The 56,600-nt window shown below is 61.3% G+C and carries 54 protein-coding genes, 3 tRNA genes and 2 pseudogenes (2 of these 59 running past the window's edge); 22 read left to right on the top strand and 37 right to left on the bottom strand.

Features of this window, described 5'->3' with window-relative positions; translation table 11 throughout:
• Positions 1–113: the final stretch of a hypothetical protein gene (locus WH91_RS09490; RefSeq protein ID WP_046170750.1), read on the top strand. The gene continues 2,326 nt to the left of window position 1, outside the view; 113 of the gene's 2,439 nt are visible here — the last part of the coding sequence; the start codon falls outside the window, past its left edge; the stop codon is at positions 111–113.
• 58 nt (positions 114–171) lie between these two features.
• Here WH91_RS09490 and WH91_RS09495 read toward each other — a convergent pair whose 3' ends face one another.
• The 11 genes and pseudogenes from WH91_RS09495 to WH91_RS24905 all read right to left on the bottom strand — a co-directional run bounded on the left by WH91_RS09495 (position 172) and on the right by WH91_RS24905 (position 8,024).
• Entirely contained in the window at positions 172–1,605 is a 1,434-nt protein-coding gene (locus WH91_RS09495; protein WP_158409546.1) for a tyrosine-type recombinase/integrase, read from the bottom strand.
• Positions 1,606–1,703: 98 nt separating this feature from the next.
• Positions 1,704–1,779 (bottom strand) — tRNA-Phe (locus WH91_RS09500).
• A gap of 299 nt (positions 1,780–2,078) precedes the next feature.
• Positions 2,079–2,276: a DNA gyrase inhibitor YacG gene (gene yacG / locus WH91_RS09505; protein WP_046170752.1), complete on the bottom strand. Its 198-nt coding sequence runs from the start codon at positions 2,274–2,276 to the stop codon at positions 2,079–2,081.
• Entirely contained in the window at positions 2,276–2,914 is a 639-nt protein-coding gene (locus WH91_RS09510; RefSeq protein ID WP_046170753.1) for a Maf-like protein, read from the bottom strand. Before WH91_RS09510 ends, yacG begins: the two co-directional genes overlap by 1 nt.
• 10 nt (positions 2,915–2,924) lie before the next feature.
• Positions 2,925–3,143: a translation initiation factor IF-1 gene (infA, locus tag WH91_RS09515; RefSeq protein ID WP_046138947.1), complete on the bottom strand. Its 219-nt coding sequence runs from the start codon at positions 3,141–3,143 to the stop codon at positions 2,925–2,927.
• Positions 3,144–3,268: 125 nt separating this feature from the next.
• Positions 3,269–3,787 carry an arsenate reductase/protein-tyrosine-phosphatase family protein gene (locus WH91_RS25355; protein ID WP_282567550.1) on the bottom strand — a complete coding sequence of 173 codons (519 nt, stop codon included), beginning with the start codon at positions 3,785–3,787 and terminating at the stop codon, positions 3,269–3,271.
• A 6-nt stretch (positions 3,788–3,793) separates the two neighbouring features.
• Positions 3,794–4,267, bottom strand: a pseudogene (locus WH91_RS25360) (UPF0262 family protein); the annotation flags it as partial.
• Positions 4,268–4,275: 8 nt separating this feature from the next.
• Positions 4,276–5,571: a histidinol dehydrogenase gene (gene hisD / locus WH91_RS09525; RefSeq protein ID WP_046170754.1), complete on the bottom strand. Its 1,296-nt coding sequence runs from the start codon at positions 5,569–5,571 to the stop codon at positions 4,276–4,278.
• 9 nt (positions 5,572–5,580) lie between these two features.
• The gene (locus WH91_RS09530; RefSeq protein WP_046170755.1) at positions 5,581–6,015 is read right to left on the bottom strand and encodes a DUF2948 family protein; all 435 of its coding nucleotides are present in this window, start codon (positions 6,013–6,015) and stop codon (positions 5,581–5,583) included.
• Between the two features lie 280 nt (positions 6,016–6,295).
• Entirely contained in the window at positions 6,296–7,588 is a 1,293-nt protein-coding gene (gene murA / locus WH91_RS09535; RefSeq protein ID WP_046170756.1) for a UDP-N-acetylglucosamine 1-carboxyvinyltransferase, read from the bottom strand.
• Positions 7,589–7,859: 271 nt separating this feature from the next.
• Positions 7,860–8,024, bottom strand: a complete 165-nt coding sequence (locus tag WH91_RS24905; RefSeq protein ID WP_199533510.1) for a hypothetical protein — start codon at positions 8,022–8,024, stop codon at positions 7,860–7,862.
• 165 nt (positions 8,025–8,189) lie between these two features.
• Here WH91_RS24905 and WH91_RS09540 point away from each other — a divergent pair.
• The 6 genes from WH91_RS09540 to WH91_RS09565 all read left to right on the top strand — a co-directional run bounded on the left by WH91_RS09540 (position 8,190) and on the right by WH91_RS09565 (position 10,967).
• Positions 8,190–8,264: transfer RNA gene (locus tag WH91_RS09540), tRNA-Thr, on the top strand.
• 92 nt (positions 8,265–8,356) lie between these two features.
• On the top strand, positions 8,357–8,881 hold the full coding sequence (locus WH91_RS09545) for a DUF6538 domain-containing protein (RefSeq protein WP_143078036.1): 525 nt from the start codon (positions 8,357–8,359) through the stop codon (positions 8,879–8,881).
• Positions 8,882–8,958: 77 nt separating this feature from the next.
• Positions 8,959–9,336: a substrate-binding domain-containing protein gene (locus tag WH91_RS09550; RefSeq protein WP_052952712.1), complete on the top strand. Its 378-nt coding sequence runs from the start codon at positions 8,959–8,961 to the stop codon at positions 9,334–9,336.
• Positions 9,337–9,698: 362 nt separating this feature from the next.
• On the top strand, positions 9,699–10,316 hold the full coding sequence (locus WH91_RS09555; protein WP_046170758.1) for a TetR/AcrR family transcriptional regulator: 618 nt from the start codon (positions 9,699–9,701) through the stop codon (positions 10,314–10,316).
• A gap of 70 nt (positions 10,317–10,386) precedes the next feature.
• Complete coding sequence (locus tag WH91_RS09560; protein WP_046170759.1) at positions 10,387–10,692, top strand: MFS transporter; 306 nt, start codon at positions 10,387–10,389, stop codon at positions 10,690–10,692.
• Between the two features lie 17 nt (positions 10,693–10,709).
• On the top strand, positions 10,710–10,967 hold the full coding sequence (locus WH91_RS09565; RefSeq protein ID WP_046170760.1) for an MFS transporter: 258 nt from the start codon (positions 10,710–10,712) through the stop codon (positions 10,965–10,967).
• An 82-nt stretch (positions 10,968–11,049) separates the two neighbouring features.
• Here the strand turns inward: WH91_RS09565 and WH91_RS09570 are convergent, their stop codons facing one another.
• Complete coding sequence (locus WH91_RS09570; protein WP_046170761.1) at positions 11,050–11,436, bottom strand: PRC-barrel domain-containing protein; 387 nt, start codon at positions 11,434–11,436, stop codon at positions 11,050–11,052.
• Between the two features lie 168 nt (positions 11,437–11,604).
• On the opposite strand from WH91_RS09570, the gene WH91_RS09575 reads away from it, so the two are divergent.
• Positions 11,605–11,859, top strand: coding sequence for a hypothetical protein (locus WH91_RS09575; RefSeq protein WP_046170762.1), 255 nt, complete (start codon positions 11,605–11,607; stop codon positions 11,857–11,859).
• A complete protein-coding gene (locus WH91_RS09580) occupies positions 11,859–12,191 on the top strand; it encodes a hypothetical protein (protein WP_046170763.1) in 333 nt (110 codons plus the stop codon). The genes WH91_RS09575 and WH91_RS09580 overlap by 1 nt, the downstream gene beginning before the upstream one ends.
• A gap of 67 nt (positions 12,192–12,258) precedes the next feature.
• On the opposite strand, the gene WH91_RS09585 is transcribed toward WH91_RS09580, so the two are convergent.
• Positions 12,259–12,921: a YiaD family glycine zipper/OmpA-like lipoprotein gene (locus WH91_RS09585; RefSeq protein ID WP_046170764.1), complete on the bottom strand. Its 663-nt coding sequence runs from the start codon at positions 12,919–12,921 to the stop codon at positions 12,259–12,261.
• A 413-nt stretch (positions 12,922–13,334) separates the two neighbouring features.
• On the opposite strand from WH91_RS09585, the gene hemA reads away from it, so the two are divergent.
• Entirely contained in the window at positions 13,335–14,615 is a 1,281-nt protein-coding gene (gene hemA / locus WH91_RS09590) for a 5-aminolevulinate synthase (protein ID WP_046170880.1), read from the top strand.
• 223 nt (positions 14,616–14,838) lie between these two features.
• On the opposite strand, the gene WH91_RS09595 is transcribed toward hemA, so the two are convergent.
• The 3 genes from WH91_RS09595 to mscL all read right to left on the bottom strand — a co-directional run bounded on the left by WH91_RS09595 (position 14,839) and on the right by mscL (position 18,557).
• On the bottom strand, positions 14,839–17,034 hold the full coding sequence (locus WH91_RS09595; RefSeq protein WP_046170765.1) for a putative bifunctional diguanylate cyclase/phosphodiesterase: 2,196 nt from the start codon (positions 17,032–17,034) through the stop codon (positions 14,839–14,841).
• Positions 17,035–17,253: 219 nt separating this feature from the next.
• The gene (locus WH91_RS09600) at positions 17,254–17,889 is read right to left on the bottom strand and encodes a response regulator transcription factor (protein WP_046170881.1); all 636 of its coding nucleotides are present in this window, start codon (positions 17,887–17,889) and stop codon (positions 17,254–17,256) included.
• Positions 17,890–18,119: 230 nt separating this feature from the next.
• Positions 18,120–18,557 (bottom strand): large conductance mechanosensitive channel protein MscL, encoded by a 438-nt coding sequence (gene mscL / locus WH91_RS09605; protein WP_046170766.1) that lies wholly within the window; start codon positions 18,555–18,557, stop codon positions 18,120–18,122.
• Positions 18,558–18,729: 172 nt separating this feature from the next.
• On the opposite strand from mscL, the gene WH91_RS09610 reads away from it, so the two are divergent.
• The gene (locus WH91_RS09610) at positions 18,730–20,352 is read left to right on the top strand and encodes an ATP-binding response regulator (RefSeq protein ID WP_158409547.1); all 1,623 of its coding nucleotides are present in this window, start codon (positions 18,730–18,732) and stop codon (positions 20,350–20,352) included.
• 194 nt (positions 20,353–20,546) lie between these two features.
• Here WH91_RS09610 and WH91_RS09615 read toward each other — a convergent pair whose 3' ends face one another.
• Together WH91_RS09615 and WH91_RS09620 are read right to left on the bottom strand one after the other, a co-directional pair.
• Complete coding sequence (locus WH91_RS09615) at positions 20,547–21,221, bottom strand: nucleoside/nucleotide kinase family protein (protein ID WP_046170767.1); 675 nt, start codon at positions 21,219–21,221, stop codon at positions 20,547–20,549.
• The gene (locus WH91_RS09620) at positions 21,221–21,520 is read right to left on the bottom strand and encodes a DUF6460 domain-containing protein (protein WP_046170768.1); all 300 of its coding nucleotides are present in this window, start codon (positions 21,518–21,520) and stop codon (positions 21,221–21,223) included. The genes WH91_RS09615 and WH91_RS09620 overlap by 1 nt, the downstream gene beginning before the upstream one ends.
• A 291-nt stretch (positions 21,521–21,811) precedes the next feature.
• On the opposite strand from WH91_RS09620, the gene WH91_RS09625 reads away from it, so the two are divergent.
• Both WH91_RS09625 and pdeM read left to right on the top strand, forming a co-directional pair.
• The gene (locus WH91_RS09625) at positions 21,812–24,298 is read left to right on the top strand and encodes a ligase-associated DNA damage response DEXH box helicase (RefSeq protein WP_082102086.1); all 2,487 of its coding nucleotides are present in this window, start codon (positions 21,812–21,814) and stop codon (positions 24,296–24,298) included.
• Positions 24,279–24,986 (top strand): ligase-associated DNA damage response endonuclease PdeM, encoded by a 708-nt coding sequence (gene pdeM, locus WH91_RS09630; protein WP_052952715.1) that lies wholly within the window; start codon positions 24,279–24,281, stop codon positions 24,984–24,986. Before WH91_RS09625 ends, pdeM begins: the two co-directional genes overlap by 20 nt.
• Here pdeM and WH91_RS09635 read toward each other — a convergent pair.
• From WH91_RS09635 to WH91_RS09645, 3 genes are all read right to left on the bottom strand, one after another.
• Positions 24,983–25,741 carry a TIGR02186 family protein gene (locus tag WH91_RS09635; RefSeq protein ID WP_046170769.1) on the bottom strand — a complete coding sequence of 253 codons (759 nt, stop codon included), beginning with the start codon at positions 25,739–25,741 and terminating at the stop codon, positions 24,983–24,985. The genes pdeM and WH91_RS09635 overlap by 4 nt on opposite strands.
• Positions 25,738–26,664, bottom strand: coding sequence for a sulfite exporter TauE/SafE family protein (locus tag WH91_RS09640; protein WP_046170770.1), 927 nt, complete (start codon positions 26,662–26,664; stop codon positions 25,738–25,740). The genes WH91_RS09635 and WH91_RS09640 overlap by 4 nt, the downstream gene beginning before the upstream one ends.
• Before the next feature lie 142 nt (positions 26,665–26,806).
• Positions 26,807–30,394, bottom strand: coding sequence for an SEL1-like repeat protein (locus tag WH91_RS09645; RefSeq protein WP_046170771.1), 3,588 nt, complete (start codon positions 30,392–30,394; stop codon positions 26,807–26,809).
• A gap of 210 nt (positions 30,395–30,604) precedes the next feature.
• On the opposite strand from WH91_RS09645, the gene WH91_RS09650 reads away from it, so the two are divergent.
• A complete protein-coding gene (locus WH91_RS09650; protein WP_046170772.1) occupies positions 30,605–31,276 on the top strand; it encodes a response regulator in 672 nt (223 codons plus the stop codon).
• On the opposite strand, the gene WH91_RS09655 is transcribed toward WH91_RS09650, so the two are convergent.
• Positions 31,273–32,385: a quinone-dependent dihydroorotate dehydrogenase gene (locus WH91_RS09655; RefSeq protein ID WP_074797289.1), complete on the bottom strand. Its 1,113-nt coding sequence runs from the start codon at positions 32,383–32,385 to the stop codon at positions 31,273–31,275. The two genes, WH91_RS09650 and WH91_RS09655, sit on opposite strands and share 4 nt — an antisense overlap.
• Positions 32,382–32,738 carry a DUF952 domain-containing protein gene (locus tag WH91_RS09660; protein WP_046170773.1) on the bottom strand — a complete coding sequence of 119 codons (357 nt, stop codon included), beginning with the start codon at positions 32,736–32,738 and terminating at the stop codon, positions 32,382–32,384. Before WH91_RS09660 ends, WH91_RS09655 begins: the two co-directional genes overlap by 4 nt.
• A gap of 128 nt (positions 32,739–32,866) precedes the next feature.
• Between WH91_RS09660 and WH91_RS09665 the strand changes: the two genes are divergently transcribed.
• Together WH91_RS09665 and aac(6') are read left to right on the top strand one after the other, a co-directional pair.
• Positions 32,867–33,508 (top strand): S24 family peptidase, encoded by a 642-nt coding sequence (locus WH91_RS09665; RefSeq protein WP_046170774.1) that lies wholly within the window; start codon positions 32,867–32,869, stop codon positions 33,506–33,508.
• A gap of 14 nt (positions 33,509–33,522) precedes the next feature.
• Complete coding sequence (gene aac(6'), locus WH91_RS09670) at positions 33,523–33,954, top strand: aminoglycoside 6'-N-acetyltransferase (RefSeq protein ID WP_046170886.1); 432 nt, start codon at positions 33,523–33,525, stop codon at positions 33,952–33,954.
• Here the strand turns inward: aac(6') and WH91_RS09675 are convergent.
• Entirely contained in the window at positions 33,951–35,561 is a 1,611-nt protein-coding gene (locus WH91_RS09675; RefSeq protein ID WP_046170775.1) for a lysine--tRNA ligase, read from the bottom strand. The genes aac(6') and WH91_RS09675 overlap by 4 nt on opposite strands.
• 135 nt (positions 35,562–35,696) lie before the next feature.
• Here WH91_RS09675 and WH91_RS09680 point away from each other — a divergent pair, with 135 nt between their 5' ends.
• Positions 35,697–36,116, top strand: coding sequence for a tellurite resistance TerB family protein (locus tag WH91_RS09680; RefSeq protein ID WP_046170776.1), 420 nt, complete (start codon positions 35,697–35,699; stop codon positions 36,114–36,116).
• A gap of 47 nt (positions 36,117–36,163) precedes the next feature.
• Here the strand turns inward: WH91_RS09680 and WH91_RS09685 are convergent, their stop codons facing one another.
• Together WH91_RS09685 and metZ are read right to left on the bottom strand one after the other, a co-directional pair.
• Complete coding sequence (locus WH91_RS09685; RefSeq protein ID WP_158409548.1) at positions 36,164–36,967, bottom strand: transporter substrate-binding domain-containing protein; 804 nt, start codon at positions 36,965–36,967, stop codon at positions 36,164–36,166.
• 191 nt (positions 36,968–37,158) lie between these two features.
• Positions 37,159–38,367: an O-succinylhomoserine sulfhydrylase gene (metZ, locus tag WH91_RS09690; protein ID WP_046170888.1), complete on the bottom strand. Its 1,209-nt coding sequence runs from the start codon at positions 38,365–38,367 to the stop codon at positions 37,159–37,161.
• A 216-nt stretch (positions 38,368–38,583) separates the two neighbouring features.
• Here metZ and WH91_RS09695 point away from each other — a divergent pair, with 216 nt between their 5' ends.
• Positions 38,584–39,696, top strand: coding sequence for a 2'-deoxycytidine 5'-triphosphate deaminase (locus WH91_RS09695; RefSeq protein ID WP_046170777.1), 1,113 nt, complete (start codon positions 38,584–38,586; stop codon positions 39,694–39,696).
• Here the strand turns inward: WH91_RS09695 and WH91_RS09700 are convergent.
• From WH91_RS09700 to WH91_RS09755, 11 genes are all read right to left on the bottom strand, one after another.
• Positions 39,693–41,426, bottom strand: a complete 1,734-nt coding sequence (locus WH91_RS09700; protein ID WP_046170778.1) for a hypothetical protein — start codon at positions 41,424–41,426, stop codon at positions 39,693–39,695. The genes WH91_RS09695 and WH91_RS09700 overlap by 4 nt on opposite strands.
• Positions 41,423–42,553, bottom strand: coding sequence for a protein-glutamate methylesterase/protein-glutamine glutaminase (locus WH91_RS09705; protein WP_046170779.1), 1,131 nt, complete (start codon positions 42,551–42,553; stop codon positions 41,423–41,425). The genes WH91_RS09700 and WH91_RS09705 overlap by 4 nt, the downstream gene beginning before the upstream one ends.
• A 10-nt stretch (positions 42,554–42,563) precedes the next feature.
• Positions 42,564–43,439: a CheR family methyltransferase gene (locus tag WH91_RS09710; RefSeq protein ID WP_046170780.1), complete on the bottom strand. Its 876-nt coding sequence runs from the start codon at positions 43,437–43,439 to the stop codon at positions 42,564–42,566.
• Positions 43,440–43,506: 67 nt separating this feature from the next.
• A complete protein-coding gene (locus WH91_RS09715; protein WP_046170781.1) occupies positions 43,507–43,968 on the bottom strand; it encodes a chemotaxis protein CheW in 462 nt (153 codons plus the stop codon).
• Positions 43,969–43,978: 10 nt separating this feature from the next.
• Positions 43,979–45,823 carry a methyl-accepting chemotaxis protein gene (locus tag WH91_RS09720; protein WP_082102090.1) on the bottom strand — a complete coding sequence of 615 codons (1,845 nt, stop codon included), beginning with the start codon at positions 45,821–45,823 and terminating at the stop codon, positions 43,979–43,981.
• Between the two features lie 82 nt (positions 45,824–45,905).
• Positions 45,906–48,020 (bottom strand): HAMP domain-containing methyl-accepting chemotaxis protein, encoded by a 2,115-nt coding sequence (locus WH91_RS09725; protein ID WP_046170782.1) that lies wholly within the window; start codon positions 48,018–48,020, stop codon positions 45,906–45,908.
• Positions 48,017–48,517, bottom strand: a complete 501-nt coding sequence (locus WH91_RS09730) for a chemotaxis protein CheW (protein ID WP_046170783.1) — start codon at positions 48,515–48,517, stop codon at positions 48,017–48,019. Before WH91_RS09730 ends, WH91_RS09725 begins: the two co-directional genes overlap by 4 nt.
• A complete protein-coding gene (locus tag WH91_RS09735) occupies positions 48,514–50,553 on the bottom strand; it encodes a chemotaxis protein CheA (RefSeq protein ID WP_046170784.1) in 2,040 nt (679 codons plus the stop codon). Before WH91_RS09735 ends, WH91_RS09730 begins: the two co-directional genes overlap by 4 nt.
• Complete coding sequence (locus WH91_RS09740) at positions 50,550–50,918, bottom strand: response regulator (RefSeq protein ID WP_046170785.1); 369 nt, start codon at positions 50,916–50,918, stop codon at positions 50,550–50,552. The genes WH91_RS09735 and WH91_RS09740 overlap by 4 nt, the downstream gene beginning before the upstream one ends.
• Positions 50,915–51,256: an STAS domain-containing protein gene (locus WH91_RS09745; RefSeq protein ID WP_046170786.1), complete on the bottom strand. Its 342-nt coding sequence runs from the start codon at positions 51,254–51,256 to the stop codon at positions 50,915–50,917. The genes WH91_RS09740 and WH91_RS09745 overlap by 4 nt, the downstream gene beginning before the upstream one ends.
• A gap of 561 nt (positions 51,257–51,817) precedes the next feature.
• Positions 51,818–52,864, bottom strand: a complete 1,047-nt coding sequence (locus WH91_RS09755) for an HD domain-containing phosphohydrolase (RefSeq protein WP_046170788.1) — start codon at positions 52,862–52,864, stop codon at positions 51,818–51,820.
• A gap of 270 nt (positions 52,865–53,134) precedes the next feature.
• Between WH91_RS09755 and WH91_RS09760 the strand changes: the two genes are divergently transcribed.
• The 4 genes and pseudogenes from WH91_RS09760 to WH91_RS09780 all read left to right on the top strand — a co-directional run.
• Positions 53,135–53,208 (top strand) — tRNA-Gly (locus WH91_RS09760).
• A 1,086-nt stretch (positions 53,209–54,294) separates the two neighbouring features.
• A pseudogene (locus WH91_RS09770) lies at positions 54,295–54,885 on the top strand ((2Fe-2S)-binding protein); the annotation flags it as partial.
• Positions 54,886–55,063: 178 nt separating this feature from the next.
• The gene (locus WH91_RS09775; protein WP_046170791.1) at positions 55,064–55,654 is read left to right on the top strand and encodes an ANTAR domain-containing response regulator; all 591 of its coding nucleotides are present in this window, start codon (positions 55,064–55,066) and stop codon (positions 55,652–55,654) included.
• A gap of 8 nt (positions 55,655–55,662) precedes the next feature.
• Positions 55,663–56,600, top strand: partial view of a CmpA/NrtA family ABC transporter substrate-binding protein gene (locus WH91_RS09780; RefSeq protein WP_046170792.1) — the 5' portion only. The gene runs 289 nt beyond the window's last position; 938 of the gene's 1,227 nt are visible here — the first part of the coding sequence; it begins with the start codon at positions 55,663–55,665; the stop codon falls past the right edge of the window.

Here is a 56,600-nt window from a genome sequence, read left to right on the forward strand (position 1 = left end):
ACATGACCCCTGAAAAGGTCCAAGAGGAGCTTGCGCGGGTTCGGGCAGCGGCAGAGGAGCGAGACCTCAACGGCAACGTGGGCTGGAGCCCGATAGCTGCTCCCCCGATGTAATTGAGCAGGCCCCGCTGGTGTCCCTATGTGGAGGCTAGTGGGGCCCTTTTTGTCTAGTCTAGTGGCGATCACCGTGGGTATCTGCGCCGCCCCTATCGGCGTCGGTCAGTGGTATTCCCATTGCCCGCTTCATCGCCCGCGTCGTCACTCGAAGTGCCCGCGTGTCACCGCCATACACCCGGTCCCCAACGCCGCCCAGCGACCAACCCATAATCAGATTTCGGTCGAGCGCCCCGACTTCGGCAAGGTCGAGGTTATCTTTCATATTGTGGCGGAGAGAATGCACCACGTGTTTCCGGTTCTGCGTCACGCGCCGCACATGTTTCATCAAAGCCGCAGAAGCAGTGTCAGAGCCCCTTTGTCGGCCATAGGCCTGAAACACCATGTGGGCCTCACGGGGGAGCTTCAAGGCTGATCGGGCGGCATCCAGAGCAGCGCCCACAAGGGGAACGTGCCGAAGGGACGCACGGGTCTTGACCCGACGATCCTCGTGCCACATGACTTTGACATGGGGGAATGCGGCCCCCAACTGGCCGTCTAGAACAATGTCTTGCACCCGCAAGCCTGCAATCTCAGCAAGGCGGCACCCCGTGCCTTCGAGTATTTGCCAGATCAGGGCGAGTTCAGGATTTGAGTGCGCGACTACGCGGGAGCGTACGTCTTTGAGAATGTCAGGTGGAAGCGGAAGGCGTTTCTCCGCATCCGACATAAACTGATCGCCATTGCCCACCGAAAGATCGTTAAATGGGTTCTGAAACGTCCCTAGCAATCCCATCTCTTTTTTGGCGAAAGAGACTACGGCCTTAATGTCGTTTAGCTCTCTCGCAACGGATGCTGCTGCTATTTTTTCGCCGTTGACCTTGAGACGCGCCAGCATGTGGTCTCGAACCTTGCGGGCATCATCCCGCGTCAACCCCGCCACAACAGGATTGCGCCCGAGAGCCTCCGCAACCATGCCAATTACCCGGTCAACACGCCCACTCGCGCGAGTATCGTCGGCCCACCCGGCCTCCTTCGACTTCTCAGCAATGTAAAGTCGCTTGGCGTCTTCGAGGGTGACTTCTGGTGCCGGGTACGTTCCCGCCCTATTCCGCAGCAGGTTTATGGTGTGCGTATCAATTGGATTAGCGCCAACGGGGTCGCCGGTCTCTGGATCACGCCGATACCGATCCATCATGCTATCGGCAGCAACGTCAAGCGCATCGGCGGACGTGGCAGCGGCCTCTAGTGCGGCCACGCGCTCCATGGCTGCTAGATAAGCTTCGCGGTCCGTCGTAATGCCGGAACCGGCGGCACGGGTAAGGCTACGTTGGGCGTCGGCAATCTCGCGCTCGACCTGCGCATTGTATCGCGGCCAAGCTGCCAAAGCTGACCGCTCTGTCTCCCCCAGCAGTTGCTTAAACTCGAGCTTGAGGATGACATTGGCGACCTCTTTGGGCACCCTTCGGCGGTACTGAAATGCGCCCGCTGGCGTTCTTACAACGTACTTCAAGACGAGCCCCATGTGTTCTCCGTGTGTACCGCATTGTGTACCGGAAGGAACAGCATCTCTATGAAATCATTGATTTTATTGCGCTTCTTGGAAGCGAATGGTGCCCGGGACCGGAATCGAACCAGTGACACGCGGATTTTCAATCCGCTGCTCTACCAACTGAGCTACCCGGGCAACGGGGCGGATCAACCGCCCGGCTTCAAGCCATGGGCCTTATAGGGGATGGGTTTTTGCCGCGCAAGCGGGAAAAGGACTTGTGGAAAAGGAGTTTGCTGCGGGGCGGCTTATCATGACGAAACCCGGGATTTGCAGGCTCATCGTCAGGTGTTTTCGCCGCAATCTCAGGATGGGTCCCGGCCTTCGCCGGGATGACATCGCGGGTGTGAATTCCATGTTGGCCCTACGACCTTGCAGGCTGTCTTGGCCTTGCGGTCCTCTCGCTTCATCGCTCTGGCCCAAGGCCAGCCCATGCCTCAAATATTATCATCCTCGTCGTAGTCGGGGATGGAGTTGTCGCCCTCGCTTTGGGGTTCGTCGTCTCTCGCTGGGATAACGTAGGCGCCGGTTAGCCAGCGGTTTAGGTCGACGTCGGCGCAGCGCTTGGAGCAGAAGGGTTTGAAGGCTTCAGAGGCGGCTTTTTTACAGATCGGGCATTTTCGTTCGGTGGCCATCAGACGCCGGACAGGGTGGACTGGTTGAGCCAGTTGAAATGCACCGGGTAGCCTTCGCCAGCGAGGAGCTGGGCGGTTTCCATCAGGGGCAGGCCGACGACGCCGGTGTATGAACCGGAGAGCTTGACTACGAAGGCGCCGGCGATGCCCTGGATGGCGTAGCCGCCGGCCTTGTCACGCCATTCGGCACTGGCGAGGTAGGATTCCATTTCGCGGGTGGACAGGCGCTTGAAACGCACGCGGGTTTCGACCAGGCGCTGGCGCTTGGCGCCGGAGGGCGTCAGCACGGTCAGTGCGGTATAGACGCGATGCGCCCGGCCCGAGAGCAGGCGAAGGCACTCGGTTGCCTCCTCCATGGTCTCGGCCTTGGGCAGGATGCGACGGCCTACCGCGACCACCGTATCGGCGGCAAGCACCAGCGCGCCCTGGCCAAAGCCGGCAGAGCGGGCTTTGTGCTGAGCGGTCAGTGCCTTCAGATCAGCGAGACGCGCCGCAAGCTTGCGCGGCAACTCACCCTTTTCGGGGGTTTCATCGACATGGGCCGGAACCAGATGCTCGGGCTCGATGCCGATCTGGTTGAGCAGCGCCAGCCGACGCGGCGAGGCGGAGGCCAGGATCAAATCCGGACGACTGGCCATGACTCAAGCCTTACTTGAAGCGATATGTGATGCGACCCTTGGTCAGGTCATATGGCGTCATTTCGCACAGGACCTTGTCGCCAGCCAGCACGCGGATGCGGTTTTTGCGCATGCGGCCAGCGGTGTGTGCAATGATCTCATGTTCGTTTTCCAACTTGACGCGGAACGTCGCATTGGGGAGCAATTCAACCACTACGCCCGGAAATTCGAGCACTTCTTCCTTCGCCATACTGTCTCCTGATAGACCCATAGGGGCATAGCTCGCCGGCCACGGGTCGGAAAGTGGCCTCTACCTACTTCAATTCAATGGGTTTGTGAACCTCTTGCGCCACGTCCGCTGCGCGGCGGCGCAAGTCACTGTTGGTCGCCGTTCCGAACCATAAAACTGGTGTCCACTTTTGCTGGAAGCGTTCGGGAAACCAGTGGCTCAAGCCGATCGCGAACGCGCTTGCGCAGACTGTCGCGCAGATCGCGATAAGCCCCCAGGACCAGCTCGCGATTGCCCTCGACGAGGGACGGATCAGGCACCTGCCAGGACTCGATGACGCCGGCCTCGAGACCCTTACGGGAAACGGCATCCAAAGCGTCGTCGGAGAGGGTGATGACGAGATCGAAGCGGTTGGCAACAAGCTCATCGAGGATATGGGGCGTGTGGACGCTCATATCAATGCCGATCTCTTCCATGACCTCGTGCACGAACTGATCGGCCTTGCCGCCATTGACGCCGACCGAGCGGGCGATGATGCGACCGGGGAACGACTGGCGCGCCAGAGCCGCGGCAATCGGCGAGCGCACCGAATTCATCGAGCAGACGAACAACACAGTGGGCAGTTCGCTTTTGCTCTCGTCGATGCGGCTGGCATAGGGCTGCACGGCGCAGATCAGCGTGAACAGGCGCCGGGCGGTATTGAGATCGATGATGATCTTGTTGGTCAGCCGGGTGTGCAGCAGTTCGGCGGCGTCGTTATGCAGGCCGCGCCGCGCCATGTCGACGGTTTCGATCTGGAACGGCTGCGCCGAACGGATGGCTTCGTAATAGGCATCGCGGATGCGGAAATAGTCGCGGATCAGCCGGCGGAACGGGGTCAGCGATAGATAATGTGCGGCGATGGGCTGGAAGGTTTCAGGGTGGCGCACGTCGAGCACGATGGAATTGCCGACGATCGACATATGCAGCGCGAACGGCCCCTTGGCCGTAACGCGGGCCGGGCGAAAGCGGTTGTCTTCGAGCAGGTCATAAATGGCAATGCGCCACTCATGCACCACATCAGGATCGATCGAGGTGATGGTATTGGGGTCAAGCGTGACGGTGACCAGGCGGTCCGTATCGGTGGGTTTGGCCTGGCTTTCCATCGTGATGCTCAACGGTTGAGCCTTATCGATACCGAGCGGCCATGGCCGTCGAGACCTTCGACTTCCGCCAGCGTGATCGCCGCAGCGCTGAGCGCGGCCAGCGAGGACGGATCGCAACCAAGGATCGAGGTGCGCTTCATGAAATCCAGCACGCCAAGGCCGGAGGTGAAGCGGGCGGTGCCGGCGGTGGGCAGAACGTGATTGGAGCCGCCGACATAATCGCCGATGGCCTCGGGGGTGTGGTGACCGAGGAAAATCGCGCCGGCATGGCGAATGGAGCCGAGGATCGACTGTGGATCGTCCAGCGCCAGCTCGATGTGTTCCGAGGCGATGCGATTGGCCAGCAGCACGGCTTCGGCCAGCGAAGCGACGGTGATGATGGCGCTGTGTTCTTCCCAGCCTTCGCGCGCGTGGGTCGGATTGGGCAGCGTATCGATCTGGCGAGTGACTTCGGCGGCGACGGCGTCGGCCAGACCCTTTTCGGTCGTTACCAGAATGGAGCGAGCCCCTGCCCCGTGTTCGGCCTGGGCAATCAGGTCTGCGGCGACCCAGGCCGGATTGGCCGAGCCATCGGCGATGACCAGCACTTCGGATGGGCCGGCGATCATGTCGATGCCGACCTTGCCGAACACCTGCCGCTTGGCAGCCGCAACGAAGGCATTGCCGGGACCGACAACTTTGTCGACAGGGGCAATGGTGGCCGTGCCATAGGCCAGTGCGGCCACAGCCTGCGCGCCGCCGATGCGGTAGATTTCGGTGACGCCAGCGATCTTGGCCGCCAGCAGGATCGGCGCGGCGATTTGGCCATCGGGCGTTGGCACCACCATGGCAATGCGCGAGACACCGGCCACCTTGGCGGGCACGGCGTTCATCAGCACGGAGGACGGGTAATTGGCGAGGCCGCCCGGCACATAGATGCCAACGGCATCGACCGGCGTCCAGACCGTGCCCAGCGTCACGCCGAGGTGGTCGGTATAGATCTGGTTTTCCGGCTTCTGCTTTTCGTGATGGCTCTTGATGCGATCATGCGCCGTCTGCAGCGCCGCGCGCACTTCGGGGGTGACGCTGGCCGCAGCCGCATCGATCTCGGCTTCAGAAATGCGCAAGTCTGCCGCCGATGCAAAATGCGTGCGGTCGAACCTGTTGGTCAGCTCCAGCACCGCCACGTCACCACGCTTGCGTACATCGGCGACAATCCCGGCGACGATGTCGCTGACATCCTGGCTGGATTCGCGTTTGCCATCGAGCAGCTGCTGGAAAAGCGGCTCGAAATCCGTGTCGGCGCTGTCGATGCGGAGCGTCATGGCAAATCCTTAGTCGAGAGAGTGGGCGGGCGTGGCGCTGGCAGCCCAGGCGGCACCAAGATCGGACAGGCGGGCTTCGAGGCATTCGACGCCAAGGCGCACCGTGCCACCGCCGGCAAAGCTAAGCTCGATAATGCCGGCTGGGCCATCGACGGTGTGAAAGCTGATGGCGAGCAGGTTCAGCACGCCTTCGGGTGCAGCGGGATCAAAGCCATTGGTTGCAACGGACTGGACGCCATCGAAATGCAGCGCGGCGCGCTTGCGCAGGCCCTTGTCGCGGCGGCCTTGCCCCGACTCCCAATCGAAACGATTCATAAGGAGCGCGAAACGGCGATCGCCGCGGGCATAGCCCATGTCGGCCACGCGGACGACGGCATCCTGCACGTGGGCGGAGAGGACTTCGAGGTCTTCGGAATCAAGCGCAATCAGCTTGAGGTCGGTCATGATGTGGTCGGCCCCTTGGATGAGACGTTAAAGCACTCATCTGGTCACGTTCCTTCCGATCTACAAGTTTGAGCGCCAGCGGGCAATGTGGGCGTGCGGAAAAGACGTCATGCGGCGGGATTTCCGGAGATACGGGGAACGGATTTAGCGTCGAACCGGTTGGCGCGACTGATGGCATCAGGAAATTACGTGATCGGCACTGCTGGCTGGAGCGTGCTGCGCACTGCTCAGGCGCCGCCATCGGCGACGCCCTTTGGCTGCGCGGTAAGATCGGTGTCCCTTAGCCGGCCAGGCGTTCGATTTCAGCGCCGCAAGCGCTGAGTTTTTCCTCGAGGCGTTCGAAGCCGCGGTCGAGGTGATAAATGCGGTTGACCACCGTTTCGCCCTTGGCGGCGAGGCCGGCGATGACCAGAGAGACCGAGGCCCGCAGATCGGTCGCCATCACCTGGGCACCGCGGAGCTGGGACTTGCCGCGAATCGTGGCGAGCTGGCCATCGACCGAAATATCGGCGCCGAAGCGGGCCAGTTCGGCGACATGCATGTAGCGGTTCTCAAAAATCGTCTCGCGAATATGGCTGGTGCCCGACGACATGGTCATCAAGGCCATGAACTGGGCCTGCAGGTCGGTCGGAAAGCCGGGGAACGGATCGGTCTCGGCATCGACAGCCGTGATGCCCTGGCCATTGCGCTGCACGCGCAGGCCATTGGCCTCGACGGTCAGATTGACGCCGGTGCGGCCCAGGATATCCAGCGCCGACTGCAGGTGTTCGGGCCGGGCGCCCTTGAGCAGCACATTGCCGCCGGTCATCGCCGCAGCCATGGCAAAAGTGCCGGTTTCGATGCGATCCGGGATCACATCGACGGTGGCGCCGTGCAGTCTATCGACGCCCTCGATGGTCAGCGTGCGCGTGCCGATGCCGGAGATTTTCGCGCCCATGGCGACGAGGCATTCGGCAACATTGGTTATTTCGGGCTCCTGGGCAGCATTTTCCAGAATCGTGGTGCCGCGCGCCAAAGTCGCCGCCATCAGCAGCGTGTGCGTGGCGCCCACGGAGACTTTTGGAAACTTTATATGGGCGCCGACGAGGCCACCCTTGGGCGCCTTGGCGACAACATAGCCATCATCGATATCGATCTCGGCGCCAAGCTCCTTGAGGCCGATGAGAAACAGATCGACCGGCCGGGTACCAATGGCGCAGCCGCCGGGCAGCGAAACGCGGGCTTCATGGCAGCGGGCCAGTAGCGGCCCGATGACCCAGAAGCTGGCGCGCATCTTGGAGACCAGCTCATAGGGCGCGGTGGTGTCGACGATGTCTGCGGCATGGAAGGTCATGCGCTGGCCGACGCCCTCGTCCTCGCCGCGACGGCGGCCATGCACGGCGATATCGACGCCGTGATTTTCGAGGATGCGTTCGAGTTGCTTGACGTCGGCGAGGCGCGGCACATTTTGCAACACCAGCGGCTCATCAGTCAGCAGCGAAGCGATCATCAATGGCAGCGCGGCATTCTTGGCGCCCGAAATGGTGATGTCACCATTGAGCTCATTGCCACCGATCAAACGGATACGGTCCATAGTCTTGTCCTATATGGCGGGCATAGATGCCCATCTACCTGGGGATGGAGGTAGGCCAAGTCCTAGTTGCCACGTAAGCCAGACTTGCCGTTCCGAAGCTGATACTCGATCTTCTCGCCAGGTTGGGCTGCAAAGCGCGACTTCCTGCGCTTCCGGTGCTCACGTACCCGATGTACGTTGCGCTCCGGTTCTCGGAAATCACCATTTTCGCCTCACCCTGACAAGAGTCTCTTCGCATCAGTAGTGTTCTCGATATTCACCCGAAACTGGTTTACGGTTTATTGACCGTATCGGCTTCGGGGGCCGGCTGGAGTTCAGGCGACTGCCGCTCCGAATCGGCGCGTGCCTTGGCCTGCCCCTTCCGGCGCTTGAGGTTCTCGCGGAGCTTTGCGGCCAATCTTTGCTCGCGCGAAGCGGCCTCTACTGATTTGCTCATTGGCCCTGTCGGGAAAGTAGGTTGCAGGAATCGTGTTCTGCTTGACGCGGTTGATAGGCGCTTTTTAGTCTTGCGTCGAGATTAGGCCTATGGCAAAGGAGCCCCCGTCGTGCCGGGCATACGCTCCGCGACAAACCAGCGCTCCGCCACCCGGCGCGCCCGGATGCTGCCGTAGCTCAGTGGTAGAGCACCCCATTGGTAATGGGGAGGCCGACAGTTCAATCCTGTCCGGCAGCACCAGAATTTCCCGTTGAATTCCCAGAAGTCTCTGGTTTTGTTATGTAATTTGGAACTGCCGGTGATACACACAGGTAGTCCACATGGTCCTTTCAATGCCCCGTCCCTATAAGCACCCGAAGACCGGCGTGTACTGGTATCGCCAACGCACCCCAGCGGTGATTAGGGCGGTAGCGGCGGGCAAGTCCGTGATCATCACAATAGATGGCCGCATATCGCAGCCCAAGATCGGTGCGACAGTGCAGGTGTCGCTGGGCACAAAGGACGTAGCGGAGGCCAAGCGGCTCGCTGGCGAAGCGCAGTCGCAGTTTGAGCAAGTCTGGCTGAGCTTCAGCAATGCCCCAGTCAAGCTGAGCCTCAGGCAGATTGTCGCCTTGGCTGGCGAAGTCTACCGCGCCTGGAAGCTGATGCTTGAGGATGAGCCCGGCAGCGCCATCGAATGGGCAGCAAAGCGGGAACGGCGCGAGAGATGGGACGGCAAGCCGCCACCGTCACCGACACAACGAGCGCTCATGTTTGACCCACCTCGCACACTGCGAGAGCAATGGGGCTCATGGGTAGACGGGGCCCTGGTTGAACATCACCTCACCGTCGATACTGAGACCTACAGCGCCTCCTAGTGGAGTTCGATTGAGCACTCAGGGACGTATTTGATCTATTGGAAAGGCGGGCGAACGGCGACTATATCCGTGACGCTATGGCGGAGGCTGGACTGGAGTTCTCCGCCGAGCCCTGCTGCTGGAACTGGGAGCCATCGCAAGGTTATAAACTGACGCGCAGGCTGCTCAAGTCACAGCGGCCGCGCGCGCTGCTATGCCTAAATGACCGAATGGCCTTTGGTGCCTATCAGGCCCTTGCCGAGGCAGATATGGACGTGCCCGATGCGGTTGCCGTTGTATCCTTCGACAATGACGAATTGGCCTCCTACATGCGTCCCGGTCTCACGACCATCGGCCTACCACACGAGGCAATGGGCGGTCGGGCGGTCGAAATGCTGCTGGCCCGCCAGGGTGAGGGCGATTCTGTGATGCCCATGCCACCGGTGATCCGCAGTTTCCTGCGCACTGCCAGCTAGGGTCAGAACCCATTAATTTGTTGAATTGAGGTCTTTTGGGTAATTCAAGTGGCAGGAGGATGCGGGCGTGAGTGATAAGTCGCAAGCCTCAGTGACTTTCGACTACAAACTGCTGCATTTTGAGCTTTGGCAGGCAAGCCACGAAGGATTGAATTTGGATCGGAAGCTGCTTGGGGTGCGGAGGCATCATGGCAGCTCTCCACGCCCACTATCACAGGCCGCCGGCCTGACACCGGCACCAAACGGACTTGAAGTCCCTCTTGCTGCGCCGATATCTGGGAATGGCAGCAATTCGCCAGACAATACACCTAGCCGTTCAATGAGAGTTCACGAATCTGCGCTGATTGTGCAATGAAGATTCGATGAAATCCGGCCCCTCCCATGAGCACTTGGCGCCGCACCTGGAAAAGGTGTTTTATGATCATGGCTATGAGCAGCTGAACATGACTGGCCTGGCGAAGGCCTGCGGGTTTACACGGCGGGCCCTGTACCACCATTTTTCCAATAAGGAAGATGCGTTCCGCTACATGCTGCTGTGGCGCGGCGAGCTCAATATAGCGGCGGGCATGGCGGCCGGGCGCACAGCGCTGGAGCAGGGTGGCAGCACCATAGACATCATCACGGAGGTGATGGATGCCCGCTATGGTGATACGCGCCGGTCATTGAGCCTTTCCCCGCATGCCCTGGAACTCAACGACCAGGCTTTCCGCCGGGCGCGCGACATCATGGTAGAGGCCGCCACTGACTTCCAGACCAAGCTGGCCGAGCTGCTGACGGAGCTGGATCGCCGGGGATTGATGCGGTTTAAAGCCGATACGACTGTCGAGGGGCTGGCCCAGGTTTTGTGTGATGGCGCGCGCGGCACCAATCAGTCCCTGCCGGCGATTGTGCCTGTCGAGCTCAAATCCCGCTACCGCACGATCATCGCAGCTATTCTTTTCGGCACGGCCACGCCTGGCAAGCGATCGGCGCGGCCATGAGCCTGCAAGATATCGCAGCGCGGCTTGACCGGTTGCCCCTCACCCGGCTGCATATTGCCGTGGCGGCGCTGTGCGCCATCGCCTGTTCGTCGATGTGGCCGAATTAGCATTGGGCGCGGCTTTCTCCGCGATTTTCGCTTCGCCGCCGCACAGTTTTGACTCGACGCAATTGGGCTTGCTGCTCGCATCGGTATTCGTCGGCGGCGCCATTGGCTCGCCAGCGTTCGGCTGGCTTTCAGACAGGTATGGCCGGCGGCTGGCGCTGCAGCTTTCGATGCTGCTGGTCGCCGCACCCTCCATCGGGGCCGCGCTGAGCTCGGACGCCAGTTCGCTGATTGCATTCCGGCTGCTGTCGGGCATGGCGCTGGGCGCATAGCCGCTTTCAACTTCCTCGTGGCGATCTATGGGCCGCTACTCTCGATCTATGCGTCAAAGATATTTCCCACCAGCATTCGCGCTTCCGCCACCGCCACGGCATGGTCGGCAAATCGCGTCGGCTCCGCCTTCGCTCCGCTGGCGCTACTGCCGCTGCTGCACAGCTACGGCCCGCTGGTCGTGCTCGCTACAATCGCAGCCACCCTGATCTTAAACTTTGCGCTTATCCAGATCTTTGGCCCAAAGGGGCTCGCGGGAAAGCCACTCACTGCCTGACGGGTGTCGGCAATCGTAAAAAACCGGCGCCGCTTAGGACGCCGGTGTCGTATCAACTGGAACTGCAGTCGTGTAAGGGCGGTCAGATCCAGTATGGTGCCACGCCGTAGTAATCGTAAACGCGACGACCGTTGTCTGCGGTCCAGAAGCTGTCGTCATTGTCATACTTTGGAGCTCCGTCAAGCTGCTCCCGGGTGACGTCAACGCGATAGCCGCCGAGACTTTCGTCATAATTCAGCTTGGTCCAAGGCAACGGGTAGTGATCGTTGCCAATGCCCAAAAAGCCGCCAAAGCTCAGCACGGCGTAGGAAACCTTGCCGCTGCGCTTCTCGAGCAGAACGCGTTCGATAGAGCCGATATGCTCGCCGTCCGGATCATATACCTTAGTGCCTTCGACCTTGTCGGAGGCGATGAGATCGTGGGTTTCCTTGACGTCTGCATTGGTCTTGCTGGTGTCATCGTAAGCCATTTTCGAACTCCTCTTTGGTTGGCATCTGCAAGGTCAACGTAGCCCGCTGCGTGCAGTTCCGATTTTGTGCGGGGTGATTTGTCGGAGCGGGCTGGTAACGCCGGAACCCCAAGCCTTACGGTGCATTTGTTGTCTCGAGGGTCGTTGGACCCATCAAGGAGACGCGCCATGTTTGACAGCCTCCGCGACCGCATGGGCGGCGATAACAAAATTTCGCCCATGAACATCGCCCATAACAGCCTGTTTACCGCCAAGGAAAAGATCGACCTGCTCAATCAGCTTAAGTCGGACGCGACGGCGGCGGGCAAAGAGGGTCGTGAGTTGGGCTTTGATGCCGAAGAAATCGATCAGGCCCTCGCCGAGGTGCACCAGGGCGTGCAGGACGGCGTCGGCACCGAAACTGTGCTCAAGGGAGATTTCTGATGGCTACCGTACCTAAAACGCCTACCCCCACCGTTGCCAGCGTTGATAACCTGATCGACGAAAACGGGTCGCGCATCGACGTGCCCGATGGCTCGCCGCTCAAGGTGGCGGGTGAGCATGAGGCCACTGTGGGGGCGACAGGCCCCACCAACTGGTGGCTCTACGGCGTGTTCGGCCTTGGCATCGTCATCGCGGTGCTGTTCCTGATGCAGATGTTCCAGGGCGCTCCAGCGACAGATGTGCAACCCGGCACGCCGACCTCTGAAAGCGTAGTTGCGCCCGCCAGTGGTCCTGCCGTTCCGGTGGCAGTGCCCGTGGTCCCGACGCCGTAATTTGGAAATCCAGACAACAGAAAGGCGCGCCCCGAGGGACGCGCCTTTTTCATTTCCGACAATCAGATCAGCCGTTGATCGGCGCGATCTGGATCTCGACGCGGCGGTTCTGGGCGCGACCGGCTTCGGTGGTGTTCGACGCAATTGGAGAAGTCTCGCCCTTGCCTTCAATGTAGAAGCGGCGCTGGTCGATGCCCTGGTTTGCAAGGATGGTGGCGACCGAGACGGCGCGGCGCTGGCTGAGAGCCAGGTTATAGGCGTCGTCGCCCTGGCTATCGGTGTTGCCGTAGACATCGACGATCGACTTGTCGAACTTCTTGAGCACCAGCGCGACCGAAACTAGGGTCGAATTGAATGCCGGCTGCACAGTCGACTGGTCAGTCGCGAAAGTAATGTTGGATGGCATGTTCAGAATGATGTTCTGCCCAACACGGGTCACCGAAACGCCGGTGCCCTGAAGCTGGGCACGAAGCTCGGCTTCCTGCTGATCCATGTACGAACCAATGGCGCCGCCGGTCAGCCCGCCAACACCCGCGCCGATCAAGGCGCCAACGCGCGGATCGCCGCCCACGGCAGCACCGACGAGTGCGCCGGCAATAGCGCCGCCGCCAACACCGATCATGGCGCCGCCAGCGGTGTTCGAAAGCTGCTGCTGGCCGGTGTAGGCATTGGTGGTGCAGGCAGTAAGCGCGAGCGTCGCCGCAAGTGCGACCAAAATCTTCGACTTCATAAGTATCCCCCTGAAGGATTCGGTAGTGACCTGTTGGTGATCACTGAATACGGCAGCATGGTGGTGAAGCATAGTGCCTGAACAGCGGATGAACGCCAGGGCGAATGGTGGCCTGTCCAAAGACCATCGACCGGTCCTGGCAGTTACCTTGCCGCCGGATCGCCCGCGCCCAGGAAACCCCATCACGAAACTGAGACATTGGTAAATACGTGCGCGGTGACGCATTGGCAGGCGGGCTGCCACACTTTAGAATGCCTCTCATGTTGAAGCGTCGCTGCCAGTTGCGAAAGCGCCTCCACAACCCCAACGCGCGCGTCGAATTGACCTATGTCAAAGAGGCGGACGCGGATCTAGGTATGGCTTGTTCGCCGGCAGCTTCGTTCGCCGACGGTAGAGCACAGAAGGACGTTTCGATGGACTATCGCGGCATATTCGAAGATGCGGTGGATACCTTGCGCACCGAAAAGCGCTACCGCGTGTTCGCCGACCTTGAACGGATTGCCGGCCAGTTTCCGCGGGCCATCTATCGCGACGATGCTGACAACCAGCGCGAAATCACCATCTGGTGCTCCAACGATTATCTGGGCATGGGCCAGCACGCCAAGGTCATCGGCGCCATGCAGGAGACAGCCGGCAAACTCGGCGTCGGCTCGGGTGGTACGCGCAATATTTCGGGCACCAACCGGCCACTGGTGGAACTAGAACGCTCCCTGGCCGACCTGCACCGCAAGGAAGGCGCGCTGGTCTTCACCTCAGGTTTCGTCTCCAACGAAGCAGCGATCGCCACCATTGCGCGGCTGCTACCGGATTGCATCATTTTCTCGGATCAGCTCAACCACGCCTCGATGATCCAGGGCGTGCGCCAGTCGGGCATGGAAAAGAAGATTTTCCGGCACAACGACGTGGCCCACTTGCGCGATCTCCTCGCTGCAGTGGACCGCAAGCGGCCCAAGCTGATCTGCTTTGAATCGATCTATTCGATGGATGGCGACATTGCCCCCATCAAAGAAATCTGCGATCTGGCCGAAGAGTTTGGCGCGCTGACTTATATCGACGAAGTCCATGCCGTTGGCATGTACGGGCCGCGCGGCGGCGGCATTGCCGAGCGCGACGGCTTGATGGATCGCATCGACATCGTCGAAGGCACGCTGGCCAAGGGCTTTGGCACGATGGGCGGCTATATCGCGGCCAACAAGGCGATCATCGACGCGGTGCGCTCCTACGCCCCCGAGTTCATCTTCACCACCTCGCTACCCCCGGCGCTTTGCGCAGCAGCACGCGCCTCGATCGAGCATCTCAAGGGCTCGAACCACGAGCGCATCATGCACCAGCGGCAGGCGCGCCTGACCAAGGCGATCCTCGCCGATGCCGGCCTGCCGGTGATGGAAACCGACACTCATATCGTGCCGCTGATCGTGGGCGACGCGCGTGCGGTCAAGGCCGCCAGCGACATGCTGCTCGACAGGTACAATATCTACATCCAGCCGATCAATTACCCGACGGTTCCCAAGGGAACCGAGCGCCTGCGCATCACGCCGACGCCGTTGCACAGCGACGAGATGATCTTCGCCCTGCGCCATGCACTGGTCAGCGTGTGGACCAGCCTCGAGCTGCCGCGCGAAGCCGCCGATGCCAAGATCACGGCGCGCAAACTGACCTCGGGCGACCTCACTCTGCCAACCATCGGCGGCTAAGGGCTTGTTTGCAACAACAGGTAGCGCCTGTGCGCACCAATTCAACCATCTAGTAGACTTTAGCTGCGTTCAAGAAGCGGAGAACGCAGCGCCCTAAGTGGGCTGCTGAACTTTTCCTTGTGCAAGGTCGGCAGCGGAATAGTTTGCCCTGAGGGCATCTCCAGCGAAGGCTATGCACCCAACGGCCACCGGAATGAATTTTCCTCTTGAGGCTTGTGTCAGCTCAGGCGGTCTCGCGCACCGGTGGCTGGGAGCGAAGCAGAATTGTATCCAATGTCGCGGGCCGCACGGGGCGCGACAGCAAATATCCTTGTAGCTGGTCACAACCGATGTCGTTCAAGATGACGCGTTGAGCTTCTGTCTCGACACCTTCGGCCGTGACCGCCATGTGCATCGCCCGGCCGAGGTCGATGATGGATCGGACTATGCTGTCGATCTCATGGTCCTGGCCCAGCTGAGCGGTGTAGGACTGGTCGATTTTGAGCTTATCGATACCGTGAGACCTGAGATAGCTTATCGAGGAGTAGCCGGTCCCGAAATCATCAAGAGCGACGCGTATCCCTCGCGCCCGTAGACGCATTAGAGTGGACCGGGTGAGCTGCGAGTTCTGGAGCAATAGCCCCTCTGTAATCTCTATTTCCAAGCGTCGAGCCTGGAGCCCCGTGGCTTCCAGTATTGCAAAGACACGGTCAGCAAATTTTTCATCCCGGAATTGGATGGGCGACGCGTTTACCGCTACCCAGGGCACGCTGGAAGAAGCGGCGTAGGTGCATGCCTGGCGCAAGACCCACAGGCCGAGTTCGTCGATAAGCCCCCGCTCTTCGGCGAGACCAATGAAAGTCACGGGTGATAACGGGCCGCGCTTTGGATGCTCCCATCTCACCAATGCCTCGGCGCCGGCAATTGTGCCGTCGCTGGCACTGAATATCGGCTGATAGACCAACGTTAGCCCTGGGGTGCCACTCAGTGCCTGCCTGAGCTCCATTTCAAGCTCGCGACGTTCCCTTACTGCAGCATTGAGTTTGCCATCATACGCCTGATACCTGCCCTTACCCGCGTTCTTAGCCTCATAGAGGGCCAGGTCGGCCTGGTGCATAATGTCCTCTATCGGCGTTGATGGATCCGTGACGACGCTCACACCGACACTCGCGCCGATCTTACCTTCGTGACCAGACAGACCAAACGGCTGGGAAAATGCATCTACGATTGTTCGGCTCAGCGATAGCGCAGCAGCGCCATCCTCTGCATGAAACTGAATGACGGCGAATTCGTCGCCGCCCAGTCTGGCCGCAGTGTCGACATCGGTGATCAGAGCCGTCAAGCGCGCGGCCGCCTGGCGCAAGAGCTCGTCTCCAGCCGCATGGCCCAGCGTATCGTTAACGCGCTTGAAATTGTCGAGATCGATATAGTGCAGGGCGACTTGAGAGGCGCCGGTGCGCATGTTGGCCAGCGCCTGTCCCAGTCTGTCTTCGAACAGGGCCCTGTTTGCCAGGCGGGTCATCGGATCATGAAATGCAAGGAATGAAGCTTGCGCTTTTGTGTCTTCCAACTGCGCTGAGGTTCGCTTCAGCCTTCTCAGCAGCAAGAACATCACAAGGGCTACAAGCACAAGTCCGATGGTGATGGCGGGCATTGTCTGGCGGACCAGGTCGTAAGCGGGCTCTTCGGGTATCCATGTAAAAAAGCCAACGGAACGGCCACGACCGTTCAATATGGGCGAGGATATCCGTTCGCCGTCGTCCGCTGCGTCTTCCTGAAACAGCAAGCCGGGAATTTCGTATCGCTGACTGATCTCCTGTGCGACGGACTTGTTGATAAGCCGCACCGAAATGTGGAGAAATTCCGTCCCCGGAGCTTGGGAAACAGCGTCCGTGCTTGGAACGATTGGCCTGACGCTGACAATCGCGGGCACGCCATCAGCCAGAGCGACCAAGTCCTCCACGCCTAGCCCAGTGACTTCCGCCGTTGAGTCAGGGAGCCCGTCGGAGACCTTAGCCATCCGTGCTCGGAGATCTTCCACCAGTGGCCGAAGAGCACTCGCGTCATCGTAATAAAGCTCGTTGCCAACGAGCTTCCCCTCTGAAACGACGCGTACGGGCAGATCGCGGGCATCCAGGAGGTAGACGCGGTCGTGGCCAAAATACTCGCTTATCCATTCGGCTAGATTCTCCGCGATCCAAGCCGGGTTCCCAGCTCTGAGGTTAACGACGGAATCGTCCCAGATGGCGGAGCTGTCCTGCTCTATGGGCATCCGCTCCATAATATCGGTGAGACCGTGCTGAACCGCTCTCGCCTGGCGAGCCATGGATCGATCGTCGATGCTTGAGGCTGCCCACCAACCGAACGATCCTAACACGGTCACCAAAACCGTAGCGAAGGCGAAGATCAGGTGGCTGATTTGGCGGGATAGCGATGTCATTTCTTGCGCCTTGGGGGCAGGAACAGACCATTGACACTAGTGGTCAACCCCTAAGGAACCATGGAATGGAAGCGATAATTTGCAATCGTGAAGTCTGAACCGTCCAAATCTGCTAATCGAACAACAGCAGCCGCCGGGCCATCAGCCGCTGAAAATCACACCACGGCGAGCTCCGCACGAGATGCCTGCTTCAGGTGTTGGACCGGCTCCGGTTGTTCCTCAGCCCGCCAGCACAATCCGCATCAGGTCGGCCGTGTTGCGGGCGCCGAGTTTTTCCATGACGCGCGCCCGGTGCACTTCTATGGTGCGCGGGGAAATGCCCAGTTCGCGACCGGCTTCCTTGTTGGACTGACCGTTGGTGATCAGTTGCAAGACCTGGCGTTCACGCGGGGTCAGCTCGGAAAAACCCCGTAGTTCGACGGAGCGTCTGCCTGCTTGCGTAACGTCCAAATTCGCATCGAGACGCACAGCATCGCGCAGCACGCTGAGCAGATAGTCGGTGTCGATCGGCTTGGAGACGACATCGGTGGTGCCCAGCTTCATCGCCGTAACCGCTGACGAAATTTGCTGCGCGTCGGTCAGCATGATCACCGGGATGCCGACCCGCATCGCCTTGATGCGGCGCAACAGGCCCAGCCCGCTCTCGCCGCTGACCAGCATGTTGATAACGAAGGCGTCGGGCCGGCGGCGCTCGAGGTTCAGGAAAAACTGCTCGATATCGACCGAAAACGAGGTCTGGAAGCCCTCCAGGCGGAACAATACGCTCAGCGCCTCGCAGGTCGGCAAGTCACCATCGACGATATGAACCATCCGATCCCTATTGAGAAATGAATGGTAGTAGATCTCTTCGCTCATTTTGCCCGTCCCCTCGGCAAGTTCGCTCAAGTCAAACTACTCGCGCGATGGCCGAGATACTTGCAATGCAATCACTGCGTCAAGGACTCGGGAACCATCGCGAGGATAGTCTGCACTAAGTGTTCCTGCCGTCCGATACGGAAAACACGTAGGATGAACCACCTACGTAATAGGAGTAATTACCCATCACCTGGTTGTCAACGGATTTTCATCCTAACGTATTTGGGTATTTATACGCGGGGATTGGCGCGCATTGCATCGCGGATTTCGGTGAGCAGTACTTCCTCCCTGCTGGGCGCTGGCGTGGTGGCGACGGGTTCGGCAGCGGCCTGGCGCTTCAGGCGATTGATGCCCTTGACCACCATGAACAGCACGAAGGCGATGATGGCGAACTTGACCACCGCATTGATGAACAGGCCGATATTGAGCGTTGCGACGCCAGCAGCCTTGGCCGCGGCAGTCGAAGGAACTGCGATGTTGTCGGGATTGGACAGCACCACGAATAGGTTGGAAAAATCGATGCCACCAATGATAAGCCCAATCAGCGGCATGAACACGTCATCGACAATGGACGACACGATAGCGCCGAAAGCGGCACCAATGATCACGCCGATAGCCAAATCGATCATGTTGCCCTTGATGGCAAAATCCCTGAATTCCTTGAACATAGTCTAGCCCCCTTGTTTAATATCCACCCCTTCCCCGGGTGTCCATGCGACCTGCGGGGTTCAAGAAAACCTTACCCGGAAGGCAATTGCAATGGGCCGAGAGTCGGTCTTGCGCAGCTTTGTCGCGGGGCCGATAGTCCCGGCGCCACCCCAAGGGAGCAGGATGCCCGAAATGCCCGCGCCAACGCCTGACGTCGCCGCCAACCTGTGGCAGGCGATCGACCATATCCCCCAGGGTATTGCGGTGTTCGATGCCGGCTTGCGCCTCGTCACGTCCAACAGCCGCTACAACGTGATGCTGGCTTTGCCTGACGAGCTAATCAAGCGCGGTACGCCGCTGTTCGATATCGCCCTGTTCCTCGGCGATCGCGGCGATTTTGGCCCCGGCGATGCGGCCCGGCTGGCCATCGAGCGCATCAACATTCTAACCGCCGCACCCACCACCGTGACCCAACGGCTCGGCAATGCCGGACAAACACTGGAATTTCATTCGAGCCGGTTGCCCGATGGTGGACTGGTGATCAGTTTTTCCGATGTGACGGCCCGCGTGCGAGCCGAGAAAGCGCTGGAGGGCGTCAACCAGTCGCTGGAAGAGCGGGTGCAGGAGCGCACCGCCGCATTGACCCGGGTCAATGCCGAGCTGGAAAGCGCTCGCGCCAAGGCCGATGCCGCCAATCACGACAAGACGCGGTTTCTCGCAGCCGCCAGCCACGACCTGCTGCAGCCGCTCAATGCCGCACGGCTCTATACATCAACACTGATCGAGCGTGCGAAATCGACCGGATTGGCTGATTTGGCCAATTCCATCGAAGCCTCGCTCACCGCCGTCGAGGACATCATGGGCGCGCTGCTCGACATTTCCCGCATCGACAGCGGCGCGCTGAAACCCATTCCGGGGCCGGTGGCTGGGCGTGATATTCTCAAGAAGATCGAGGTGGAATTCGGCCCGATGGCGCGCGAGCGCAATATTTCGCTGCGCATCGTCGCCACCGATGCGACGGTGATGGTGGACCGGGCGCTGGTGGGTCGCATCGTTCAGAACCTTGTCTCCAACGCCATCAAATATACCGCGCCGGGCGGTAAGGTGCTGGTCGGCCTGCGCAAACGCGGCAACCGCATGCGGCTCGATGTGATCGATACCGGCATCGGCTTCAACAAGGACCAGCACCGCCTGTTGTTCGCCGAGTTTTCCCGTCTGGAACGCGGCGCCCGCATGGCGCAGGGCCTTGGTCTCGGCCTGTCCATCGTGCAACGGCTGGTGACAGCGCTAGGCCTGACGCTGGAACTGGATAGCCACGAGGGCCGCGGTTCGCGTTTTTCGCTGTTCCTGCCGGCGACACGAGGCATTCGCGCCGCGGCCGAAACCAACGTGGCGCAGCCGGAAATCAGCTTTGGCATGCAGGGGCTGAAAATCCTCTGCGTCGATAATGAAGCGGCCATCATCGAGGCGATGGAGGGCCTGTTGCGGCACTGGGGCTGCGATGTGCGCAGCGCGCTATCGCTCAAGCAGATCGACCGCGAACGGCTGCTCGAAGGCTGGTATCCTGACCTGGTGCTGATGGACTATCATCTCGACCAGACCTCGGGCCTCGATGCCATCGAATGGCTACGGCACAATCTGGGCGGTCACCTGCCGGCAGCGCTGGTGACCGCCGATCGCAGCCCGGCGGTGCGGGCGCTGGCCGAGGAGCGCGGGATAGCTGTGGTCACCAAGCCGGTGAAACCTGCAGCTTTGCGGGCGGCGATTAGTGGACTGGCGAACCAGAGTCGAAGCCCTGCGAAGCGGGTGGGATAAAGAGCAGGACGAATGGGTACTGCTAGGGAGCCTCTGTGCCTCCCATCACCCCACCCTCATTCCCTCCCCATTCAGGGAGGGAGGCGCAGGTACGACCGTCCGTGTTCATCGTCTCCCTCCCCCTTGTGGGGAGGGATCAAGGGTGGGGGTGGTTTGGCCCCAATTTTCAGACGGCTCGGCAGCGGATATTCTTCCTACCCAAACACATCCATTGAAATCACCACATCCGCCCGATCCTGCGACAAACACACCAGATCATAATTCGGCAGATCATTGCGCTCGATATGCGCGCGATTACGTTCCTCGGTGAACAGCCCTTCCTCACCATGCCGCTTCATCAGTCGCGCCTGCACCACGTCGCGGGGCACGTCGATGAACACGCTATAATCCAGGAGCGGCTTCACCCCGGCCCAGGGGCCCTCGGTCAGCAGCAGGTAGTTGCCCTCGACGATCAGGATGCGCGCTTCGGGCTGCACGGTGAAGGCATTCTCGACCGTATCCTCGATCTTACGCGAATAGCCGGGACCGCTGACTGGGCCGGTGGCGAGTTTCAGATGATGCAAGAAGCTGACGAAATCGGCGCCCTCGAAGGTATGTGGCGCGCCTTTATAGTCCACCTGCCCCATGGCTTCGAGCTTGGCGTGCTTCATATGAAAGCCATCCATCGGCACCAGCGCGGCAATGCCCGGATGGGTAGTATCGAGCGTCGTGACCAATTCGGCGGCGAGTGTCGACTTGCCGGTACCCGGACCACCAGCGAGGCCGATGGCGATGCGCTGGCCATGCGCCTTGCTGGCGAGGTCGAGGATATGCGGCACCAGCCGCGACAGGGCCTGTTGTGGCGTCAGCTTGAGCTGGACGGGAGCCATCAGCGTGCCTTGGCGAGCCGGATCAGAAACCAGATCGGCACCACCAGAACCGCGCCGGTCAGGATATAGGCCCCGATATTGCGGAACACGCCAAAGCCGTCGCGCATTGCATCACGGAACAGATTGATGGCGCCATCGACCACATCCAGCGGACGCACGCCGAACACGCTCATCAGGAAGCCAACCACCAGCGACAATAACAACAGGCGGACAATGACGCCGCCGGGGCTGCCGCCAAAAAACCGCTCGATGCCGCTGCGGCGGCGCGGCGTGGTTTCGCTGGGATATTGATCGCTCATCAGTGTTCTCCGCCGCCCTGTCGTGAAGTTGGGTGATCATATAGGCTGTTTTATGATTTGCAGAAGATGTGAGTTGCCTAGTTTGTGGTCTGCCGGAATGCTGCAGTGCTTCCAGCGGTTCCAGTTGTTTACGGCGCCAGTTTTCATCCCTCCCTCCCTCTTGAGGGGAGGGCCTGGGAGGGGGTCGCTTCGTGCACCACTGACCGACCCCCACCCTCATTCCCTCCCCTCAAGGGGGAGGGAAGCGAAGGAGCCGAACCGCTGTGGCCAATCGGCAAACTGGGTCCACCCGTGACTACCCTCCCCCGCGTCATCACCGACTGGTTCGCCCGCAAGGGGTGGGCGCCTCGACAGCATCAGCTCGACGTGCTGGAAAGCTGGCAGGCCGGGGCTTCGGCGCTGCTGATCGCCCCAACGGGCGCGGGTAAGACGCTGGCGGGCTTTCTCCCGACGCTGGTCGATCTCGCGGATGGCAAGTTCGAAGGCCTGCATACGCTCTATATTTCCCCACTCAAGGCGCTGGCGGTGGATGTGCAGCGCAACCTCAATGCGCCGATTTTCGAGATGGGCCTGAAGATCAGCGCCGAGACCCGCACTGGCGATACCCCTGCCAGCAAACGTGCGCGGCAGCGGGCGAAGCCGCCGCATATCCTGCTGACGACGCCGGAACAGCTAGCGCTGCTGATCAGTCATCCGCATGCCGAGCTGTTCTTCGGCTCCCTCAAGCGGATCGTGCTGGACGAATTGCATGCGCTGGTGACGTCGAAGCGTGGCGAGTTGCTGTCGCTGGCGCTGGCACGGATCGCCAAGCTAGCGCCGGGCCTGCAGATCACCGCGCTGAGTGCCACGGTGGCGCGGCCGGACCTGATGCGGGACTGGATCGCCCAGCCAGTGCCGGGGCGGGAAACCCATTTGCTGACATCGTCGGGCGGGGCGCCGCCGGTGCTGGAAATCCTCGAAACTCAGCAGCGCCTGCCGTGGGCCGGGCATTCGGCCAATTATGCCCATCAAGACCTCTATGAGGTGATCAAGCAGCACAAGACGACGCTGCTGTTCGTCAACACGAGATCACAGGCCGAAATGCTGTTCCAGGGTCTGTGGGCGGTCAATGACGACATGCTGCCGATCGCTTTGCACCATGGCTCGCTCTCGGTGGAGCAGCGGCGCAAGGTCGAGAATGCCATGGTGTCGGGACAGCTCAAGGCTGTGGTCTGCACTTCGACGCTCGATCTCGGCATCGACTGGGGCGATGTCGACCTCGTGGTGCAGGTCGGGGCGCCCAAGGGGTCCTCGCGCATGCTGCAGCGCATCGGTCGCGCCAATCACCGGCTCGATGAGCCGTCCAAAGCGATGCTGGTGCCGTCCAATCGGTTCGAGGTGCTGGAATGCGAGGCGGCGCTTGAGGCGGTCGCCGAGAACCACCAGGATAGCGAAGACCCGGTCAATGGTGGCTATGACGTGCTGGCGCAGCATGTGCTGGGCATGGCCTGCGCGGCGCCGTTTGCCGCCGATGACCTCTATGACGAAGTACGGCTCGCATGGCCCTATCGCGACCTGCCGCGCAAACAGTTCGACAGGGTGGTGGAATTGGTTGCCACCGGTGGTTATGCGCTACAGGCTTATGAGCGCTATGCGCGGCTGAAGCTGACCGAGAAAGGGCTGTGGCGCGTCGCCAATCCCCAGGTGGCACAACAATACCGGCTCAATATCGGCACCATCATCGAGGAGCCGATGGTGCGGGTGCGGCTGATCCGAACGCGGGGGCTCAAGAAGGGCGTGCAGAGCCCGGTGGGCGCTGGCGGGCGCGTGCTGGGCGAAATGGAAGAGTATTTCTTCGGCACGCTGCTGGTCGGCGACACCTTCATTTTCGGCGGTGAGATCGTCGCTTTCGAGGGCCTCAAGGACAATGAGGCGTATGTGTCGCGCGCACAGTCGGCCAATCCGAAAATCCCGAGCTATATGGGCGGGCGGTTTCCGCTCTCGACTTACCTCGCCGACCGGGTGCGGCTGATCCTCGACAGTCCCGACGATTGGGGCAAGCTGCCCGATCAGGTCAGCGACTGGCTGCGATTGCAACGCGACGTCTCGGTGCTGCCCAAGCGCGATAGCCTGTTGGTCGAGACGTTTCCGCGCGGCACGCTGAACTACATGGTCTGCTACCCGTTCGAGGGCCGGCTGGCGCACCAGACGCTGGGCATGCTGCTGACCAGGCGGCTGGAGCGGTCCCGCGCGCGGCCGCTGGGTTTTGTGGCGTCGGAATATACGCTGGCCATCTGGGGGCTGGGCGATCTGTCGGGGCTGATCCGCACTGCTCGGCTGTCGCTGGACGAGTTGTTTTCCGAGGACATGCTGGGCGACGATCTGGAGGACTGGCTCGACGAGTCAGCGCTGATGAAGCGGACCTTCCGCAACTGCGCCATCATCTCGGGGCTGATCGAGCGACGGCATCCGGGCAAGGAAAAAACCGGGCGGCAGATCACCATGTCGTCGGACCTGATCTATGACGTGTTGTATCAGCACGAGCCGGACCACATCCTGATCCAGGCGACGCGCCGTGATGCGGCGCGCGGGCTGCTCGATATCGAGCGCCTCGGCGACATGCTGCGCCGCATTCGCAGCCACATCGTGCATAAGCCGCTGCAGCGCGTTTCACCTCTAGCCGTTCCCATCCTGCTCGATATCGGTCGCGAGCCGATTTTTGGCGAAGGCCGCGAATCTGCTATGTCGGACGCTGCCGATGAATTGATGCGGGAAGCTCTTGGGTCAGACCCTATATAAAGCCGAGATCACGGAGACGCCGATCCTGCGCTTTGCCGGAAACAATTTCGAACCCCTGCCCTCGGGAGGCCTCTACTGGCACGCCCAGCAGACGCTGCTGGTCGCCGACCTGCATTTCGAAAAGATGGCGAGTTTTGCGCGGCGCGGCCAGATGCTGCCGCCCTACGATACCGGCCTGACCCTGGCGCGGCTCGAAGCCGACCTGCGGCGCACCGGGGCCAAGCGCATGGTGTCACTCGGTGACAGTTTTCACCGCGCCGATGCTAGCAGTCTGCTCACCAATTCGGACCGTATGCGGCTCGATACGCTAACGGATCTGGTCGAGTGCATCTGGCTCTCGGGCAACCATGATCCAGCGCCACACTCCATCGGCGGCACCTGCCTGCCCGACCTTATGCTCGACGGATTGATACTAACGCACGAGCCAAAGCGTGGCGCAACCGGCCTGATGGCCGGACATCTGCACCCCGCGGCGCATATCCATATCGAGGGGCGCTCGACCCGTCGGCCGTGTTTCGTGCACGACAATCGCCTGCTGATCTTGCCGGCCTACGGCGCCTCGACAGGCTCGATCAATATCCTGTCGCCAGCCTTTGTCGGGCTGTTCCACTGGCCCGCGCTGGAGGTCACCATGCTGGGCAAAGACCGGACTTACCCGGTCAGCACCAAGCGGCTGGTGCGAGGCTAGCGCTTGAAAAGTACGCCGCCGAACCAGCCGGTGACCAGCGCAAGAAGCACACAAACCAAGCCGTAAAGCAGCGGCTGCTGGGTCGACGAGAGGGCGAGGAAGCGCTCGAAACCTATTTTGCGCACCGCGAATCCCTCCGATCGGCGGGCGATTATGGCGCCGTGCTTGAATACATAGGTCAGCGCGATATAGGGACCGGGCGGCGCATTGCTGGGCAGGGTCAGGCGTGCCGAATAGAAGGTGTCGGACAGGAAGTTGACGCCGTTTTCCTGCACCCCGAATAGCCCCTGCTCGGTCATCAAACGCACCAGTTGCTGGCCATAGACCGCGCTGCGCCACCAGTCGTCGGTGTTGACGACCAGCGTGTGGGATTCAGGCAGGATGTAGTTGGTGGTGAGCGTCGTGATGTCCGTGATCTCGCTCAACCGGCCGCTGGACAGCACGTGGAAGTAGCTGGGAAAGTTCTTGAACTCCAGCTGCCCGGTATTGCTCCAGATGCCGAAATTGTTGGTCATTTGCCGCGCGATGCGGTTTTGGGTCGGGCCGAGGACGACGACCACGACCTGGAACGGCCCGGTGATCGCTTCAGCCGAGCCGACGTCGGGCACGATGGTGCCAAAGAAATTCATCCGCTCGCCATCAAAGCTCGAGGTGATCTCGACGCTGTCGTTGGAGACCTGCGAAATAAGACGCGCCGCCTGGGCAGGCGCCAGCAGGCCAGCCACAAACAGCAGGAGCAGAACGAGTCGCTTCACCGCATGCCTCCCACCACTGCCATGGAAAACAGGTCGCTCGGAGTGATGACCAGCGACAGGCCGAAGCGAATGGCCACGGCCAGAACCAGCAATGCCAGAAGCCCACGCAATTGTTCACCACGCAGGTATTTGCCGGCTGACGCACCGAACTGTGCACCCGCCGTGCCGCCGACCATCAGGCAGAAAGCCAGCAAGATATCCACGCTCTGGCTCTGCACCGCGTGCAGAACGGTGGTCGCTGCCATCATCGCCACCACCTGCGCCAGCGAGGTGCCAATCACCACATTGCCCGGCACGCGCAGTAGATAAACCAGCGCTGGCACCATGATAAAGCCGCCGCCGATGCCGAGCAGCGAGCCAACAAAGCCGATGAAAAGGCCGATCACCAGCACCGGCAGCACGCTGATATAGAGGCGCGATTTCTTGAACCGCACCCGCATCGGCAGGCCGTGGATCCAGTTATGCTGGTTGGGGAGGCGCTCGCGGACCACGATGCCTTTGCGCTGCTTGAGGATCGCTCGGGAGCTTTCGACCAGCATCAGTGTGCCGACCGAGCCGAGCAGGATCAGGAAGCCGAGGGAAATGACCAGATCAAGCTGGCCGGCATCGCGCAGCAGCGCAAACACCGCGACACCGCCAAAGGCCCCCAACACGCCAGAAAGCACCAGATACATGGCGAGATGCAGATCGACGGCGCCGCGCCTGTAGTGTGCCAAGGCGCCGGAGGTCGATGCCGCCACGACCTGGCCGGTAACGGAAGCCACGGCCACAGGCACCGGCACGCCGGAGAAAATCAGCAGCGGCGTCAGCAGGAAACCACCACCCACGCCGAACAGACCCGACAAAAATCCGACTGCCCCTCCAATCCCCACGAGGAAAAAGAGGTTCACCGACATTTCAGCGATCGGCAGATAGATCTGCAAGACCGGACCCGTTCAAGACATTACTACGTCACACGACCATACAGGACCGTGCGTCAACAATAGGTCAAAGGCTCCGCCTTGCGGCGGAACCTTCAATGGGGCTTAAGACGGCCCGGAGTCGGTGTCAAACGACAGTTCAATGTCAGACCGGCTGACTGCCCAGAACCGCCAGAAGACGCGGATTGATGGCGCCGGTTTCGGTCATGCCGGTGCCGCGCTCAAAGGCCTTGATGGCAACGGCGGTCTTGGGACCGGCAACACCGTCGGCGGTACCGACATCGAAGCCGAGCTTGTTGAGCACCAGTTGCACCTTGGAAACGACGTCCCGCGTGGTGATTACCTGGCCCGGATCGAAGGTCTTCGACCAGGTGCCAAGCGGTGCGAAGTTAACGGCCAGATCGAGCGGCTCGGATTTCCAGGCACCGACTTCTGTATTGATCGTGCTGACCTGCTCGGCATTGAGCGACTTTGCCATGTCGTCGCGCGCCTGGGCCGCGTCCTTGTCGCCATTGCGGGCGGCCAGGGAGAACCACTTGTAGGACTGGGCAAAGTCCTGCTCGACGCCGAGACCGCGGGCATAAAGCATGCCGAGGTTGAATTGGCTGTCGGTCATGCCCTTGGCGGCAGCCTGGGCAAACCACTCGGCGGCGGTTTCGAACTGCTGCTCGCCGAGCAGGCCACCCGCGTAGAGCGCGGCCAGGTTGTGCATGGCCATGCGGTTGCCGGCTTCGGCCGCACGCTGGTACCAGAGCTTGGCGACTTCGATGTCTTTTTCGACACCCTGTCCCGCCTCATAGAGATTGCCGAGACGATATTGCGCGGGAACAAAACCCTGCGCCGCCGCACGTTCGTACCATTTGCCCGCTTCGGCATAGTCCTGGGTAACAGCGCGGCCTTCGGTGTAGATGGCGCCCACTTCGAACTGGGCCCGGGCATCGCCATTGGCCGCGGCCTGGCGCAGATCGAGCGGACCAACGGCTTCCGCGGGCAGTTCAAACGTCTGCGGTTCGGTGCTGGCTGGAATGCTGGCGACGACGTCCTGCGCGGTTTCGGCTGGCGCATCAAGCGGCACGATTTCGGCCGAGCCACCGGTTGAGGCCAGCAAGGTCGACGGCATCGGCGAGATATCGGACTTGGTAAAAGTCCTCCCTGCATTGGAATTGATTGAGCCGGTGGGGGTGCCATCGATCATGTCGATGACGCGCGGCTCGGGGCGGACTAGCGATATGTCGCCGGCTGTCGGGTCGGCAGCGGGAGCAATTTCCACTTGCGGCGCGGCTTGCGGTTCAGGCGCGTCGCTGTTCATGCGCTGGATCAGCAGATTGAGCGCCAGCATCGAAACGGCGATCAGCGTCGCAGCCAGCAGCAGCGGGCGGCGATGACGGGTGAGGAAGCTCTGCTGTTCGAGCGGCGCATCGGCTTCGCCATCGCCAAAAGTCGGCGCGACGGCAGACGCAACGATCGGCTTTTCCTTCTTTTGCTTGACCGGCTTGGAGGCCTTTGCCGGCTTTTCCGCCGTGGACGGCGCAGCGATGTCGGCAGCTTCCAGGCTGGGAGCGGCAGCGGGTTGAGACGGCATGACGCGCGACAAGGCGCGGCTGATCAGTGAATTGCTGGTGGCACCAGTAGCCGTGCTGGTCTCCTGACGGGCACGCTGGGCACGGCGCGCGGCAGCAACGAAAGTGCTGGTGCTGCTGGCATTGGTCGGAGAATCAACCGCGGGAACGGCCGCGGCCGAAGGAGCGGTAAAAGGATCGCTTTCCACCTTGGCAAAGCTGGACTGCGGGCGCGGCGGGCGCTCGACCATGCTCGGATCAAATGCGGGCGTCTCTGCAGCGTCGGGCGGTGCGACAGGCTGTTGTGCAACAGGCGGGCGCGAAGTAACGCCGACCTTGGCCTCAAGCGCCGAACGCACTGGGCCTTGATCCTTAAAGCCGGGATCGACCAGCGGTGCGTCATCGCCCGGATTGGCCGGCATGATGTCGCTCTTGGCCGCCGAACGCGGACCGGAGAGAGCCGACAGCATGGCGTCGAAACGGTCATTGACCATATCGTCTTCGCGAGCGGTCGCCTTGACGAATGCGTCTGCGGGAGACGGCGTCTGTGGCGCTGGAGCGGCGGCGCGTGGGGCGGCGAAGGGCGTCGGTGCGGGGCGTTCAGCCTGTTCGGCGAGCGTCGCTTCCAGGCGCGCCAGTCGCTCGGCCGTGTCCCTGCCAGCAGTGTTGAACAAAGCCGACATGCGCTTTTCGATCTGGCCCATGCTTTCTTCGCTGAGGCCACCCGAAGCGGCGGGTTCAGCGGAGCGGGCAAAGGCCTCGGAAGTGCGCTCGGCAACCATATCGGCAAGCGTTTCGTAGTCAGGCGTCTTGCCGGCCGATTTGATCAGACCGGTGAGACGGTCCTCGATGCTCTTGAGGCTATCTGCACCAAACATGGCGACCGGAGCCGGCGCCTTGCGGCTAATGGCATCGCTGGTGCGCTCGGCAACCAGGGTTGCCATGGCTTCGAGACCGACCGGATCGGACTGGCTGGAGGAATAGAGCTTGGCCAGTCCATTGAGCTGAGTGCCGGTCTCGTCCATGCGGGTCATCAGCAGCTTGAGCTGGCTTTCGACCTGGCCGGTATCGGCGGGCATGCGATCGGACAAAGCTTCAATCTGGCTTTCGATGCGCAGAAAGCGCGGCTCCATGCCGGCCAAGACAGCGTCGCGCAGCGAAGCGATATCCTGCTTGAGGCCGGTCACGTCGCCATTGGAATTATCGAAGCCACCGATGCGGGCGGCAAGCGCATCGACCTTGGCCACCAGCCTGCCGGGCGCGACGTCGCTGTCCTTCATCACTTGGGTGAAGGCAGCCATTTCGGCGGTCAACCGCTCGAAGTCGCCCGAAGATAGCGTGACATTGCGCTCGATGGAATCGATGCGGTCATAGACGTTGCGCACGCTTGCCTCGATGGCAATCATCGCCGGAGCGATGGTATCGGGCGACTTGGCCTTGCGATCTTCGCGTGCAATCTCGCGCTCCATCTGCTGGGCTTGCAGTTCGGCCAGCTTGCCAACGGTGGCGGAGACGTCGTCAAGGCGACGGTTGAGCGTCGAATGATCAACCTTAGGGCCGCTTTCGATCAGGGCGGCGAGCGCACCGATCTGCGATTCGAGCCGCTTGACCTGGCCGGTCTCGCCGACGGCACCAGCCAGCAATTCAACGACGTGGGTTAGTTGCTCGATCTGGCTAGCGACTTCGCTGACGCTGCCATTGTTGGCGCGCTGCGTCTTCAGTTCGCCCTCAAGGCGCTCAAGACGGCCCGACAGGCCCGAGACCAGCGAGGTGAGTTCACGGAATTCGGGCTGATCGCTGGCGCGACTGCCCAGGGCTGCCGCGGACCCGGACATCTGGCGACCGCGGATTTCGGCAATGGCATTGCTCAGCGCGTCGCGCTGTTCGTGGTCATGAGCGTCGTCGCGCTCGCTAAAGCGATCAACGGCGCGCTTTACGGTGCGCAAGGCTTCACGGCGGCGCACTGACGGTTCCGGAACGACGACTTGGTCGCGCAGATTGCGAATACGACGCGAGATGCCGGTCAGTGCAGGCTCGGCTTGCTCGGCATCGGCATAGCGGCCCTCGACATGATCGAGCAGGGCCACGAGTTCGCCACGCAGCGCCTGCCACTCACCGGGATGGGGCTCCTGTGCCAGATCGGACAGGTCTGGATTTGGGTAGGCGCGGGCCATGTTCTAGTCCCTGTCATAAAGCGACGACCCTTCGCGATTCAACACGAAGGCGTGGCGCTTACTCTTGGTAAAACATGGTAAAGATCAGGTTAAGTGCTGCCGCAATGTGCAGCTACCCGCACCGGCAAGGCGGCTCTGGTGGACGAAAGACGTGGTCGACTCAAGTCCCCGGATTGGTCATAGACTAGGTCAAGAGGAGCTTGCTGTGCCATGACCCGCCGCCGCATCATTATTGTCGACGATCATCCGCTGTTCCGCGCAGCCCTGCGGCAGACCCTGTCAGGCGGCGATGCCACCGTAACGGTGGAAGAGGCGGGCGATCTCAATGGTTTAAGCGCAGCGCTCGATGCCGATCGCGATTGCGACCTGGTGCTGCTGGACCTCAACATGCCGGGAGTGCGCGGCTTCTCGGGCCTGCTGCTGCTGCGGGCGCAATATCCCGATATTCCGGTGATGATCATCTCGGCGGTCGAGGACAATACGGTGGTGCGCCGGGCGTTCGAACTGGGCGCGGCGGGCTATCTTCACAAATCCGTCGGTCCGACAGAAATTCGGCGCGCCATCGAAACAGTGCTCTCGGGCGAGGTATTCGTACCCGAGGGGACTATGCTCGGTGCCGATGATGGCCACACCGCACTGATGCGTCGCCTGTCGACACTGACGCCACAGCAGGTGCGCGTGTTGATGATGCTCAGCGACGGGCTGATGAACAAGCAAATCGCCTATGAGCTGACGATTTCGGAAGCCACGGTGAAGGCACACGTGTCGGCAATTTTGCAGAAGCTGGACGTGGATAGCCGCACGCAGGCGGTGATCGCCGCGGCGCGGATCGAGGATGGGCAGTTCGAAGCTTTGTTCTCAACGGGAGCCGAGAAGGCCTAGTTCAACCGCGCTCTGCCTGCTGCCCAATCATCCACCTGGGTGCCTACGATTTCGGAAATATTGGTCTTGCCTTCGGCGCGAACGGCAGCGACGAGCCCTCGCTTGAGCTGATCGAGCATGTCGAGGCCGCCGAAGACCATGGCCGAATAGAGCTGGATGGCATTGGCGCCAGCCTGGACCTTTGCCAAGGCCGATTGCGGCGAGTGAATACCGCCAACGCCAATGATTGGCAGTGCGCCGACCCGTTGGCGCGTCTGGGCCAGGCGCCGGGTCGAGAGATCGAACAGCGGTTTACCGGAAAGACCGCCGGTTTCCGAGGCATTTTCGAGCCCTGCCACCGCATCGCGGGCGATGGTGGTGTTGGAGACGATTAGGCCATCGAGGTCGGTGGCCAGCACGACAGCCGCAAGGGCGTCGAGTGCGGCTTCATCAAGGTCAGGCGCGATCTTGAGGAAGACCGGGACGCGGGTCTTGGCCTTTGCCCGAGCAGCAAGCACCTCGCCGAGCAGGCGGCGCAGCGCTTCATCGGCTTGCAGGTTGCGCAGTCCGGGCGTGTTGGGCGATGAGACGTTGACCGTCAGGTAATCGGCCAGGTCGGCGAAGCGTCGCACGCCGAGCACATAATCGAGGACGAAATCATCGCTGTCCTTGTTGGCGCCGATATTGACGCCCAGCGCCGCCGGAATGCGCTGACCCTTGAGGCGCGCAAAGGCCGCGTCATGGCCCTCATTGTTAAAGCCCATGCGGTTGATGACGCCTTCGGCGCTGCCGATGCGGAACAGGCGCGGCCTGGGATTGCCGGCCTGCGGACGCGGCGTGACCGTGCCAATTTCCACCATGCCGAAGCCCATCAGCGCCAGCGGGCGCGGCACTTCGGCATTTTTGTCGAAGCCGGCTGCCATGCCGATGGGATTGGTCAGGTCGAGGCCACAGAGCGTAGTGCGCAGTTCGGCGCCGTCAGGATGGCTTTGCTCGGGTGCAAGGCCAAGTCGCAGCGCTGTGATGGTGGCGCCGTGGGCGGTTTCCGCATCCATCTTGAGCAGGGCTTCACGCGTCAGGCCTGACAAGGCCGGAATGCGCAGCAATGGCGACAAGGCAGAAAAGATCATCGAACGGCCTCGGGCAGCGTGCAGGAGCCGTCGGTCGCGACGCTGAGCGGCGCCTCCCAGGCGATGGAACTGGTCGGAAGCGAGCCACCATAGAGATGGGGAAACAGCGCGCCACCGCGGGATGGCTCCCAGACAAGCGCATCACCCAGATCGGCGGTGCGGATTGCCAGCAAGACCAGATCGTCCTGACCCGCGAAGTGGAGCCGCAGCGTTTCGCGCAGCTGGTCAGCGGTCGAGAAATGCAAGTATCTGTCGGCGGCATCGATGGGCATGCCAGCGAAATGGGAGGCATTCCGGGCCGGCGCGAAAGTGGCTTCGGCAGCGATCTTGTAGACGAATTCTGTGGTGCTCATGCGCGCGAACCTAATGGGGCCGAGAACCGCCTGCAAGCTGGCGACGGGGCTTTACAACCGAAAGAGACAAGCTTAAGAATAGGACTTAATTCCGTATATAAGATATATTTCCTCGTCCGGGTTCTGCCATGCTGTCACACCGAGCTGTTTGGGATGGGATCGACGCGCTTGCGCGCCGGCATGGTCTTTCAGTGTCAGCGCTCGCTAAGCTGGCCGGCCTCGACGCGACGGCGTTCAACGTATCCAAGCGGATCAGCAAGGACGGCCGGGAGCGCTGGCCATCCACTGAGAGCATTGCCAAGGTCCTCGAAGCCACCAGCGAGAGCTTTGATGTGTTCATTGCCGGCACGGGTGCCTATCTGCAATCGAATGACAATCAGCCCAGTCGCAGCGTCCCGCTGTTGGGCCTCGCGCAGGCGGGTACCGGTGGTTTTTTTGACAGCGCTGGCTTCCCCGCAGGTCAAGGCTGGGACGAAATCGCCCTGCCCGCGCCCGGTGAAGGCGGCATCTATGCGCTTGAGGTACAGGGCGACTCCATGGAGCCGCTGTATCGCGAAGGCGACCGCATCGTGGTTTCACCCACCGAGCAGGTGCGCCGCGGCGACCGCGTCGTGGTCAAGACCAACGACGGCGAGGTCATGGCCAAGATCCTGCATCGCCAGACCGGCAAGCAGATCGAACTGCACTCGATCAACCTGGCCTATCCACCCCGCATCCTCGACCTCGCCGACGTCGAATGGGTGGCGCGGATCATCTGGGCGAGCCAATGATCACCATCGCCGCCATGGCTATCGTGGATGTAGATGACTTTGCCGCCCTGCGGCATGCCCTGTGGCCCAATGACAGCGTCGCCGAACACCGAGAAGAACTGGTCAAGGCCTTGGCAGCACCGGCACGCTGCATCAACCTGATCGCCAGGTGGCAGGGTGGAACTGCCGCGGGCTTCGCTGAGGCCAGCATCCGCCACGACTACGTAAATGGCTGCCACACGTCCCCAGTAGGTTTCCTCGAAGGCATTTATGTCGACCCGCACTATCGTCGAGCAGGGGTAGCCAGCCAACTGGTTCTGGCGGTCGAGGATTGGGTACGGCGGAACAACTGCACGGAGCTGGCATCCGATGCTGCTCTCGACAACGATCAGAGCCACGGAATGCACGATGCGCTCGGCTTTATCGAGACCCAGCGCGTGGTTTATTTCCGCAAGGCATTGCTCTAGCTAAGCAGTTTTCCCGCCAGCGCGGTTGCGATCAGCTTGCGGGTCTCGGCCACGCCGAACAGGGCGATGAAGGAGCCGAAGCGGGGCCCCTGGTCTTCGCCGAGCAGGACTTGGTAGATGGCCTGGAACCACTCGCGCAGCGGCACGAAACCATGCCCATTGCCGATGGCATAGACGACATCCTGCAAGGCTTTGCCATCAGTCGAGCCTTCATAGTCGGCCAACTGGTCGTGCAGGTCCTGCAGGGCAAACCGCTCTTTCTCGGTGGCCGCGCGATAGACCTTGGCGGGCTTTACCTTGTCGTTGAAGTAACGCACCGCATAGCCGGCCAGCCGGTCGATCTCGGGATGGGTCTGGGCCGTGGCGCCCTTGAAGTAGCGCGAGATGAAGCCCCAGAGCACCTTAGTGTCTTCCGCATTGGCTGTCGCCACGAGATTGAGCAGCAGTGCGAAACTGAACGGCATGTCGGGGTTTGGTACAGCGCCGTAGTGGACGTGGAACACCGGGTTTTCGAGCCGGGCCGCGACGTCTTGGGTCTGATAGGCCTCGATGAAGCTGTAATATTCATCCACCGCGCGCGGAATGACGTCGAAGTGCAGGCGCTTGGCGGTGCGCGGCTTCTGGAACATGTAGAGCCCAAGGCTCTCGTTGCCGGCATAGGTCAGCCATTCATCGATGGTCAGGCCATTGCCCTTGGACTTGGAAATCTTCTGGCCCTCGCTGTCGAGGAACAGTTCATAGACATAATGCTCGGGCGCCTTGCCACCGAGGATTTCACAAATCTTGTCGTAGATCGGTGCGTTGGTCTGGTGGTCCTTGCCGAACATCTCGAAATCGACCCCGAGGGCTGCCCAGCGCATGCCGAAATCGGGCTTCCACTGCATCTTCACATGGCCACCGGTGACCGGCACGGTGGTGTCGCGGCCATCTTCGTCGGCAAAGGTGATCGTGCCGTCCTTGGCGTTCACTTCCTTCATCGGCACGTAGAGCACGCGGCCGGAAATCGGCGAAATCGGCAGGAAGGGCGAATATGTCGCCTGACGCTCGGCGCCGAGCGAGGGCAGCATTACCTTCATGATGTCGTCGTAGCGCTCGGCAGCGCGCATCAGCACGGCGTCGAACTTGCCCGACTTGTAATAATCAGTGGCGCTGATGAATTCGTAGTCGAAGCCGAAGGTATCGAGGAAGCCGCGCAGCATGGCGTTGTTGTGGTCGCCAAAGCTTGGATACTCATTGGTCCAGGGATCGGGCACCGAGGTCAGCGGCTTTTGCAGATGCGGCTCCATGGCCTCCTTGGAGGGCACGTTTTCCGGGATCTTGCGCATACCATCAAGATCATCGGAGAAGCAGATCAACCGCGTCGGAATCTGGTCGCGGGTCAGCAGGCGAAAGGCCGTACGCACCATGGTGGTGCGCGCCACTTCGCCGAAAGTGCCGATATGAGGCAGGCCGGACGGGCCATAACCGGTCTCGAACAGCGCCTCTTGCTTGCCGGACTTTTCCAGCCGCTTGACCAGTTTGCGCGCCTCTTCAAACGGCCAAGCGCGGGCAGTCTGGGCAGCGTCGAAAAAAGCTGGGTCGAGAACGGGTAAAGGTGCGGACGACAAGGGTGCAAGCCTTTCGGAAACGGGAGTGCGGTGTGTTGCATCCCCCAAGCCCTGCGTCAACTTTTTGCCGACGCGCTTGCCAAGGCGCCATAGCGCGCCTAGCTATCGGGGCACAGCCAGAACGGGAAATGCCTGATGCCCAATTCCGCCCATGACGCCCTGATCCACCTGATGATCCTCGCCGCCTCGTCCGACAGTAGCATGACGGAAAAGGAATTGGTGCGCATCCAGGCGCTGATCGGCCGGCTGCCAGTGTTCGAGGGCTTCGATGGCAATCGCTTTGCCGCGGTGGCCAATAGCTGTGCCGACAAGCTCAATGGCGCCGGCGGACTGGACCAGGTGATGGACGACGCCATCGCGGCCTTGCCCAAGAAGCTGCAGGATACCGCCTATGCCGTGGCGGTCGAGATCACCTCGGTCGATCTGCATCTTGAGCAGGAGGAACTGCGCTTCCTCGAACTGCTGCGCGACAAGCTCGATCTTGATCGCCTGACTACCGCCGCCATCGAAACGGCAGCGCGGGCGCGGCATCGTAGGATGCCTGCATCTGCTTAGGCGCGCGTTCGAAGCACCAACTGGCCGCCGCTTTTCCTCAACGCGCTTTAGTAGAACCCCACTGGGAACCAGCGCAGGTAAAGCTCGTCCAGCGCGCCATTGTCCTTGAGGCGTACCAGAGCCCAGTCGATGGCGTGGCGAATGGCGTCCTTGCCTGCGGGTACGGCGACGGCCAGGCCTTCCCCGAACAGTTGCGGGCGAAAATAGGGATCGCCGGCAAAGCCGCAGCAATCGAGATTTTCGTTAAGCCAGAACGAGGCGCGCATGGCGTCCCCGAAGAAGCTGTCGGCGTCGCCATCGCGCATGGCTACCAGGCCTTCGATTTCGCTATCGAACGGCACGATGCTCGCTTCAGGCAGGTAGCGCTTGAGAAAGGTCTCATGCGTGCTGCCGCCGCGTACGGCGACTTTCTTGCCGGTGAGCGTGCTGGCGTCGAAAATGCCGATATCAGGCGCGCGGGTGACGAAGCGACCGGGCAAGGCCAGGTAGGTCGAGGAAAAATCAAAGCTTGCCCCGGTTTCGTCCGACATGGCCAGCCCGGCGATCAGCGCATCGCCCTGGCTGTCGCTGAGGGCATTGGTAGCCTGTTCCCACGGCCAGGCCTGGATGGTGCAGGCGACATTGACCTCGGCGCAGATACGCTTGGCCAGATCGACATTGAAGCCGATTAACTCGCCGCTGCTGTCGCGGAAGTTGAAGGGCGGGAAATCGGCGGTGGTCAGGAACCGGATCGCCGGCACCGCATTGGCGCTCGGCAGCACTTCGCGGGCGCTTGGATCGGAGTGGTAGGGGAGCGTCTGGGCGAAGGCAGGTGTGGCCAGGAGCAGTGCCAACGTCGCTACTTGGAGCAAGACCAGACCCCCACCATTGATCCTTTTCGCCTCAGATCGCTCCACTGGAGCGATCTGACCTTCGGTACGGCTCGAAGCCCACAAGGGGGAGGGAGACCATGAACACTGAGGGCTGCGCTTGCGCCGCCCTCCCCTGAATGGGGAGGGACCGAGGGTGGGGTGATGGTTGGGCAATATGCTTATGGGGAGCCTCAAACCTGATCTAGCCCAAACATCAGGTCGGCAATCAAATCATCGCTGGATTCCAGCCCAACCGATAGCCGCAGCAGGCCTGGGGTAACCCCCGTTTCCAAACGCGCTTCCTCGGTCAGGCGTGCGTGGGTGGTGGTACGCGGGTGGGTAATCAGCGACTTGGCATCGCCCAGATTGTTGGAAATCAGGATCACCGCCAGGCTGTCCGACAGGGTGAAGGCCGCTTCCTGGCTGCCCTTGAGTTCAATGGCCAGCAGCGTCGAGCCGCGCGTCATCTGGCGCTTGGCCAGCTCATATTGGGGATGACTTGGATGGTGCGGATAGATGATGCGGCTGACCTTGGAGTGCGAAGCCAGGGCCTCGGCGACCTTTTCGGCGCTGTCGGTCATCTGGCGGATGCGCAGCTCGTAGGTTTCCAGCCCCTTGAGCAGCACCCAGGCGTTGAAGGCGCTCAGCGTTGCGCCGGTCTGGCGCAGGAAGGTGTGGACCTCGCCTTCGATCAGCGCTTTTGAACCCAGCACGATGCCGCCAAGCACCCTGCCCTGCCCGTCGACATGCTTGGTGGCCGAATAGACGACCAGGTCGGCGCCGAGTTGCAGCGGCTTCTGGTAGAGGGCTGTCGAGAACACGTTGTCAACGATGAGCTTGGCGCCGTGGGCGTGGGCAATCTCGGCGACGGCCTTGATATCGACCAGTTCCAGCGTCGGATTGGTCGGGGTCTCGATGAACACGACCTTGGTATTTGGGCGCATGGCGCGGGCGAAATTCTGTGGATCGCGGCCATCGACCAGCGTCGATTCCACGCCGAAGCGCGGCGCGTAGTCTTCGACCACATAGCGGCAGCCACCGAACAGCGCCTTGGCAGCGACGATGTGATCACCCGCGCGCACCTGGCTCATGATCGCATTGGTCACCGCGGCCATGCCGGAGGCAAAGGCTCGGCCGGCTTCGGCGCCTTCGATCAGCGCCATGCGCTCCTGGAACATGTCGACGGTGGGGTTGGCGAAGCGGGAATAGTTGTGGGCGCCCGGTATCTTGCCCTGGAACAGCTCCTCGGCATGTTCGGAGCTCGGATAGGAATACCCCGAATTGAGGAAAATCGCCTCGCTGGTCTCGTTGAAGGGCGAGCGCTTGCCGCCACCATGCACCATCTGGGTCGCGGCGCCGAGCTTGGTGGGATCGAGGAGAGGGTTGTTATCGCGGGACATGAGCAAGGCCTTCAAACAAAAAACCGGCACGCGTGTGGCGGCCGGTTCCATAACGGTCTTTAGCATTTGTTTTTACGAGTTCATGTCGAATGACCTCGTAGTGGCTGCAAGCGACCGGCCAAATCACCACTGGACTGTGATCTAAAGCCAATTGCCAGTTGGCGTCAATTGCCGAGATTGGTAGGGAACACCAGCACAGCCAGGAAACACGACAGCATGGACAAGCAACAGACCTGGCCGCAGGGCGTATTCCCGGCGCGGCTGATCGAGATGCTGCACAAGCAGGGCTCGATTCAAGCGAGCCGGCCGTTCGATGCCGACCAGGTGCAACCGGCCAGCCTCGACCTGCGATTGGGCGACGTGGCATTTCGGGTTCGCTCCAGCTTCCTGCCCGGCCCGAGCCATTCGGTGTCCGAGCGCATCGAAGCGTTGAAGCTGCACGAGATTGACTTGAGCAACGGCGCCGTGCTGGAGCGCGGCTGCGTATACCTCGTGCCGCTGCAGGAAAGCCTCGACCTGCCCGACGCGGTCAGTGCTTCGGCCAATCCCAAGAGTTCGACCGGGCGATTGGACGTTTTTACCCGCGTTATCGGTGATCGGGCGCGCGGCTTCGATCAGATGCCGTACGGCTACAAGGGTCCGCTTTATCTCGAAGTCAGCCCCCGCACCTTCCCGATCCTCGTGCGCACCGGTTCGCGGCTCAGCCAGATGCGGTTCCGCTCCGGCGACAACCGGCTGACAGTTGCCGAGCATCAGGCGCTGCATGCAAGCGACACACTGGTGTTCAAGAACGACGTGCCGGTCGGCGAAGGCGTAGCGCTGTCGATCGACCTCAAAGGCCTTGGACGCGACGGGTTGATCGGCTTTCGTTCGCGGCGCCATACGGCCGTGGTGGACGTGGACAAGAAGGCGACGCTCGACGTGCTCGACTTCTGGGACCCGCTGTTCAATCGCGGGCGTGAGGAGCTGATCCTCGATCCCGACGAATTTTATATTCTGGTCAGCGACGAGGCAGTGCATGTACCGCCTACACATGCAGCCGAAATGGTGCCGTTCGATCCGCTGGTGGGCGAATTCCGCGTACATTATGCGGGCTTTTTCGATCCCGGCTTTGGCCACTCACCGGCTGGCGGCACGGGCAGCCGCGCCGTGCTCGAAGTACGCAGCCGCGAAGTGCCGTTCCTGCTCGGCCATGGCCAGACTATTGGCCGCCTGATCTATGAACGGCTCGCCGAAGCCCCGGACCGGCTGTATGGCTCGGCGCTCGGCTCGAACTATCAGGCGCAGACCCTGAAGCTGTCCAAGCACTTTAAGCCCTATACTGGCTAGAAGAAGATATCGTCGGCCTCTTCAGTCGCTTCCGCGGCAATTGGAGCCGATAGATCGGCGCCGAAGATCTTCTCGTGGATGCGGCGCTCGGCGTCCATTGTATAGCGCTTGCGATGCGCGGCCAGCAGGTCCGCCACCTCGCCCGTCGGCTTGGCTGAGCTATGCTCGGGGCATTCGGCCGCCAGTTGCAGCTGCAGATCGCGCATGGTTTCGGCAATGTCGGTGAGGCCGCCAAAGGTTTGAGCGGCTGCGCCCAACAGGTTGATGACGCTGGGGCCATCTCGGTTGAGCGTGCCAAGGGCCTCGGCAAGCGACTTGTCGACACGTTGCAGCAGGACCAACGAGGCGCTGGCTTCCTGTTCGAGCTGGCCGACCCGGCCGGCCGTGTCGCCATTGGCGGCCGCGCCGAAGGACTGGGCAAGACCGGCTGCCTTGTGCAGACCGGTCATGGCGGCCTCGGCGGCAGCGACGGTTTCGCCGGTCAATTCGCGGAGCTGGCGGGCGATGACGTTGAGGGCTGCGCCGCGCGGCCCGAGCTGGGCGCATTTGACGGCGGCGTTGAGGCTGACGAGGCGCATGTTGGCCTCGATTTCCTGCACCGCTTCGACGTGGCTGAGCAGCACGCCAACGGTACCGAGCACAGCAGTGGCGACGACTTCCAGCTTGCCGCGTTCAACTTCGCAGTCGCGCAGCACCAGGGCTGCGTGGCGAACGGCGTCGCTCAGCGTGGCCAGCGAGGAGGTCTTGGCATCGCCCTTGCCGTAGACGGCGCGGCTCTGGCTCATGATGGCGCTGGCGTCGGCAGCCAGATCGCGCAGGGCGTCACCTGCCTCGGCCACGTCACTCTCGAACGCGTCGGCTGCAGAGGATAGTTGCGCCACCTGGAGGCCACCCATGGCAGCGCGGGCCATGACGGCATCGTCGGCGGTCATCAGCCTGGCTTCGATCTGGGCGCTCAGCGCTTCGATACCGCTCTCGACATGCTCGATGCGCTGGCGCGTCGCATCACCGACCTGCAAGGCCATGACGGCGCTGGCAATCCGCCCAAAAATTTGACGCGAAACGCGGCCGGTTTCGGCAGTGCTATCAACCGAGACGGCGCGCTGGCGGGCGAGATCGGCCAAAGCCTCATCCATGCCCTTGGCCAGCTCGACGAGCGTATCGGCATGGGCATTTTCGAATTGACCGCGCTGGCGAGCCGCCTGGCCCACCTCGTCGGTCAAGCGACGATAGGCGGCGGTGAAAGCCTGGATAGTCGAGGTGGCGCTTTCGGACAGCTTGGCGATGTCGGTGGTGAAGACGTCGAAGTCTTCACCATCACCGACGACGCTGGCCGCCACGACGCGGGCATTGATGGAGACGATGCCCATCATCTTGACGGTGCGGCGCAGCTCGGAAATCGGATGCGACGCAGCGGCGACGACCTCCACCAGGCGCCCTAGATCGGCCTGCTCGGTGGCAAACATTTCGGCAATGGTGCGGGCCTGCTCGCCGACATTGGCTAGGCGGCTGGAGGCTTCGAGGAGTTCAGGGCTCTGCAGTTCGGCAGGCAGGGCTTCGAAGACCTTGGTGACCTTGTTGAGCATGCCGGCGCCTTCGGACAGGCGCCCACCGACTGCAAGGAAGGTGGTCTCGATCTGCTCGCGCGGCTCGGCCAGCGCGACACCGAGGGCGCGAACGCTGGCCTCATTGCTATTGGCAGCGGGAAGGGAAACGGCGAGAGCGGTCATGAAGTTTGTCCCGTGCGAGGCGCGAGGCGTGCATATATTTCGATCTCGTGCGCTACCCGGTTGAGCGGCACGATCTTGACGGCGGCGCCGCGCTGAATGGCTTCCTTGGGCATGCCAAACACCACGCAGCTATCTTCGTCCTGTGCGATCGTGTGGCTGCCAGCCTGGCGCATTTCCAGCAGGCCACGAGCCCCGTCGTCGCCCATGCCGGTCAGGATGATGCCCATGGCATTGCGTCCGGCAACCTGTGATGCCGAGCGAAACATCACGTCCACCGAGGGGCGATGCCGCGAGACGTGCGGGCCTTCGACGATATTGACGGTGTAGCGGCTGCCGGCGCGATGGATCACCATGTGCTGGTTGCCGGGGGCGATCAGCGCGAGGCCAGGCCGCAGCACGTCGCCGTCTTCGGCTTCCTTGACCTCGATGGCGCACAGCGTGTTGAGACGCCGGGCGAAGGCGTTGGTGAACTTTTCCGGCATGTGCTGCACGATGACGATGGCCGGGCTGTTGGCCGGCAGCTTTTCCAGCACGTCGCGTAAAGCTTCGGTGCCGCCGGTCGAGGCGCCGATGCAGATGATCCGATCTGTCTCGGGGAGCTTTGCCTTGACCGAGGCGGCGCGCGATTCCGAAAACGGCGGCAGGATCGCGTCAGCGGTGAGCTTGGCCTCGACATTCATCGGCGGCGGCGGCGCCTTCTTCACGCCGCGGAATTTTGCATGGGCCGCAGCCTTGGCGGCGTCGCAGATGCGCATGCGGGATTCTTGCAAAAACGCGGTGGTATCGACGCGCGGCTTGGCCACCACATCGACAGCACCGGCTTCGAGCGCCTGCATCAGCGACTCCGAACCGGCTTCGGCAAGGCTTGAACAGATCACCACCGGAATGGGCCGCTGGCTCATGATCTTGCGCAGGAAGGTCAGCCCGTCCATGCGTGGCATCTCGATGTCGAGAAACATCACGTCGGGCACTTCCTGGCGGATGCGCTCGACCGCGACATAGGGGTCGGCGGCTGTCGCCATGACTTCGAGATCGGGATCGCTGGCGATGATCTCGCTCAGCGTCATGCGGACGGAAGCGCTGTCATCGACGATCAGGACGCGGATTTTGCGGCTGGTGCCTGGCATTGGAGAACTTTCAGGCCTTCTGGAATACGGCGGGCGCGACCTGACGCATGGTCACGGCAGTTCCGATCATGGACTCCGAATGCCCAAGAATAAGATAACCGCCGGGGCGCAAATGCTCGACTAGACGGAGGATGACCTTTTCCTGGTCGGCCTTGTCAAAATAGATCAGCACATTGCGCAGGAAGATGACGTCGATATCCCTGTCGAAGGGATAGGTCTTGTCCATCAGGTTGAGCCGCGCAAAACGCACCAGGCGACGCAATTCGGGCACGATGCGCACTTCGGCACGCGCGCCGGGCTTCCGGGCGTGCATCAGGTAGCGTTGCGCCTTGGCTGGCGGTACGGGCGCCAACAACTCGGTGGCATAGACGGCGCGTTCGCCCTGCTCCAGCACCGTGGTGGAAATGTCGGTGCCAAGGATGGCGAAGCGGAAATCATTGCGCTGCGCCATCAGGTCGGCCAGCACCATAGCCAGCGTGAAAGCCTCGGCGCCGGTCGAGCTGGCCGCGCTCCAGATTTTGAGCATCGGCTGGCGCTCGCCGCGCCGCAGTGCGATCAGGTCGGGGACCAGCTTTTGTTCGAGCAGGTCGAAATGCTCGGGCTCGCGGAAGAAGTCAGTTTTGTTGGTGGTGACGGCGTTGATCAGATGAGGCCGCTCGGCGCGCAGGCCGTCGGTCTGGAACAGATAGGCGCTGTAAGCATCAAGACTGGGCAGGCCAAGCGCGCGGACACGCTTGCGCAGGCGACCTTCGATCATCAGGCGCTTGCCGGGGGGCAGCTTGATGCCGACCTCGTCGCCGATCAGGTCGGCAATGCGCTTGAAATCGCGTGCCGAAAGATGGTCGTCGTCGGCACTCTCGATGCGGGCAACTGCAGAATTTGACATTGGGGGCAAGGGACGCTCTCCGGCCGATGGACGGCACGCGATCGCGGGGATCGCGTGCCGGTTGGGTTCAGGCAGCCTGGGTGATGGTCTCGACTTCGCCGAGCAAGCGCTCGAGATCGAGCACCGTCACGAAGCGGCCATTGCGACGGCCGAGGCCGGCAATGCAGTGGCCCGACCAGGCACCACCGACCGCCGGGGGTGGATCGAGGTCGTCCTCGTCGAGAATGGTCACCTCGAATACCCGGTCGGCGCGCAGACCGAGCCGCAGGTCGCCATTCTGGCCCGCAAGGGTCAAGACGATGATGCGGGTGTTCTCGTTGTCGGGTGCCGATGGCAGGCCGAGCGTCAGACGCAGATCGACCACCGGAATGCCCTGCCCGCGAACGTCGATCATGCCGAGCAGGGTGTCAGGCGCCTGGGGCAAACGGGCGATAGGCCGCATGTCCAGGATTTCCTGTACCTTTTCGACGGGCGCCGCGAACAGTTCATCGGCAACACCCAGGGTAACGTATTGGGCTCGTTCAGCCATGATCCGCTCCTTATGCCGCGCCGCGGCGGCTGAATTCGCCGTCGAGAGCGTCGGCTCCGTCATCGAGGTCGAGGTCGAAACCGCCGCCATTGGCGGAGCGGCCCACGTGTTTGGCTTCACTCATCTGGGGCGCGCCGGCCATGATCGCATCACGTAGACCGGCACGGGCCGGCCGGGACTTGGCCTGAGCCTGCGCCACGACCTTAGGTTGCTGGCGGGCGTCGATGCGGAAGTAGCTGATGGCGGCCTGGAGCTGTTCGGCCTGGCCGGCCAACTCCTCTGACGTCGCCGACATCTGTTCGGCGGCCGAGGTATTCTGCTGGGTGACCTTGTCGAGCTGCTGGATGGCGGTGTTGATCTGGGCTGCACCGGCATTCTGCTCGCGGCTGCCGGCGGAGATTTCTTCCACCAGTTCAGCAGTACGCTGGATGTCGGGGACCAACTTGCCGAGCATTTCGCCGGCGGACTGGGCAGCCTTGACCGTGGTGCCCGAGAGCGTCGAGATTTCGGCAGCGGCAGCCTGGCTGCGTTCGGCGAGCTTGCGCACTTCGGATGCCACGACCGCAAAACCGCGGCCATGTTCGCCGGCACGAGCGGCTTCCACCGCGGCGTTGAGGGCGAGCAAGTCTGTCTGGCGGGCGATTTCCTGCACAACCATGATCTTTTCGGCGATGGTCTGCATGGCGGTCACAGCCTTGTTGACCGCTTCACCCGAGGCGATGGCGTCGGCTGCGGACTGACGGGCGATCTTTTCGGTCTGGCTGGCATTTTCAGCCGACTGCTTGATGGTCGAGGCCATTTCTTCCATCGAAGCCGAAGCCTCTTCGGTCGAGGAAGCCTGTTCGGTAGCGCCCTGGCTCAGCTGTTCGGCAGTTGCCGACATTTGCTGGCTGCCAGCAGCGACGTTGTTGGCGGCCTGCCGGGCATCACCAATGACTTCGCGTAGCTTATCGAGCATGCGGACTAAAGCCAGACCCAGCGTATCCTTGTCGGACAATGCGACAGCTTGCACTGTCAGGTCACCATTGGCGATCTGGTCGGCAACACCTGCGGTGGTGCGCAGGTTCTGGGTCATCATGTTGAGCGCGTCGACAAGCTCCTCCACCTCATCACGGGATGTTACAGTTGCGGTAGCCGAGACATCACCAAGCGCCACAGCATTGGCCAGGCCGATGGCCGATGCCAGGTTTCGCTTGATAGTGTTGGTGACGAGCACAACGATACCGATCGCGACGAGGGTAACAATCAGCGCGACGCCAAGGATCATCAAAGTGAGGAATTCGAACAGAGACTGGCCTTCGCTCCGCAGCGTTTCTGCCTGAACGAGCTGATACGACGAAAGTTCGTCAATCGTGGCATCGACGGGATCAGTGGCGCCGTAAAGCTGGGTTCCAACAAACTGCTGCAGGGCCGGCATGTTGCGGTTTTCAAGCAGTGTCGCCAACTCGGCGATTTTGGGCATGGCACCGGCCAGTGCCGTCTTGACCTCGGCAACCAGCACCTGTTCGGCGTCCGTCATCTGCGTGCCGAGATAGGAGTTCCAATTTTCATCGATGGCAGCCTGAGCGCCCTCGATACTATCGCTACCCTCCGACCAGGTCATCTGGCCGCCAGCTACCTTGCTTGCCGCACCGACAACGTCGGCAAAGAAGGCGTCCGACACGGTCTTCAACTGCTGGAGCGGCACAACGCGATCATCATAGATCGAGGCCATTTGGACGGCCATCTGACTCATGCCGAAATATCCCATACCACCAACGGTAATGGCTATGGTCAACGCAGACGCCAGCTGAACCATCAGTACCTTGGCCGATATGCTGGAGAATTTTGAACGCCGGGAGGAATGAACAGTCATCGCAAATCTTCTTTATGGCATGACGTATTGAGGAAGGCGGTGCCGCGACTGGGGCGCGGCACCAATCGTTCACGTCCGGAGATCAGGCAGCACTGCGCCGAGTAAAGTCGCCGTCGAGTTCGTCGTGACCGTCGTCCATGTCCAGATCGAAACCGCCGCCATTCGACTTGGCCGGCTTGCGGGTCGCGACATGGGGTGCGCTGGCCATAATGGCTTCACGAAGATCGCGGCTGGCTGGTGCCTTGCCCTTGGACTTTGCCTTGGCGGGAGCGGCAGCGGGAGCGGCAGAAGCCTGTTCGGCACGACCATCGATGCGGAAGTAGCTGATGGCGGCCTGGAGCTGTTCGGCCTGGCTGGCCAACTCCTCGGAGGTAGCCGACATTTCCTCGGCTGCCGAGGTATTCTGCTGGGTGACCTTGTCGAGCTGCTGGATCGCCGTGTTGATCTGGGCGGCACCGGCATTCTGCTCGCGGCTACCGGCGGAGATTTCTTCCACCAGTTCAGCCGTGCGCTGGATGTCAGGGACCAGCTTGGCCAGCATGTCGCCAGCAGATTGGGCAGCCTTGACCGTGGTGCCGGAGAGCGTCGAGATTTCGGCGGCGGCAGCCTGGCTGCGTTCGGCGAGTTTTCGAACCTCAGAGGCGACAACCGCAAAGCCACGGCCATGTTCGCCGGCACGGGCGGCTTCCACCGCGGCGTTAAGGGCGAGCAGATCGGTCTGGCGGGCGATTTCCTGCACGACCATGATCTTTTCGGCGATGGTCTGCATGGCCGTCACAGCCTTGTTGACCGCTTCACCCGAGGCGATTGCGTCGGCTGCGGACTGACGGGCGATCTTTTCGGTCTGGCTGGCATTTTCAGCCGACTGCTTGATGGTCGAGGCCATTTCTTCCATCGAAGCCGAAGCCTCTTCGGTCGAGGAAGCCTGTTCGGTAGCGCCCTGGCTGAGCTGCTCGGCGGTTGCCGACATTTCCTGGCTACCGGCAGCAACGTTACGGGTTGCGGTGGTGACTTCGCTCACCACTTCGCGCAGCTTGCGGGTCATGCCGTTGAGGGCGTCGATCAGGTCCTTGATTTCGTCATCACCCTTGACCGAAGCAGTGGCGCTGAGATTGCCGTCGGCAACTTCATTGGCCAGGCGAACGGCGCTGGTGAGAGCCTTGGAGATCGACATGACGATCCAGGTGGCGGCAACCAGAGCGATCAGCGCGGATGCGACCAGCAGAGCGATCAGCATTGTGCGGGTCGAATCGTAGAGTTGCTGAGACGTCGCGAGCGCATTCTGGACCACAATGCTATTGCGCTCCACGATTGCATCCAGGAGCGTGTTGGCCTGGGCCCGCAGTGGGACGGCAGTATTGGTCAGGATGCTGTTAGCGTTGTACTGCGAGCGCTCGGAGGCAGCCGCATTGCCCTTGTTCATTGCGGCAAAGAGCGCGTCGACATCGGCGCGGAAATCGTTCGCCAACGCGGCTTCGGCGGGACCGACCTGGCGAACCAGGCGATCCACATTGGGCTGAATGCGTTGAAATGCGCCGTTGAAGTCGGCGAGCCACTGATCTTGCTTAGCTGGATTGTTGGAGGCAAGCAGCACATTGCGATGCTGACGAAATGCGTCGCTGGAATCCAAGAACAGGGAGCTTGCAGTTTCATAGGCCGGGAAGGCGGTTTGGTCGCCAGCATTAACGCGAGCGGCCAGTGCGGGCAGTAGCTTGCCCATCGTCTCTTCCACCGCAGTGATCGCCGCGCTACCTTCAGAGGTGGTTATAGCAAAGGCGGTGGTCTCGGTGTTCTTGATTGCCTCGGTCTGAGCTTGTTCCAACGCTGCCCAATAGGCGTCGATGGTCGTGATGAAGCCATTCATGTCGGTGACGTTGTCGGGATTGGTGAACTTGAGCACCAGATCATGAGCGCTTGCGCTCAAATCGGTGTAGTTCTGCTGCATGGAGGCCTGTAGCTTCTCCATGGCCGGTACGTCCGTGCTCAGGATCATCGCGCGGATGTCGCTGGCAATGGATGTCATCTTGAACTGGATCTGCTTCAGCCCCTGGGATCGTTGCACCGGACCATCAATCACGCTGCCCATGGACGCGTTTATATTACCCAGGCCTTGGAGTGCCAGGAACATGCTGGCGCCCGATAGCGCGACCACGACGGTGAACACCGCCGCCAGTTTTGTCTTGATAGTCAGTCTCATGACGCAGACCTCTCTTCTGATGCTGCCAGATGCGCGCTTCTGGCGCCCTGTGTTTCGAAAATTCGTCCCAGGTTGGGGATAATGATGAAGCCGCCATTGCGCTTGCCGATGCCCTTGATGAATTCGGGGCGCCAGCGCATGCCGACCTTTGGAGCGTCCTCGATGGAGGCCGCTTCGATGTCTGTGACGTCATGCACTTTGTCGGCGAGAATGCCGGCAATGGTGGGCTCGCCGTCGATGTCGATTTCCATGACGACGATGCGGGTGTCCTGGTTCGGCTCGGGCCGATCCATGCCGAACATGACGCGGAGATCGGCCAGGGGCACGACGCGGCCGCGCACATTGATCAGCCCAGCGACGAACTCGGGTGCATTGGGCACTTCGGTGATCGGCACCAGGTCGAGTATTTCGCGGACGCTGCCGGCCTCGACGGCGAACAGTTCGTCCTGCAGCCTCAGTGTGAGCGCTTTCATCGGCGCCTTTGGTGCACTGCTCATGCTGCTCTCCCCTGATCGACATAGGTCTGGCCGAAGGCCACGAGATGGGCGGTATCGAGGATCAGGGCCACCGTGCCATCACCGAGGATGGTGGCGCCCGAGAAGGACTTGATGCCCGAATGCAGCTTGCTCAACTGCTTGATGACGGTCTGGTTGTTGCCGATGATCTGATCGACCACGAGGCCGACGCGACCTTCGCCGGACGAGACGATGACCACCTTCTGGTGCGGCTCGATGGGAGCCTTGGTGCCAAACACCTCGCGCATCCGCAGGAAGGGGACGAGACTGCCGCGGATATCGAGGAAATTGCGCCCACGCGCATTGGCCTCGACCCCATCGGGCAGTTCGACGCATTCTTCCACGGCGGCCAGCGGAATGGTGTAGCGGCCGTTGCCGACCCGCACGAGCATGCCATCGATGATGGCCAGCGTCAGCGGCAGGCGCAGGGTCATGGTCGAGCCCTGCCCGGCCTTGGTGGTCACATCGATTGAGCCGCGCAGGCCATCGATGGTCCGCTTGACCACGTCCATGCCGACGCCGCGCCCCGAAAGCGAGGTCACTTCCTTGGCAGTCGAGAAGCCGGGCGCGAAAATCAGGTGGTTGAGTTCCTGCTCGGTCAGCTTCTGCTCGGGGGTAATGATGCCGTTCTCTTCGGCCTTGGCGCGGATGCGCTCGGCATTGAGCCCGGCGCCGTCATCGGTCACCGAAATCTTGACTTCGGCACCGGCATAGACCGCCGAGAGACGCACCGTGCCCTTGGCTTCCTTGCCCGCCGCGAGACGCTTGTCAGCACTTTCAAGCCCATGATCCACCGAGTTGCGGATCAAGTGGACCAGCGGATCGGCAAGGCGCTCGATCATGGTCTTGTCGAGCTCGGTATCTTCACCTGTGGTGACGAACTCGATTTCCTTGCCCAGATCGCGCGACAGGTCGTGAATCAGGCGGCGGAAGCGGCCGAACAGCGTGCCGATCGGCACCATGCGGATGCCCATTGTGGTATCGCGCAGGCCCGAGCTCAGGCGTTCGAGCTCTTCGGCAATGGTCTTGAGATTGCCGTCCTGGCTCATATTGGCGATCTGGGTCAGGCGGGCCTGGGCAATCACCAGTTCGCCGACACGATCCATCAGTTCGTCGAGGCGTTCAGCATCGACACGCATGGAGGAGGAAGCCGCAGGCGCGGGCTCCTTGTCGGCAACTTTGGCCACTTTGGCCCTTGGAGCCGGTTCCGCTGCAGCCTTGATCGCTACGGCAACGGGCAATTGCACCGCCGCGGCTCCTTCAGGCACGGGCTCGGATGCGGGCGCGGCAGCCTCTTCCGCCAGCGGCTCGACCGACAGCTCCATGCCGTCCTTGAGGAACAGGAAGACGTCGTCGATAGCTTCACGCGGATCGTCGGCGACCATGTCGATCTGCCAGCCGATATAGGGGACTTCCGGGTCGATGACATCGAGCGACGGAATGGTGTCGGTCAGCGCCACAACGGTACAAGGACCCAGCGCGCGAATCTCGTCGAGCAGCAGCAGCGGATTGGTGCCATAAACCAGTGAATCACCCGGCAGGCGGAAGCGGATGCGCCAGCGCTGTTCGCCAGTAGCAACCGGAGCTGCCTCGGCAATGGACGCGGCCGGTGCCGGAGCCTCGTCGAGGACGATGTCGGCACCCGTGCCGCCAGCGATGACGATGCGGAGCGCTTCGAGAATAGCCTGGCCGCCGGTTTGCGGCGCATCGGGCTCTTCGATCAGCTTATGAATATGGTCCTTGGCATCGAGCGCCACGCCGATCAGTGCGGGCGTCGCCGGGGACTGGCCCTTGCGCACCTGGTCGAAGGCGGTCTCGAATTCGTGCACGAAGGCGGCAACGGCGGTGAAGCCAAACATCGCGCCAGAACCCTTGATGGTGTGGAGGGCGCGGAAGGTGGAATTGATCAGGTCGTCGTTTGCGGGGTTCTGCTCCAGGTCGAGCAGGCCGAGTTCGAGCTGCTCCAGCAATTCCCGGGCTTCCTGACGGAATGTTTCGGTGGGATCAGGGAAGCTCATGCGCCGGTGACCTTCTTGATCACCGACAGCAACTGGTCCTGCTTGAACGGCTTGACGATCCATCCGGTAGCACCGGCTTCCTTGGCCTGACGCTTGAGTTCGTCGTCGGACTCGGTGGTCAGAAGGATGATCGGAATGCCCTTGCTGGAGGGATGCTGGCGATATTTGCGGACGAACTCGATGCCGTTCATCACCGGCATGTTCAGATCGGTAATTACCGCATGAATGGTGTTGGAGATCGCCTTGTCATAGCCGTCAGAGCCGTTGATGGCCTCGATGACATCAAGCCCGGCGCTGGTCAACGTCATCGAAACCATCTGACGGATGGAGGCTGAATCATCGATGGTGAGGATGGTCTTGCTCATGCTGCCTTGCCCTTGGCTGGTGATGGGGTCCAGAAATCGCCGTCCGGCGTCAGTGCGCGGCCTTGGGCATCGAGAAACCCGGTGTGCGTCAGCAAGTCGCGCAGCACGCCCTTGGGCTTCGCGGTGAGGCGCAATGACTTGCCCGAGGCCTGCGCCAGTTTGCTGGCGGCCAGAAGAAGTTGAATTGTAGTGATATCGGCGCTGGTGATCGCGTCTGTCGCGATGGCGATTTCATCTTGCGTGGAGATGGCATGGCGCAGTGTAACGGCGAGTTCCTGGGCCGCCTTCAAGCCGGCATCGCCGGTAATTTCGACAACATGGGCGCTATCTCTGGTCATGGCTATGACCGAGCCCAAAAGCACAATAGGCAGTACATAATGTTACGCTACCGATGGATGGATTGGAACGGGGCCCGAAGACAGTCTGTTTCCAGACCGCAAAGGCTCGTTCAGACGCTGTTTACTACTTCGAATTCTCGCACCGTATTCCCATCCGATGCATTACCATCCGTATCGAAAGTTGATTAAGGCCATCTTACTTCGCCTTATTTTCTCCATACATTTATATGCTTGAATTTCGCGCTAAATATTTCGGTCGTGATTCAGAGTCATTGCAACAAATCGTCGATTGTCTTGAATCTTGATTCACCCAAGCTGAGTCTTCGATTCAGGCGGCAGAGTCCCCCCGGAGTCTCTGCTCAAGTAATACTGAAAGTAATTCTCCGGCAAATATTTCGACCGGCCCATAAACTGGCTCAAAATATCCTTCGCGTGCCGAATGACGACACAAATTTTGCCGTCGCGGGAATGCGCATGGAACAAATGCAGCCCTGTGATCCAGCCAAAAAAGCAAAGGCGCGCCATTTCTGACGCGCCTGACAGTTCATCGAAAAGACAGTCTTAGAAGCCGACGGCCTGGTTGACGTTGCCGCCCATGATGGCCTCGATCTCTGACCACTTGGTGCAAAATGAAGCAACACACGCCGGATCGAAGTGCGTGCCGCTACAGGCAAGGATCTCGGCATAGGCCTTGTCGATCGGCCAGGCCTTCTTGTAAGGCCGCTCGGAACAAAGCGCGTCGAACACGTCGGCAATGGCCACGACACGCGCCTCGATCGGAATATCAGTGCCGGACAGCTTGTCGGGATAGCCCGCCCCGTCCCAGCGCTCATGATGGCTCTGGGCAATCAGTTCGGCGATCTTGATTAGCTCAGAAGAGCCGTTCTCCAAAATCCGCGCGCCGATGGTTACATGCTCGCGCATGATACCGAATTCTTCCGGCGTCAGCTTGCCCGGCTTGCCCAGGATGGCATCGGCAATGCCGATCTTGCCAATATCGTGCAGCGGCGCCGCCAGGTAGATGGTGCGGCAACGCTGCGGGCTGAGCCCGATGCCGCGGGCAATGAGTTGGCTTATCTGGGCGACGCGCGAGACATGCCCGCCGGTATCGCCATCACGATACTCGATGGCGCGCGCCAGCCGCCAGATGATCTCTTCCTCGCGCTGCAGCAGATGGGCGGTGGCCTGCTCGACCTCGCGCGCCAGCCAGTTGGCACGATCGGCCAGTTCCACCTGTGCCGCGCGCAGGCTCAACAGGTTGGCGACGCGCGCCTGCAGTTCGGTTGGATCAAAAGGTTTGTTGACGAAATCGGTGGCCCCCGCACGGATAGCCTCGATGCGGGTGTTCCTGTCCATATCGGAGGTGACCATGATGATGGGCACGAGCCGATAAGAATCGCGGGCCCGCAGCGCGCCGGTGAACTGCACGCCATCCATCTCAGGCATGATGTGATCTACCAGCACCAGATCATATTGCGTTGCCAGGCTGCGTTCGAGAGCATCGAAGGGATGGGTGCAGCTATCGATATCCGCATTGGTCGCGGCCTTCACAATCGTTCCGATCATGGCAAGGCTCGAACGGCTGTCATCGACAATCAAAACACGCATATCCGCCCCGGATTTTGCGCCAGACTAGGTAGAAGCCGTTATGCAGCCGTTAATTGCATCGACTTCCAATGGATAAAACCGACGTATAATTACGGCTGGACTGCAATAGCCTGAGTTACGCCGCCGCAGCAGTGCCGGCGTGGCGCTCGACTGCCTGTCTTTGAACACTGGCACGGCGCGATGCGAGATCAGCAACCCCGTCCCCGTCGCCCGAAGACAATCACCACCGCCTTGACGCCTAGACGGATTTCCAGCATCTAGTACCTGCATGCGGGTGTAGCTCAATGGTAGAGCAGAAGCTTCCCAAGCTTACGACGAGGGTTCGATTCCCTTCACCCGCTCCATGGTTTGAATGCTTGGCGATAGCTCGGCTACTTTTTCACTTCTATTCCACTCTGCAATTTTAGCTTATGACGAACCTCTAATCGGTTGCGCCGATAGCGAGGGGGTCACGATCCCACATGAAATTCTGAATGTCCGGGTGACGTTCGAGGTGCTTAGCAAATCGCGCACTCATCACAGTGATACCATGTGTAACATAACAGGGCTGGTAGTACTCTTTTACTTCGGTGCACGTATAAGTCGCTTTGCGGAGCTTATCTCGCGATTGGAACTTGAAGGGCACGATCATCTTGTACCCCATGTCGATCCAATTCTTGGGTCGTCCCACGGCGTACGGCCGAAAGTTGCCGCACAAATATAGCTCGTTCGAATGAATGCAGGTCATGCGTACATTCAAGCACGAGCCTACAAACGTGCAAGCGAGGGGTGTGGATAACTATGGACGTATTCGTACACCTGTAATCTGACGTACGGCAGCACATGTAGTTTCTCGTAAGCTAGTCGCAGTGCGTTCGAGTGCTTCGGTAGTCGGAGTACGAAACGCACCTGTTCGTATGTATCGGCTCTTCATAACGATGTCGGTCTGCTCCATGTAGGCAAACACCTCCAAATCCTCGTCCATGAGATCGAAGCCGAGAGCAGTGACGCGCTTCCTCATGCGTTTGATGTCGTGCCGAAACTTCTTTTCCAAGTCCTCGACCGTATGGGCGTGTAGCCGGAGATAGGTTTTGAGGAAGAGTTCGATGGCGTGAAAATAAGAAACGAAATCGGGGCGTGAGCGTGAGTGGTTCTCACGTTCGCGGCTTCGAGCGCCTTGGCAACATCGTGATAGGATCGGGCGTAATGATAGAGGCCGACGGCGGTCGTTCTGTCGTCGTCAGTCTTAAAAGGGTCTGCCAATCTTCACTCCTTTTTCACTCCCAAATCACGTGGTTATAGGCGAGAAACCATGAGGAAGCTAAGCGCAGGAAATGCTGGGGGCACAATGATGTCACCCATCACTGCATCATGGTAAGCCAATGCTTTCCGATGTCTATTTTTTGTGCGCTTCGTCTCGGGAATCATCGGTTCTCCGTTGAATGAGCGCCGTGCTGGCCAGGACGCTGGTTGGCGCGAGGGCATCCTACCAGGGCTCGGTGACCTCGACCAAGCTCAAGGTCACCGGTATCGATCTGTTCTAGGCCGGCGATTTTGCCGAGGCGCAAGATCGCGAGGAGATCGTGCTGCGCGATGCCGCCGCCGGCGTCTACAAGCGGCTCGTTCTCAAGGACAATCGCATCATCGGCGCGGTGCTTTATGGCGAGAGCGCCGATGGCCCGTGGTATTTCGACATGCTCAAGCGCGGCGTGGATAGGCGCGAACTGCGTGACACGCTGATCTTCGGCCAGGCCTATCAGGGCGGCAGCCCGCTCGACCCGACCGTTGCCGTCGCCGCCCTGCCTGACGAAGCCGAAATCTGCGGCTGCAACGGCGTGTGCAAGGGCAAGATCACAGGTGCCGTCACCGTCAAGGGCCTGACCACCCTCGGCGGCGTTCGCGCCCACACCAAGGCCTCGGCCTCATGTGGCTCCTGCACGCATCTGGTCGAACAGTTGCTGCAGGTGACGCTGGGCGACAGCTACAATCCGGCCTCGCTGCAGCCGATGTGCGCCTGCACCGAGTTGGGCCACGATGACGTCCCGGCCGGTACCATCCGTCCCGTGGCCGAACGGCTGCGCTTCTGGCAAACCACCAGTCTGGTGCTGGTCTGCGCGGTCGGCGTGTTGCTGCTGGTTTTGGCGGTGCGCTGATGCAAGCAGCCAAGCCATGCAGTCATAAGTGTTGTCCCTGGCGTCCCGCAGTGGATAACTGCTGCCGATGAGTGCATCCGAGCTTTCGATCCTGATCATCGACGAAAATCGCATCCGCGCCTCCATCATCGAGGACGGGCTGCGCGAGGCTGGCCATATGCGCGTCGTGGTGCTGCATGACGTCAATCAGGTGGCACGAACCATTCAGGACAGCGATCCGGACGTGATCGTCATCGACCTCGAAAATCCCCAACGCGATACGCTCGAGCATTTTTTCTCGCTCTCCAAGGTCGTGCAGCGTCCTATCGCCATGTTCGTCGATCGCTCCGATGGCGCGATGATCGAGAAATCGGTCGAGGCTGGCGTCTCCGCCTATGTTGTCGATGGCCTGCGCAAGGAGCGGGTCAAGCCCATCCTCGACATGGCGATTTCGCGCTTCAACGCCTTTGCCAAGCTGCGACAGGAACTCGCCGATGTTCGCAGCGAGCTCGAAGATCGCAAGCTGGTTGATCGCGCCAAGGGCATTCTGATGAAGACGCGCGGCGTTGGCGAGGCCGATGCCTATGCGCTGCTGCGCTCCGCAGCCATGAACCAGAACCGCAAGCTGGTCGAGATCGCGCAAAGCCTGATCACCGCGGCCGACCTGCTCGGACCATAGGAAGAGCCATGTCCACCACCCGTTTGACCGCCGGCTTCCTTCCTCTGTTCGACAGCGCTCTCTTGGTGCTGGCCCGCGAGCGCGGCTTTGCCGAAGCCGAAGGGCTGGATATCAATCTGGTGCGCGAGACTAGTTGGGCCAATATCCGCGACCGGGCCGCAATCGGGCATTTCGAAATTGCACAGATGCTGGCGCCCATGCCGCTTGCTGCCAGCCTCGGCCTGACGCCAATTCCAACACCCATGATCACGCCGGTGGTGCTTGGCCTTGGCAATAATTGCGTTACCGTCAGCGACACACTCTGGCAGGCCATGCTGGCAGAGGGTGCGCCGGGAAATCTGGTGGCAGGACTGACCGGGCTGGCACTGGCCAGGGTCGTTGCCGCATCGCCGCGCAAGCTGCGCTTCGGCGTGGTGCACCAGACCTCGTCGCATAATTACGAGCTGCGCTACTGGCTAGCCGCCAGCGGCGTGCATCCCGATCGGGATGTCGAAATTGTCGTACTGCCACCGCCGCTGCTACCCGATGCCTTGGGCGCCGGAGGCATCGATGGTTATTGCGTCGGCGAGCCATGGAACAGCGTCGGCGTCGCCACCAAGGGTGCGCATATCGCTACGGTGAAAGCATCGATATGGCAGTCGAGCCCCGACAAGGTTATCGGCATGCGTGCCAGTTGGGCGGAACAGCACCCCGAGCTGGTCAGCGCCGTGATCCGCGCCATCTACCATGCCGGAGCGTGGTGCGCTGACCCCGCCAACCATGACGAGGCTGCCCACATCATGGCCGGCCCGGCCTATCTCGATCAGCCTGTCTCCCTCGTGCGTCGGGCGCTGTCCGGCGCGCTGGATACGGGCGCCGGCGTTTCGCAAACCGTGCCTGGCTTTTTCGTGCCCCATGCCAGCGCAGCCAACTTCCCTTGGCAGAGCCACGCGCTCTGGTATTACAG

This window comes from Devosia psychrophila, from assembly GCF_000971275.1.
In the GTDB taxonomy this organism is placed as follows: domain Bacteria; phylum Pseudomonadota; class Alphaproteobacteria; order Rhizobiales; family Devosiaceae; genus Devosia; species Devosia psychrophila.

Bases quoted from the DNA above. Each gene is read 5' to 3' on its own strand.
- WH91_RS09550 (WP_052952712.1), top strand. From the start codon at position 8,959: ATGGCGGAGGCTGGACTGGAGTTCTCCGCCGAGCCCTGCTGCTGGAAC.
- WH91_RS09650 (WP_046170772.1), top strand. From the start codon at position 30,605: ATGACCCGCCGCCGCATCATTATTGTCGACGATCATCCGCTGTTCCGC.
- WH91_RS09555 (WP_046170758.1), top strand. From the start codon at position 9,699: ATGAAATCCGGCCCCTCCCATGAGCACTTGGCGCCGCACCTGGAAAAG.
- WH91_RS09705 (WP_046170779.1), bottom strand. From the start codon at position 42,553: ATGCCAGGCACCAGCCGCAAAATCCGCGTCCTGATCGTCGATGACAGC.
- WH91_RS09580 (WP_046170763.1), top strand. From the start codon at position 11,859: ATGGCTACCGTACCTAAAACGCCTACCCCCACCGTTGCCAGCGTTGAT.
- WH91_RS09700 (WP_046170778.1), bottom strand. From the start codon at position 41,426: ATGACCGCTCTCGCCGTTTCCCTTCCCGCTGCCAATAGCAATGAGGCC.
- murA (WP_046170756.1), bottom strand. From the start codon at position 7,588: ATGGACCGTATCCGTTTGATCGGTGGCAATGAGCTCAATGGTGACATC.
- WH91_RS09645 (WP_046170771.1), bottom strand. From the start codon at position 30,394: ATGGCCCGCGCCTACCCAAATCCAGACCTGTCCGATCTGGCACAGGAG.
- WH91_RS09530 (WP_046170755.1), bottom strand. From the start codon at position 6,015: ATGACCGACCTCAAGCTGATTGCGCTTGATTCCGAAGACCTCGAAGTC.
- hemA (WP_046170880.1), top strand. From the start codon at position 13,335: ATGGACTATCGCGGCATATTCGAAGATGCGGTGGATACCTTGCGCACC.
- WH91_RS09610 (WP_158409547.1), top strand. From the start codon at position 18,730: ATGCCCGCGCCAACGCCTGACGTCGCCGCCAACCTGTGGCAGGCGATC.
- WH91_RS09720 (WP_082102090.1), bottom strand. From the start codon at position 45,823: ATGACTGTTCATTCCTCCCGGCGTTCAAAATTCTCCAGCATATCGGCC.
- WH91_RS09740 (WP_046170785.1), bottom strand. From the start codon at position 50,918: ATGAGCAAGACCATCCTCACCATCGATGATTCAGCCTCCATCCGTCAG.
- WH91_RS09745 (WP_046170786.1), bottom strand. From the start codon at position 51,256: ATGACCAGAGATAGCGCCCATGTTGTCGAAATTACCGGCGATGCCGGC.
- WH91_RS09755 (WP_046170788.1), bottom strand. From the start codon at position 52,864: ATGCGTGTTTTGATTGTCGATGACAGCCGTTCGAGCCTTGCCATGATC.
- WH91_RS24905 (WP_199533510.1), bottom strand. From the start codon at position 8,024: ATGAGCAAATCAGTAGAGGCCGCTTCGCGCGAGCAAAGATTGGCCGCA.
- WH91_RS09710 (WP_046170780.1), bottom strand. From the start codon at position 43,439: ATGTCAAATTCTGCAGTTGCCCGCATCGAGAGTGCCGACGACGACCAT.
- WH91_RS09595 (WP_046170765.1), bottom strand. From the start codon at position 17,034: ATGACATCGCTATCCCGCCAAATCAGCCACCTGATCTTCGCCTTCGCT.
- WH91_RS09655 (WP_074797289.1), bottom strand. From the start codon at position 32,385: ATGATCTTTTCTGCCTTGTCGCCATTGCTGCGCATTCCGGCCTTGTCA.
- WH91_RS09585 (WP_046170764.1), bottom strand. From the start codon at position 12,921: ATGAAGTCGAAGATTTTGGTCGCACTTGCGGCGACGCTCGCGCTTACT.
- WH91_RS09735 (WP_046170784.1), bottom strand. From the start codon at position 50,553: ATGAGCTTCCCTGATCCCACCGAAACATTCCGTCAGGAAGCCCGGGAA.
- WH91_RS09615 (WP_046170767.1), bottom strand. From the start codon at position 21,221: ATGGCTCCCGTCCAGCTCAAGCTGACGCCACAACAGGCCCTGTCGCGG.
- WH91_RS09730 (WP_046170783.1), bottom strand. From the start codon at position 48,517: ATGAGCAGTGCACCAAAGGCGCCGATGAAAGCGCTCACACTGAGGCTG.
- WH91_RS09775 (WP_046170791.1), top strand. From the start codon at position 55,064: ATGAGTGCATCCGAGCTTTCGATCCTGATCATCGACGAAAATCGCATC.
- WH91_RS09680 (WP_046170776.1), top strand. From the start codon at position 35,697: ATGCCCAATTCCGCCCATGACGCCCTGATCCACCTGATGATCCTCGCC.
- infA (WP_046138947.1), bottom strand. From the start codon at position 3,143: ATGGCGAAGGAAGAAGTGCTCGAATTTCCGGGCGTAGTGGTTGAATTG.
- WH91_RS09570 (WP_046170761.1), bottom strand. From the start codon at position 11,436: ATGGCTTACGATGACACCAGCAAGACCAATGCAGACGTCAAGGAAACC.
- hisD (WP_046170754.1), bottom strand. From the start codon at position 5,571: ATGACGCTCCGCATCGACAGCGCCGACACGGATTTCGAGCCGCTTTTC.
- yacG (WP_046170752.1), bottom strand. From the start codon at position 2,276: ATGGCCACCGAACGAAAATGCCCGATCTGTAAAAAAGCCGCCTCTGAA.
- WH91_RS09695 (WP_046170777.1), top strand. From the start codon at position 38,584: ATGGACAAGCAACAGACCTGGCCGCAGGGCGTATTCCCGGCGCGGCTG.
- WH91_RS09715 (WP_046170781.1), bottom strand. From the start codon at position 43,968: ATGGCTGAACGAGCCCAATACGTTACCCTGGGTGTTGCCGATGAACTG.
- WH91_RS09600 (WP_046170881.1), bottom strand. From the start codon at position 17,889: ATGAGCGAAGAGATCTACTACCATTCATTTCTCAATAGGGATCGGATG.
- mscL (WP_046170766.1), bottom strand. From the start codon at position 18,557: ATGTTCAAGGAATTCAGGGATTTTGCCATCAAGGGCAACATGATCGAT.
- WH91_RS09575 (WP_046170762.1), top strand. From the start codon at position 11,605: ATGTTTGACAGCCTCCGCGACCGCATGGGCGGCGATAACAAAATTTCG.
- WH91_RS09510 (WP_046170753.1), bottom strand. From the start codon at position 2,914: ATGGCCAGTCGTCCGGATTTGATCCTGGCCTCCGCCTCGCCGCGTCGG.
- WH91_RS09620 (WP_046170768.1), bottom strand. From the start codon at position 21,520: ATGAGCGATCAATATCCCAGCGAAACCACGCCGCGCCGCCGCAGCGGC.
- WH91_RS09725 (WP_046170782.1), bottom strand. From the start codon at position 48,020: ATGAGACTGACTATCAAGACAAAACTGGCGGCGGTGTTCACCGTCGTG.
- WH91_RS09545 (WP_143078036.1), top strand. From the start codon at position 8,357: ATGCCCCGTCCCTATAAGCACCCGAAGACCGGCGTGTACTGGTATCGC.
- WH91_RS09665 (WP_046170774.1), top strand. From the start codon at position 32,867: ATGCTGTCACACCGAGCTGTTTGGGATGGGATCGACGCGCTTGCGCGC.
- WH91_RS09660 (WP_046170773.1), bottom strand. From the start codon at position 32,738: ATGAGCACCACAGAATTCGTCTACAAGATCGCTGCCGAAGCCACTTTC.
- metZ (WP_046170888.1), bottom strand. From the start codon at position 38,367: ATGTCCCGCGATAACAACCCTCTCCTCGATCCCACCAAGCTCGGCGCC.